Below are 57,267 nucleotides of genomic sequence, written 5' to 3' on the forward strand. Positions count from 1 at the left end.
GACGGGGGGACCCTGTGGGCGTCCCGGCCACCCCCGGGGGGCGGGGGGGGGGGGGGGCCGGGGGGGGCGGGGGGGTCCTACCCCGCCCCCGCCACGGCGGCATCCCGGCCTATGCCGCCGAGCGGCTGCTGCCGGCCCGGCGGCCCGGCCTCACTTCAGGTGCCGGCCGAAGAACCGGTCCCCCTCCTCCACCTCGAACCACGGGGTGCCGACGTGCCCGCCCATGTTGGCGTGCATCGTCTTCTCCTTGGTGCCGAAGGCGTCGAAGAGGTCCAGGGCCCGCTGCCGGGGGTTCCCCTCGTCGTCCCACTGCAGCAGGAACAGCAGCGGAACGGTGACCTGCCGGGCCTCCTCGCGCTGCGCGCGGGGCACGTAGCCCCCGGCGAAGAGGCCGGCGGCCGCGATGCGCGGCTCGGTCACCGCGAGGTGGATGCCGACGGCGGTCCACCCCGAGTACCCCACCGGGCCGCCGATCTCCGGCAGTTCGAGGAGGGCGTCCAGGGTGGTCCGCCATTCCGGGACCGCGTTCTCGACCAGCGGGCCGATGAGGGACTCGAAGATCTCGTCCACCGGCTCGCCGGCCTGCATCGCCCGGCGGAGCTCGGCCCGGACCTGGTCGTCGGCGGCCGAACGCCGGCCACCGCACCCGGCGGCGTCGATGGTGGCCACCGCGTAGCCGTACGACGCGGTCTGCCTGGCCCGGGCCACCAGCCGGGGTTCCCCCTTGGACAGGCCGTTGTTGTGGGCCATCAGGATCAGCGGCGCCGGTGCGGATCCGGACGTCCACAGGGTGCCGGGGATCTCGCCGAGGGTGAACTCGCGTTCGAGGAGGCCGTCGTCGAGGCGCTGCTCGGAAGTGAACTGCATGGTCGTGCCTTTCGGGAGAGCTCGCTGAACGGCGCTCCCGGACGACCTACCGCCCGACCGTGACCCCGAAGGAGAGCACCCATGTCGATTCTGTGTTCACGGGTACCACCTCCTCGGTCTCTCGCACGGCCACTCGGAAGGTAGCAGTGGCCCGCCGCGGACCGCCAATCGGTTTTCGCGAAAGGCTCCGGCCGGCGGGGGCAGGGCGGCGGCCGGTCAGGCGGACTCCAGCGGCAGGCCCGCGGCCGCCCAGTCCTCGATGCCCTCCCGGTACTTGCGCACGTCGGTGTAGCCCAGAGCCGTGAGGCGGTCGGCGACCTGGCCGCTGTTGGGGCAGGCGGGGTTGGAGCAGTAGGTGACGATGGCCGCGCCGCGGTCCGGCAGCAGCGCGGCCGCCCCGGCGTCCACGTCGCCCGGGGCCAGAGCCACCGCCCCGGGCAGGTGCTGCGCGGCGTAGTAGGCACCGCCCAGCGCGTCGACGACGGTGACGGTGCCGGCGTCGATGGCCGCCTTGAGGTCGGTTCGGGTGATGAGCATGGTCATGGTGCTCCCCTTCCAAGGGATTCGGACTATAGTCCGGTTATGCCTCCTGAGATTAACGGACCGCGGTCCGGTTCTGCAAGGCGCGCGAAGGCCGACTCCGCGGCGGACGGCGGGGTGATCCCGCTGGAGTCGCTCCGGTCCGCGCCCCCCAAGGAGCGGACGGACGCCGCGCGCAACCGTGCCGCGGTGCTGGACGCGGCGGCCCGGCTCTTCGCCGAACACGGCGTCTCCGCCGTCTCGATGGACCAGATCGCGGCCGAAGCCGGCGTCGGCAAGGGCACGTTGTTCCGGCGCTTCGGCGACAAGTCGGGGCTGGGCGTCGCCCTGCTCGACGCGCGCGAGCGGGTGCTGCAGGAGGCGATCCTGCACGGGCCTGCGCCGCTCGGCCCCGGCGCGCCGCCCGCCGAGCGGCTGACCGCCTTCGTCGACGCCTATCTGGACTACCTGCTGGAGCATCTGGACCTGGTGCGGATGTCGGAGACCGCGACGCCCGGCGCCCGCTACCGGATCGGGGCGTACCGGTTCTGGCACCGCCACACGGCGATCCTGCTCGACGGCCTGCCCGACCCGGACCACGCCGGCCATGCCCTGCTGGCAGCGCTGTCCGCCGAGCACGTGTCGGCGCTGCTGCCGTCGCTGGGCGCGGACCGGATCCGTGCGGGCGTCCACGTCGTCGCCGAACGCCTGCGGCCGTGAAGGGACGTGGGCCCCGACCTCAGCGGGCGCGCCTCACTGCCTGCCCGCGCGGGCCAGGGCCTCCTCCGCCTGGGCGGCCAGGTCCGCGACCAGGTCGGCGGCGGGCCGCAGGCCGGTGATCAGGTCGACGCCCTCGCCGGCCCAGACCGGCAGCTGCGGCACCGCGCCGCGGGCCACGTCCGCCTGGTACGCCCGGCGGGCCTGCTCGTCGGCGGCGAGTTCGCCCTCCCGGTCCCGCCAGCGGTCGAGGTAGGGATGGCCGAGGGTGCGGGCGGTGTAGGCGCTCGGCCAGGCGGAACCGCGCGCGATGTCCAGGACGCGGTTGCGTTCGGTCTCCTCCCCGCCGCCCGCCACGATGGCCGCGGCCGCCGCGGGATCGACCAGCGCCTCGGGAGTGGCCTGGAAGCGGGTGCCGACGAGCGCGCCCGCGGCTCCGAGCGCCAGCGCGGCCGCCACACCGCGCCCGTCGGCGATCCCGCCCGCCGCGAGCACCGGCACAGGTCCCGCGAGGTCCGCGACCGCGGGCACGAACGGCAGCGTGGACCTGCCCTGCCGGGCCCCGTGCCCGCCGCTCTCGGTGCCCTGCGCCACGACGACGTCGGCGCCCACGTCCAGCGCCCGCCGCGCCTCGTCGAGATCGGTGACCTGGACGATCAGCGGCACACCGGCCGCACGGACCCGGTCCGCGAACGGCCCCGGATCGCCGAAGGAGAGCATCACGGCCGACGGCCCGTACTCCAGCACCTGCTCGACGGCACCGATGCCGGCCGCCCACGTCAGGAACCCCACGCCCCAGGGCTTCCCGCATCCCGCCGCGGCCGGTACCTCGCGGACCAGCCAGTCAGGGTCGCCCGCACCGGCGCCCAGCAGCCCCAGCCCGCCCCCTTGGGACACGGCGGCGGCCAGCGCTCCGCCGGCCGAACCGCCCATCGGGGCCAGCGCGATGGGGTGCCGCACGCCCAGCAGCCTGGTGAACGCCGTCGTCAGAGCCATGCCTTCATCATGCCCGCCGGCTCCGCGGACGGCCGCCCGCCCGTCCCGACGCGCACGGGTACGGCACCGCCCCGTTCACCACGCCTTGTCGACGCGTGCGGACTCGGCTGCCGTGCCACCAGGGCCGGCTGGCAGGACCGGTCGGTGCAGCAGGTCCCGGCTCGGTCGCCGGAGCCCTACAACGACCACCAGCAGTACACCCGGAGCCCGCCGGACCGGGCTCGGCGGGCCAGTGCCGCCAGCGCATCGAGGACGTCGACCGCCGTCGCCTCGTCCACCTGGAACTGGCGCAGTTCCGCCGTGAGCGACCAGGGTCGGGCGGCGCGGGCGAGGTCGCCCGGGCCGGCCACGGCCAGCGCGGCGGTCAGGGCGTCGGACAGCCGGAACACCAGGGGTCCCTCGCCGTCCGGGGTGGAGACCAGTTGCGCCTCGGGCGGACTGCCGCCGGTCTCCCCGTCGCCGTGTCCGGTCATGAGGGTCTCCAGCCGTCCGATGACGACGACCGGATCGATGTTCTTCAGCGATATCGCGTCCAGGCCCGCCGGTATGGGGCCGCCGAGAGTGTCCATGACGGCGACGGCAGCCTCGTCGTCGGCGGCGGAGAAGTAGTCGCACAGTGTCATAGCGCCTGATTGTGGCAGCGGCCACCGACAGTCCTCGGGTGCGCGCGGGCCCCGGCATCCACGCCCTTCCCCGACTCCCCGAGCACACCCCTGAGATGACGGTCGCTCAGCTCGTGGCCGTGTCGTCGGACGGCTCCACGGAGTCCAGCAGGCGGCGTCCCAGGGCGGCCACCGCCTCCTTGAGCTCCCGCGACGCGACGACCCGGAACGGCGCTCTGAGCGCGGCGAGTTGCAGGGCGTACCAGGCCGGCGTCTCGGTGGTCGCGAGCAGGCGGGTGCGGTCCGGGGCGAGTGCCTCGCAGCGCCCGAGGCTGCGCGGGATCCACCCGGCGACGGCGTCGGCGGGGGCGTCGACCACCACCTCCACCCGGTGGCGCCAGCCCTGGGAGAGGTGTTCGTCGACGGCCGTCGCGGGATCGAGGTCCTCGGGCGGGGTGAAGGTGCCGGCCAGGGGCTCGGCCCGTGCGACGCGGTCCACCCGCAGCAGGCGCCGGGCGTTCTTCGTGTGGGACCAGCACAGCAGGTACCAGCGGCTGTCGCGGACCACGACCGCCCACGGGTCCACCTCCATCACCCCCTCCTCGCCGGGCCGCCGCCGGTAGGCCAGCCGAAGCCGCTGCCGCGACGCGCAGGCCTGGACGAGGACGGCCGCGGTCTCGGGGTCGGGGCGGGCCGGGACGCCGGGGCCGCCCGCGCTGACCCCGCGGAACGCCTCGGCGGGCGCGGCGACCGGCTCGGGCAGCACCCGCAGGATCTTGCCGAGCGCGCCGCCCACCGGGTCGGCCGGGTCCGCCGCCTCCCGCCGGCCCTCCATCACGGCCATCACCAGGGCGAGCGCCTCCGCGGTGGTGAACATCAGCGGCGGGATCCGGTAGCCGCGACCCAGGCGGTAACCGCCGTGGGGGCCGCGGGACGCGGCGATGGGCACGCCCGCCTGCCGGAGCGTCCCGACGTGGCGGCGGACGGCCCGCTCGGTCACGCCGAGCCGGTCGGCCAGCCGCTGCGCGGTGATCCCCGGACTGCCCTGGACCATTTCCAGCACCAGCAGCGCCCGCGCCGCCGGGCTCTCGTCACGGCTCATCCCCGCATCCTCGGTCCTCCCGCGGACGTTCCGGAAGGGAAACGTCCGGAATGCTGCCCGGTGTACGGGCGCGGGACGGCCGCGGACGCGGCGCCCCGGCGCAGTACCTCGGCGCGATCCATGCCGGGCAGCCTGCCGCCGGGGCGCCACCGGCACCAGCGGTTTTCCACGGTGGCGGGTCCGCCGGCCGGTGCCGGAGGCCGCCGCGGATCCGGGGACGCCGTGCCGCCCAGTTCGCCGGCCCGCGGGTGTCCGTACAGGATGAAGAGCGCGGTCGCCGCGATCGCGCGCGGGGAAGGAAGGACGGCCAGGTGCGAGAAGACCAGCCGGGGGTCGAGAACGGCGCGGGCGCGGGGCGCGGCGGTGCGGCCGGTGCGGCGACCGCGGATCTGCTGGCCAGGGCGCGGGCGGGCGACGGGGAGGCGTTCCAGGCGCTGACCGAGCCGCACCGCAGGGAACTGCAGGTGCACTGCTACCGGATGCTCGGCTCGGTCCAGGACGCCGAGGACACCCTGCAGGACACGCTGCTGGCCGCGTGGCAGAGCCTGGACGGGTACGAGGGGCGGGCCTCGATCCGCACCTGGCTGTACCGGATCGCCACCAACCGGTGCCTGAACGCCCGGCGTTCGGCCGGCCGCCGGGCGGCGAGGGAGTGGAACGTACCCGGCGTGGAGCCGCCGGAGCCGACCCGGCTCGGCGAGGTGGTGTGGCTCGAACCGTGTCCCGAGGCCCTGGTCGAGGGCGCGCTGGCCGCGCCGCTGGGACCCGAGGCCCGCTACGAGCAGTCCGAGTCGATCTCGCTGGCGTTCGTCACCGCCCTGCAGGCGCTGCCGCCGCGGCAGACCGCGGTCCTGATCCTGCGCGACGTCCTCGGCTTCCACGCGCGCGAGGTCGCCGAGATGCTCGACTCGACCGTCGAGTCGGTGACCAGCGCCCTCAAGCGGGCGCGGGCCGGCCTGGAGCGCCGGCGGCCGGAGCTCCCCCCGGGGGAGGCACCGCCGGCCCCCGGCTCACCGGACGAGGACGCCCTGGTCGCCCGGTTCGTCGCGGCGTACGAGGCGGCCGACGTCGACGCGCTGGTGGCGCTGCTGACCGACGACGTCTTCATGTCGATGCCGCCGATGCCACTGGAGTACGAGGGGCGGGACGTGGTGGCGGAGTTCTGCCGCGGCATCTTCGGGGCGGGGCGCAGGTTCGACCTGGTGCCGACGCGGGCCAACGGCCAGCCCGCGTTCGGCTCCTATCTGCACACGCCCGGCGGTGTCCGGCACGGCACCGGGCTGCTCGTGGTCACGGCGGCCGGCGGCCGGATCAGCGCGCTGAGCCACTTCGAGAGCAGCACGCTGCCCTGGTTCGGCCTGCCCCGCTCGCTGCCGGCCCGCTGACACCCCCGCCTCGCCCTGGTCGCGGTGTCCTCACTCCTCGGTGAGCCGCAACGGCAGTTGCCGCAGCCCGCGCACGAAGGTGCCCGTCTCCGCCGGGGCGTTGCCGTCGGCGAAGGCCATGTGCGGGAAGGCGTCGAGGAGTTGGCTGGTGCCGACGAGCACCTCCGCGCGGGCGAGCAGCGCGCCCACGCAGAAGTGGCGGCCGAGCGCGAACGCCAGGTGGTCGGCCGCCGCGGTGAACGCCGTGGTCGGGGTGAGGTCGCCGCGGAAGATGTCGTAGCGGTCGGGGTCGGCGTACCGGGCGGGATCGCGGTGCGCGGCGCCGATCAGGCAGGTCACCGTCGATCCGGCCGGGACGGTACCGCCGCTGAGGGCCACGTCCTCGGCCGGCTGCCGCATGATCATCTGGAGCGGCGGGGTGAAGCGCAGGGACTCGGCGAACGCGCCCGCGATCAGCTCGCGGTCCTCGCGCACCGCGGCCATCTGCTCCGGGTGGTTCAGCAGGTTGCGGAACATGCCGGTGATGGCCTTGTCGGTGGTCTCGCCGCCGGCGGCGAGCAGCAGGCTGACGAAGGACGTGATGTCCTGGTCGGTCATCCGGGTGCCGTCCACCTCGGCCGTGCACAGCGAGGACAGCAGGTCGTCGCCGGGCGCCGCGCGGCGCCGGTCGATCACCGGCAACAGGTATTCCCGCAGTTCGCGGCCGGCCCGCAGCCCGGCCTCGGCGGTCGCCGGGTCCTGGCCGAGGTTGGCGAAGTAGTCGACGACCGCGCTGTACCAGGCGTGGAAGCGGTCGTGGTCGGCACGGTCGAGGCCGAGCATGTCGACGATGACGTTGACCGGGAAGTGGGTGGCGAACTGGCTGACGAGATCGGCCTCCTTGGCGTCGCGGAACCCGTCGATGAGCTCGGCCGCGTTGCGTTCGATGACCGGCAGGAAGCGCTCGCGCAGTTCGCGGCCACGGAACGCGGGCGCGACCAGCGCCCGGCGGACGGCGTGCTCGTGGCCGCTCATCTGGACGATGGTGCGGCCGCCGTGGACGGGTTCGAGCTGCCAGTCGTAGTTGTCGGTGGTGAACACCGGCTCGCGGAAGGCGCGGGCGACGTCCTCGTAGCGGGAGACCAGCCAGCTCCCGGTGCCCTCGTGGAAGTGGACCGGGTAGTGCTCGCGCAGGACGGCGTAACCGGGATAGGGGTCGGCGGCGAACTCGGGCGAGAGGATGTCGGGCGGCGGCGGTGTGCTGGTCACGATCGTCCTCGCTTCGCTGACAACGGCTGTGGGTCCCACGGATGCTGACGATCTGTCAGCCGGGGTGCGGATGTCACGGCGAAGACCGGCCGTTCTGCCGCCGGCAGCGCGTCCCGGAGGACCGGTCGTCCTCCGGGACGCACGTTGCCCGGACGCCTGTCACGTCACGGCAGGGCCCAGTGCTGGGCGCCGGTGTTGTTGCAGTCCCAGAGCTGCAGCTGGGTGCCCCACGTGGTGGAACTCTGCGGGTCGTCCAGGCACTTGCCGGAGTTGGGGTTCAGCAGGGAGCCGTTCGCCTGCGGCTGCCAGACCTGGGCGACGGTGCCGTTGCAGTCGTACAGGTCGACGGTCGTGCCGTCCGCGGTGCCGGCGGAGTTGACGTCGAGGCACTTCCCGAACACCTGAAGCGTGCTGCCCGAGACGGTCCACTGCTGCGCGGCGGTGCCGTTGCAGCCCCAGATCTGGACCGGGTTGAAGTTGTCCGTGCTGGAGGACTTGTCGTCCACGCACAGCGAGGAGTCCACGCCCGAGGTGATCGGGCCGGTCCGCTGGCTGCTGCTGCTGCCGTTGAACGCGCCCAGGCCGTTGGGCGTGCCGAGCCCCGTCGGGCCGTCGTAGCCGGCGGTCCCGGTGCACAGGTACGACGGGCTGCACGAGCCGTCGGAGCCGGACGTCACGTCGTTCAGCGATGAGGAGTGCCCGTACAGGACCGAGGCGGCGGCAGCGGACGGGGCCCCGGCCAGCGCGAAGACCGAGGCGATGATCGGCGAGGAGACGCTGGTGCCGCCGACCACGAACCAGCCGCCCTGGCCGTAGGTGTCGTAGACCGCCACGCCCGTCGCCGGGTCCGCGACCGCCGAGACGTCGGAGACCGTCCGGTTCCCGCAGCCGCTGTCGTGCTGCCACGACGGCTTGGCCTCCCAGGACGAGCAGCCGGCGCCCGCGCCCGACCACACCGTCTCCGACCAGCCGCGCGCGCTGCCGGAGTCCTGCCGCAGCGAGGTGCCCCCGGCGGCCACCACGTACTGCGAGGTGGCCGGGAAGCTCACGCCGTAGCCGCTGTCGCCGGAACTGGCCACGTCCACCACGCCCGCGTGGTTGAAGTCCGCGTCCGCCCCGGAGTCGAACGAACCGTCGCCGGTGCCCCAGCTGTTGGAGATGAAGTGCGCGCCGAGCGAGACGGCGGTGTTCTGCGCCGCGTTCAGGTCGCCCGCCTCGACCACCAGGATGTGGCAGTTGGGGCAGATCGCCGAGACCATGTCGATGTCCAGCGACGCCTCGGTGCCCCAACCGGTGTCACCCGGCGGGTAGTTGCCCTGCTGGCCGCTCTGGTTGACCTTCCGGAAGCAGCCGTTGGCCGTCGTGCAGGCCGGCAGCCCGTACTGGGAGCGGTAGGTGGCCAGGTCCGACTCGAGGTTCGGGTCGTCGGCCAGCTCGGCCACCGCGACCGTCGCTCCGCCGCCGTTCGAGGCCGCGGCCGACGCCAGGTTGTAGGCACGCTGCAGGTCCGACGGGCCGTAGCCGGACGGGGTGGCGTTCGGGGCGAGGGCGTCCGCGTGCACCGAGCCGACGTCGGTGCGGACCAGGGCGTAGCAGACCGGCGAGCCCGGGTGCAGGGGCTTGGCGCACGCGTGCGCGGTCGCCACGTGGCCGGACGAGCCGCCCACCGGCGTCAGGGACGACGCCTGCGCGGCAGCCGGGGACACGGCGGCCAGGCCCGCCGCGGCCGCTAACGTCAGGGTCCATTGGAGGATTCGTTTCACCAGGTCACCTGCTCATGTGGGGTGAGGAGCGCCGGTGGCACGGGCGGAGGCCCGCCACCGCCGCCGGCGCACGGAAGCGCGCTTCCCCGGAGGACGGCGTGGGCGACGACCGTTGACAACGTTGCCAGTCAGCTCCGGGACGGCATGCGGCATCGATCGTCCGTCAGGGGGCGGGCCGGCGCGCAGGGTGGGGTGAGGTCTGTGGGGGGAGCGCTCAGCGAAGGTATTCCTGGGATCATGAGCACGTCAATGGTCTGGACCGGCCCTTCCACCCTGCGGTCAGCGACGTCCGGGCCTCGGAATCCAGCGTGCCCCCGGGCCTGCTCTGCCGTGTGCTGGTCTCGTCGTGGCTGGTCGCGCAGTTCCCCGCGCCCCTGGCGGTGCACCTTCGGGGGGTGGGGTCGGGGCCGCCACGGGAGTATCTCCTCGGAACTGTGCGTGCGGCTTTGTCCGTCAAGGTGCCCGGGCGTTTGCACAGTTCCTGCGGGGACACTCCCGCACCGTCCCCTCCCGGGCCGGCCCCCGTCTGCGGGAGGCAAATGGCCGAGGCGGCCACACCCTTGGACAACTGCGGGCCCCAGCCACAACGGAGCCGCGCCCGGCAACACAGGCATCGGGCGTACCCCGGATGCCCGCCCCGGAGGGGCACTGCTCCAGGAGCGCGGGGAACTCCGCGAGCAACCACGACGGCGCAGCTGACGGCAAGACGCCCGCACGGGCAGCCCAGTTGCCGCCAGCGGCAACGCCGATTTCCTTGCACCCTAGGAACCGGCCTACCCTTTCTCCCTGGTCGTTCGCGCCTTTGCGGCTTCCGGGCTGCCCCCTGAGCGCCGTTGCCGTCGAACGGTCTCGTTGCGGCTGGGCGCGGAGTTCCCCGCACTCCTGGGAGCATCGCCCCTCCGGGGCGGGCATCCGGGCAGCCCCCGGGCCGCCGTTGCCGGGTGCCCCGTGCGTGGGTGGCTGAGCGCGCAGTTCCCCGCCCCCCTAGGGTGCGCCGTTGTGGGCAGGGGAGCACCAGCCCTATTCCTCCCGCAGACGGGGGACGACCCGGGAGGGGACGGTGCGGGAGTGTCCCCGCAGGAACTGTGCATCCCCCCCGGCCCACTTCACGGAAAAGGGTGCACGCACAGTTCCGAGGAGACACTCCCGTGGCGGCCCCGACCCCACCCACCGAAGGTGCACCGCAAGGGGCGCGAGGAACTGCGCGCTCAAGCGGGACGAAGCCTGCACACGGCATGGCGGCCCGGGGGCACCCCGGTTGCCGAGGGGACGCGACGAGACCAGCAGACGGCCACGCGCAGCGAGAAGCGGCCCGGGGGAACTGGAGACGGGGAGGACCGCTGCGGAGCAGACCCCGTATTCTCGGGGAGCCAAGATCACGAAGGGTGCGTTGATGGAGTTCCGGCTGCTCGGCTCTGTGGGGGTCACGACGGAGAAGGGTGACATCCCGCTCGGCCCGGCCAAACGCTCCACACTGCTGGCGATGCTGCTGCTGCACCCCAACACCCCCGTCCACGTGGAGCAGCTCACCGCGGCCCTGTGGGAGGACGAACCACCCACCCACTCGCGGACCGTGCTCCAGGGGCACGTGTCCCGGCTGCGCGCGCTCCTCGGCGAGCACGGCGCCGCGGCGTACGGCGTCGAACTGGCCACCCAGGGCTCGGCATACCTGCTGCACATGCCCGAATCCCTGGTGGACGCGTACCGGTTCGAGGAGCTGGCGGCGCTCGCGCGGGTGCAGCGGCAGCCCGCCGACGCGGTCCGGATGCTCCGCGAGGCGCTCGCGGTCTGGCAGGGGCCGGCGCTCACCGGGACCGTGCGCAGCCGGCCGCTGGAGGCCGCGGCCCGCGGCCTCGAGGAGCTGCGGCTGTCCTCGGTGCAGGCGCTGGCCGCCGCATACGGGCAGCTCGGCGAGCACGCCCGGGCCGCCGCCGTACTCCGCACCGAAGCGGTCGCCCACCCGCTGGACGAGTCGCTGGCCGCCGCGCTGATGCTGGCGCTGGAGCGGGCCGGCCGCCAGTCCGACGCCATGGACTGGTACCACCGCACCCGGCGGCTGCTCGCCGAGGAACTCGGCGTGGATCCGGGCGAGGTGCTCAGCAGTGCCTACGCGGCGATCCTGCGGGCGGTCGAGCCGTCCCCCGGCCCCCGCGCCGCGGCCCCGGCCGCCGAGGTCCGGGTGCCCGAACTGCTGCCCCGCCCGCCGCGCGGCTTCACCGGGCGCGACGCGGAACTCGCGGCCCTCTCCCGCGCGGCGGCCGGCGGCGACGCGCCGGTCTGCCTGGTCACCGGACCCGCGGGCGTCGGCAAGACCGCCTTCGCGCTGCACTGGGCGCACCGGCACGGCGCCGGCTTCCCCGACGGGCGCCTCTTCGCCGACCTGCGCGGCTTCAGCGACGCCCCCGCCCCCGAAACCGCCGCCGTCCTGCGGGAGTTCCTGCTCGCCCTGGGCACCCCCGAGCAGGCCGTTCCGGAGACGGCTGAGGCGATGGGCGCGCTGTTCCGCTCGCTGACCGCCGGCCTGCGGCTCCTGGTGCTGCTGGACAACGCCCGCTCGTCCGGGCAGGTGCGCCCACTGCTGCCCGGCGGCGACCACTGCACCACCGTCGTCACCAGCCGCGACCGGCTCGGCGGCCTGGTCGCCTCGGACGCGGCCCGCCCGGTGCCGCTCGGCCACCTTCCGGCCGGCGACGCGGCGGCGCTGCTCACCGCCGTACTCGGATCCGAGCGGGTCGCCGCCGAGCCGTCGGCGGCCCGGCAACTCGCCCGGCTGTGCGACGGGTTGCCGCTGGCCCTGCGGGTCACCGCGGCCCGGCTGGCCGACCGGCCGCAGCGCACCCTGGATGCGATGGCCGGTGAACTCGCCGACGAGCAGGGCCGGTTGGCGCTGCTGAACGTGGAGGACACCGGGGTCTCCGCCGCGCTGCGGCTGACCGTGCAGCACCTGCCGGAGTCCGCCGCGCGGATGTTCCGCGCGCTGGGCCTGCACGTCCACCCGGACGTCGACCGGTTCACGGCCGGCGCGCTGGCCGGCACCTCGCCCGCGCAGGCCGGCGCCGACCTCGAACGGCTGACCGCGGCCCATCTGCTGACCGAGTCCGGTCCCGGCCGCTGGACGCTGCACGACCTGGTCCGCCTGTACGCCCGCCATCTGGCCCCGCAGGCCGATCCGGCGGGACTCCCCCGGCTGCTCGACCACTACCTCTACGCCGGGCTGGCCGCGGACGCCGCCGCGGAACCGGGTTCCCAGCCCTGCTACGCGCTGCCCGCCGGCGCCCACCGCCCCGCCGCAGTCCCGGAGTTCGAGGACCGCGCGGCGGCACTGGCCTGGTACGAGGCGGAACGCCCGGCGCTGGAGGGGGCGGTGGCGGCGGCCGTGGCGCTCGGCCGCCACGACCGCGCATGGCGGCTGGCCCTGCTGCAGTGGCCGCTCGTGCTGTGGCACGTCAGGGACGGCTGGGGGCCGCTGCTGGAGCAGGCGCTGGCCTCGGCGGTGCACGAGGGCGACCTCGACGCGCAGTCCCGGGTGCGGGCCCTGCTCGGCTGGGTGCTGCACGAGGAGGGCCGAAACGACGAGGCGCTGCTGCATCTCGAGGAGGCGCCCGGACTCGCGGCCCGCGCCGGCGAGGCGGTGAGCGAGGCGATCGCCACCGCCAACCTCGCCGTGGTCCTCGACGCCACGGGGGCGCACCGCCGCGCGGGGGCGCTGCTGGCCGAGGCCGTGGCGCTCGCCGCGCGGACCGGGCATCCCCCGACCGAGGTGCTGGCGCTGCAGCACCTGGCCCGCTACTGCCTGCGGACCGGGGCGTACGACAGCGCCCTGGCGCACAGCGTGCGCGCCGCCGGACTGGTCCCGTCCGGCGCGGCGATCGGCCGCGTCGAGCTGCAGATCCTGCGCGGCCGGGCGCTGGCGGGTCTGGGCCGTGCGGTGGAGGCGGCGGACGTGCTGTCCGAGGCGGTGCGGGCGGCCGGGGCTGCCGGCTTCACCGAGGGCGCGCGACGCGCCGGCGGGGAGCTGGCGCGGCTGACAGCGGATCGTTAGCGGAGCACAAGCCGCACGGCAGCAGGCGCGCCGAGTCTGGGTTCCGGCACCGGGGGAACGGTGCCCGACCACCATCAACGCGAGCATGCCGAACGGGGAGATCCACCGTGCGTACCGACTTCCGCAAGACCGCAGGGACCACCGGAGCGAACGCGGCCACCGCCGCCGACCCGAACGGTGGCACGGCCACGGCCACCCGCGGCGCTGCCGCGCGCGGCGCCGTGCTGGCCGCCGCGGCGGCCGCCCTCGCGCTCTCGCTGAGCGCCTGCGGCGGCCATGACGGCTCGGCGGAGTCCTCGTCGAGCGGCGCGCCCACGGCGGGTTCCGCGTCCACCGCCCCCTCGTCGACGGCCGCGGATAAGGCCGCGGACGCGAACGGCACCGACGGCGGGACGACCGCGGCGCCGGCGGCCTCCACCAAGGCGGGTTCCGCCCCCGCCTCCGGCACCGGGGCGCACAAGACCGCGACGGGCGGCGGCAGCACGCCGGCCTGCACGTTCCAGGACGTGAGGGTCACCATGGAGAAGGCGGACGAGACCCCGACCGAGCACATCGTGCTGACCGCCCGCAACACCTCGCGCCACTCCTGCCGCCTGCTCCAGTACCCGCTGATCGCCTTCGGCGACCTGCACACCGCGCCGGACGTCCCGGCCGTCGCCAAGAGCCGGCCCGCGGCGCCCGTGGTGCTGAAGCCGGGCGACCCCGCGTACGCGAACGTGCGGATCGCGCTCGGCGGCGTCCACGAGAACGCGCGCGTCGTCCGCTCGTTCAGCGTCAACCTGTTCGCCCCTGAGGGCCCCGCCGAGGGCAGTGACGACGTGACCGCCCCCGCGGGTGGCATCGCGGTCGACGACGCGGTGGCCAAGACCGGGTACTGGACCTACGAACTCCGCAACGGTGCCGACGAGTTCTGACCGCGCAAGGCCGGACCGGCCCGGGGACGGCGGCCGCCCCGCCCCCCCCCCCCCGCGCCCACCCCCGCCCCCCCGGGGCGGCGCGCCCGCCCCGCCGGGGGGCCGCCCCCCCCCCCCCGCCCCGCCCCCGGCCCGGGCCCGGCCGGGCCCGGCGTGTCAGGCGCGGTAGTCGCCGAGGAGGGTCATCTCCTCCATGACCGGCGGCTCGACGAGCGACTCCTTCAGCAGTTCCTGCAGTGCCTTGAACTCCGGCAGCCCCGTCAGCGGGTGCTCGAGGCCCTCGTCGAGCGCCAGCAGGACCACGAAGGAGTCGCCGTCGGAGTGGCGGAAGGAGCTGTAGCGGATGCCCTTCGGGGCGGCCTCCTCCACGGCCGCGAACAGCTTCCTGACCCCCGCCTCGACGGCGTCCCCCTGCTCGGGGCGGACGTGGGAACGGAACAAGATCGTGCTCATCGGAAGACCTCTCGATCGTGCGTGGCGGGCTCCGTGCGGAGTCCGGCTCGTCCGGCGCGGACGCGCGAGGTCCGGCCGGTCACTGCTCTGACGGACCGGGGCGGGCAGGTGTGACGGGCGGGGCGCCCCGGTGTCCGCTGCCGTCAGGAGTTGTGGCCGCCGCCGCCCGCCCGCGGGCGCCCGGCAAGGGCCCCAACTGCGCCTGAGGCACAGCGGTTTGCGGCGCCGAACAGCTGGTTCAGCGGGCTGACCCGCTGGTGCCGGCGGCCGTCTTGACGCCGCCCGACGTCAGGTCTTGAATCCACCGTGGGCCGAGCCCAGTCTCCACCGCGCGTCCGGCTCCGCAGACGCGACCGCGAGCCGGAAACCCCCCACCCCGGCAGATGCTTGGAGGCATCGTGCTCCCGATTCGCGTGCCCTTACGACGCCGCACCGCCGTCCTGGCCGCCCTGGTCCTGGTCGCGGGCGGCTCCGGGCTCCTCGCCGCCGCCGGCTCCCCCGCCGCCGCCGCGGCCACCTCCGCCTCGGCCGTCCCGGCGGCCTGCCCCTGGGTGCACTCCACCGCGCCCATCCCCCAGCGGGTCGGCCAGGTGCTGGCCCGGATGACCACCGCCCAGAAGGTCCAGCTGGCCACCGGCGCCGGCGGGTCCAGCTACGTGGGCTTCACCCCGTCGATCGGTTCGCTGTGCATCCCGGCGATGAACCTGGAGGACGGCCCGGCCGGCGTCGCCGACGGGATGAGCGGCGTGACGCAGCTGCCCGCCCCGGTCGCGCTCGCCGCCACCTGGGACACCGCGGCCGAGCAGCAGTTCGGCGCGCTCATCGGTGCCGAGGAGGGCGCGAAGGGCACCACCGTCGACCTGGGCCCGACCATCAACATCGACCGCGACCCGCGCTGGGGCCGCGCCTTCGAGTCGATCGGCGAGGACCCTTACCTCAACGGGCAGTTGGGCGCGGCGAACATCCGCGGCGTGCAGTCGACCGGGGTGATGGCCCAGGTCAAGCACCTGGCGGTCTACAACCAGGAGACCAACCGCAACACCCCGTCCGACAACGCGGTGGTGAGCGCCAAGGCGCTGCAGGAGATCTACCTGCCGGCGTTCCAGGACGCGGTGCAGCAGGGCGCCGCGTCCTCGGTGATGTGCGCCTACAGCACCGTCAACGGCACCTACGCCTGCCAGAACCCGGCGCTCATGACCACCGCGCTGCGGCAGCAGTTCGGCTTCCAGGGCTTCGTCACCTCCGACTGGGGCGGCACCCACGCCACGGCGGCGTCCGCCGACTCCGGCCTCGACCAGGACATGCCGGGCAACGACGGGTACTACGGCGCCGCGCTCACCAGCGCTGTCGGCTCCGGCCAGGTCAGCCAGGCCACGCTCGACGCGATGACCTCGCGCGTGCTCACCGAGATGTTCGCCTTCGGCGCGTTCGACCGGGCACCGACCGGCTCGCCCGCGCAGACCGCCACCTCCGCGGCGAACCAGGCCGCGGCCACCCGGCTCGCGGCCGAGGGCACGGTGCTGCTGAAGAACGGCGGCGGCGTGCTGCCGTTCACCTCCGCCGCCACGTCCATCGCCGTCATCGGCGCCGACGCGTCCACCAGCGTGCAGAGCGCCGGCGGCGGCAGCGCCGCGGTCGTCTCCAGCGGCACGGTCACGCCGCTGCAGGGCATCACGGCGCGGGCCGGCAGCGGCGTGACCGTGACCTACGACAGCGGCTCCAGCACCAGTTCCGCGGCGAGCGCCGCGGCCGCCGCGAAGGTGGCGGTGGTGTTCGTCAGCGACTTCGAGTCCGAGGGCGGCGACCTGGGCGGCATCGACCTGTCCAGCGCGCAGAACAACCTCGTCTCGGCGGTGGCGGCGGCCAACCCGAACACCGTGGTGGTGCTCAACACCGGCTCCGCGGTGACCATGCCGTGGCTCGGCTCGGTCAAGGGCGTGCTGGAGGCCTGGTATCCGGGGCAGGGCGACGGCACCGCCATCGCCTCGCTGCTGTTCGGCGACACGAACCCCTCCGGGCACCTGCCGGTCACCTTCCCCACCTCGCTGTCGCAGGTGCCGGCGCACACCACGCAGCAGTGGCCGGGGTCCGGCGGCACCGTCCAGTACAGCGAGGGCGTCGACGTCGGGTACCGCTCCTACGACGCCGGCCACCTCACCCCGCAGTTCCCGTTCGGCCACGGCCTGTCGTACACCACGTTCGCCTTCAGCGACCTGCACGTGACGGCGCTGCCGGCCGGCGGTGCGGCGACGGTGACCGCGACGGTCACCAACACCGGCTCGCGGGCCGGCGCCGACGTCGCCCAGCTGTACGTGACCCAGCCCGCCGCGTCCGGTGAACCGCCGCGCCAGCTCCAGGGGTTCACGCGGGTGAACCTGCAGCCGGGTGCGAGCACCACCGTCAGCTTCCCGCTCACGCAGCGCAGCCTGTCGTACTACGACGGCTCGGCGAACGCCTGGGAGACCAGCACCGGGACGTATACCGTCGCGGTCGGCGACTCCGACGCGAACCTGCCGCTGACCGGCACGCTGGACGTCACCGGGGCCCGGCTCGGGCACCCGCTGACGGTGACCGATCCCGGCGCGCAGGAGGGGCTGGCGGGCACCCCGGTCTCCGTGCAGGTCGCCGCCCACGACACGAGCGCCGGGCAGACCCCGTCGTTCACCGCGACCGGGCTGCCGGCCGGCACGTCGATCTCGGCCGGCGGCCTGATCGGCGGCACCCCGGCGCAGCCCGGCACCTACACCGTGGACGTGACCGCGCGGGACGCGGCCGGGGCGCAGGACACCGCCACGTTCCTGTGGACCGTGGTGCCCTCCGACGCCACCCCAGCCACCCCGCTGGTCGGCTACCAGGGGCTGTGCCTGGACCTGGCGTCCGACAGCAACACCGACGGTTCGAAGGTGCAGGTGTACACCTGCAACGGCACCAACGGCCAGGAGTGGGCGGAGATGCCGGACGGCACGGTCCGGGCGGCCGGCAAGTGCCTCGACGTGCAGTCCGCGGGCACCGCGAACGGCACCCCGGTGCAGCTCTACACCTGCAACGGCACCGGGGCACAGGTCTGGCAGCGTCAGGCGGACGGCTCGCTGCGCAACCCCCACTCGGGCCGCTGCCTGGACGACACGGGCCTGTCCACCACCCCGGGCACCCAGGTGCAGATCTGGGACTGCACGGGTGGCGCCAACCAGGTCTGGAAACCGCCCTTCTGACGGTTCGTCACATCGACAGGCGCCGGCCCCCGTCCGGGGTCGGCGCCGGCCCGGCCGGGACCGCGAGGGCACAATCCCGCGGGCCGGCTTGACCTTGACGCAGGTGTCAACGATTAGCGTGTCCACCCGAAGGACCTGGAGGGTGGATGCGCATCGGCGAGTTCGCGGAGCGCGCCGGGGTCAGCCCGCGCGCGCTCCGCTACTACGAGAAGCAGGGGCTGCTCGCGGCCCGGCGTGAGGCCAACGGCTACCGCGAGTACCAGGAGTCGGACCTGCGCCTGGTCGTGGAGATCCGCACCCTGCTCGCGGCGGGCTTCACGCTGGCGGACACCCGCCCGTTCGTCGACTGCCTGCGCGCGGGGCACGACAGCGGCGCCGCCTGCCCGGAGTCGGTGACCGTCGCCCGGCGCAGGCTGGCGGCGATCGACGCGGAGATCCGCACCCTGCTGGAGCGGCGCGCGGAGATCAGCGGGCAGCTGGCGCGGACCTGCGGCGGCTGCACGCCCCACGCCGCGGACCGCCCCGAACCCGGCCCGGCGCCCCGCCCGTTGCCCCGTGCCGTCCTCCTCCCCGCGCCGATCCCGGCCGCACCAGGGCGGGCCGAGGGCGGGGCACGACGGTGACGCCCATGAGGTTCGCGGTGAGTTACAGCACTCCCGCCTACGGCACCGACCCGGACCGGCTGCTCGGCTACGCCCGGCACGCCGAGGAGTGCGGCTTCGAGGGGCTGTACCTGCCCGAGCACGTCGCCCTGTATCCCGGCGCGCGCATCGGGTCGTTCGACCTCCCGCCGTCGCTGCCGTACGCCGACCCGCTCGCGTGCCTGGCGTTCGTCGCCGCGGGCACGAGCCGGATCCTGCTCGGCACCGCGGTCCTCCTGCTGCCGTACCACCATCCGGTCACCCTCGCCAAGCACCTGGCCACCCTCGACGTGCTGTCCCGCGGGCGGATGCGGCTGCTGACGATCGGGCTGGGCGCGCTGCCGGGCGAGGCCGGTGCGGTCGGCGTCGACTTCGCCGGCCGCGGGCGCCGCGCCGACGAGGCGATCCAGGTGCTGCGGCTGCTGTGGGCCGGTGACGAGGAAGGCGTCGGCTTCGACGGGGAGTTCTTCTCCTTCGCCGGCGTGTGCAGCTTCCCCAAGCCGCTCGCGGCCGGCGGCCTGCCAGTCCACGTGGGCGGTTCGAGCCGCGCGGCCGCCCGCCGGGCCGGCCGGTACGGCGACGGCTACTTCCCCGGCGGCGCGCTGACCCCCGGGGAGCGCGCGGCGCAGTGGGAGGCCGTGCGGTCCGCGGCCCAGGCGGCCGGCCGGGATGCGGACGCGCTGGAGTACACGCGCTGGGGCTCGACCGCCATGACGCACGAGCGGGTCGCGGACTTCGCCGCGCAGGGCGTCACGCGCATCGTGGTGGCGCCCGGAGGCGCGGAGCCGGCGGAGCAGCACGACGAACTGGCCGCGTTCGCCGAGCGGTTCGCGATCCGCGACGGCATCGGCACGGTCGGCTAGCCGGACGTGCCGGCGGTGGTCGCCGCCACTGCCGGGGTATCGCCGGCGGGGCCGGCGATACCGGCGAAGAGGTTGGCGACGAGCTTGTCGGCGAACGCGGCGGTCAGCGGCTCCGCGGGCATGAGCAGCCGGTGGTAGCAGGCCCCCCACAACTGGTCGACGAGCGTCTCCAGGTCCACGCCGTCGCGGATCTGGCCGGCCTGCCGCGCGACGGTCAGGCGTTCGACGGCCAGCCGCCTGCGCGGCCGCACGTACTGCTCCTCCAGCGCCGAGGCGAGCTCCCGGTCGCTCTGCGCCGCGCCGATGATCTCCGCTACCGCACCGCCGTGGCGTTCCATCAGGGCGACGAACGCGTGGAGTTGGGCGGTCAGATCGGCCCTGACGTCCCCGGTGGCGGGGAAGGCGAGGGCGTCCTCCACCTCGTCGAAGTAGGCCTCGAAAGCGAGACTGCCGGGCGAGGCCCACCACTTGTAGAGGGTCATCTTGCTGACCCCCGCGCGCGCCGCGACCTTGTCGAACGTCACCGCCCTGACGCCCTCGCCGAAGAGCAGCTCGGCCGCGGCCGCCAGGGTGGCACGGCGCACGTCCTCGGCACGGCGGCGGCCGCGGCCCGGCTTGAGCGGGGGCGCTTTCTGCGCGTCGGACGCCTTCGCGTCGTCGGTCGGCTTCATGCTGCGGCTCCGTATGCGGACGGGGCGTCCACTGTAGTGCGGCGCTCCGGGGTCCTTCCCCGACTCGATGTGGACAGATCGTCCACATGAGAGTTAGTGTACTACTCGTCCACATGATGGGCCGGTGGTCACGGCCCGCGGATGGACGGCCGGTTCACGTGCCGCCCCAGGGGCGGGACGTTCCCCATCGCCGAAGGAGCTTGCCTTGAGCACCACGCAGAGCACCGAGGAAACCCCCGCGCGGGTCGCCGTCGTCACGGGCGGCTCCGGCGGGATCGGCACGGCCGTGGCGCGGCGGCTGGCCGGGCACGGGACGGCGGTCGCCGTCCACTACGCGGGCCGCGCCGAGCAGGCCGAGAAGGTCGCGGCCGAGATCACCGCGGGTGGCGGCACGGCCGTGGCCCTGCCCGGCGACGTCGCCGACCCCGAGCAGATGGAGGCCCTGTTCGACACCGTCGAGCGGCGCTTCGGCGGCGTGGACGTGGTGGTCAACACCGCGGGCATCATGCTGCTGTCGCCGCTGGCCGAGATGAGCCTGGACGACTTCGACCGGATGCACCGGGTGAACGTCCGCGGCACGTTCGTGGTCTCCCAGCTCGCCGCCCGGCGGCTGCGGCCCGGCGGGGCGCTGGTCAACTTCTCGACCTCCCTCACCCGGCTGCAGACCCCGTCCTACGCCGCCTACGCCGCCACCAAGGGGGCCGTCGAGGCGATGACGCTCATCCTGGCCAGGGAACTGCGCGGCCGGGACGTGACGGTCAACGCCGTCGCCCCCGGTCCGACGGCGACCCCGCTGTTCCTGGACGGCAAGAGCGAGGAGCTGATCGGCCGGCTCGCCGCGGCCGCCCCGCTGGAGCGGCTCGGCACGCCCGAGGACATCGCCGAGGCCGTCGCCTTCCTGGCAGGACCCGGCGGCCGCTGGATCAACGGCCAGGTCCTCTACGCCAACGGCGGCATCGCCTGAGCGGGGACCGAGCGGGTAGCGAGCCGGGGACGGGGCCGGGTCCGCGCAGGGTTCTCCCGCGCGCCGCGGCCGCTGACCCGCCGGAGCCGGGACCCCGCCCGAGCCCGGGTGCCGCCCCAGCCGGGCTACCCCTCAGTGGCTGGCGGCGTTCACGGCGATGATGACCAGCCCGATCAGCACGTCGACGCCGCCGACCCGGGTCGCCCGGCCCCAGCCCTGCCCGGCCACGCGGGCCGCCGACAGGCCCCAGCAGAACAGCGCCACCGTGTTGATCACCAGCACCACGGAGATCGCGGTGTTCTCCCCCCACCAGCCGGCGTGCGCGCCGACCAGCGCGAAGAGGGTGGGCACGGCGGCCGCGACGAGCGGCCACTCGGTCACCATCGAGCGCAGCGTCAGCCCGGTGACCGTGCGTTCGCCGGCGTTCCAGTGCGAGATGGCGTAGGCGTAGCCGTGCGCCGCCGCGGCCGTCAGGCAGGCCACCAGGATCCACAGCGCGTCGTAGCCCGGATCGGGCTGGCCGTGGTCGTTCTCGAGGGCGGACGCCAGCGAGCTGGCGAGCACGGTCCCGTACACGCCGCCGAACAGCAGGCGCTGGAAGCGCAGGGTGCGCTCGCGGGCGCTCGACGCGGCGGCGGGGCTGGCGGGGGTGTCCGGCACGGTGCGCCTGCTTTCTCGTCTGCGCGGGTCCGCGCGCTCGTCCGCGCGCCGGTCTGCGCGGACCCGGGAGCGGGCGCCCGGCCGGCCGGCGGTCCCCCGCGGACCTCTGTCCCCGGGGAGGCGCGGCGGCGCGGCGCGTCCTGCTCGTGATCAAGAGTGCCCTGCGCGCGGGCCGGCGGCGCGCAGCGGCGGCCCGGCGCGGCCGGGGTGTCCCGCGCCCGCCGTACACCGGTTTGCCCGGGCGGCCGCGGGGCAGGCGTCAGACGCACACGGCGGGGCCGTCGCCCTGCGCGGGCGCACGGATGACGAGGTCCGCCCGGGCGCGCCGACCTCCTGGAGGAGAGCCTCGTGGGCTGGTTCTCGGACTCCGGCTACTGGCTGGGGCGGCTGCTGTTCCAGCGGGGGCTGGCCGCGCTCTACGTGATCGCCTTCCTGGCTGCCGCCGCGCAGTTCCGGCCGCTGCTGGGCGAGCACGGGCTGCTGCCGGTGCCGCGGCTGCTGGCCCGTACGCGGTTCCGCGACGCGCCCAGCGTGTTCCACGCGCACTACTCCGACCGGTTCTTCGCCGCGGTCGCCTGGACGGGGGCGCTGGTGTCGGCGGCCCTGCTGGCGGGCGTGGGCGACCGGGTGCCGCTGGGCGCGGCGATGGCGCTGTGGGCCGTTGTGTGGGCGCTCTACCTGTCGATCGTGAACGTGGGGCAGACCTGGTACGCCTTCGGGTGGGAGACGCTGCTGCTGGAGGCCGGCTTCCTCGCGGTGTTCCTGGGCAACTCGGCCGTGGCACCGCCGGTCCTGGTGCTGTGGCTGCTGCGCTGGCTGCTGTTCCGGCTGGAGTTCGGCGCGGGGATGATCAAGCTGCGCGGCGACCGCTGCTGGCGGGAGCTGACGTGCCTGTACTACCACCACGAGACGCAGCCGATGCCGGGCCCGCTGAGCTGGTTCTTCCACCACCTGCCGCGGCCGGTGCACCGGGCCGAGGCAGCCGCCAACTTCGTCGCCCAACTGGCCGCGCCGGTCGTGCTCTTCACCCCGCAGCCGGCCTCGGGCGTGGCGGCTGCCTTCATGGTCGTCACCCAGCTGTGGCTGGTCGTCTCGGGCAACTTCGCCTGGCTCAACTGGCTGACGATCGTGCTGGCGCTGCCGGTCGCGGCCGGTCCGCCCGCCACCCGGCTGCTGGGCGTGACCGCGCCGCACCAGGCCGCCGCGCCGGCCTGGTTCGAGGCCCTGGTGCTGGCCGTCACCGTGCTGGTCGCGGTGCTCAGCTACCAGCCGGCGCGCAACCTGCTCTCCCGGCGGCAGTTGATGAACGCCTCCTTCGAGCCGCTGCATCTGGTGAACACCTACGGCGCGTTCGGCACCGTCGGCCGGATCCGCCACGAGGTCGTCGTCGAGGGCACCGCCGACCCGGAGATCACCGCGAACACCCGGTGGACGGAGTACGCCTTCAAGGGCAAGCCCGGTGACGTGCGGCGGATGCCGCGGCAGTTCGCGCCCTACCACCTGCGGCTGGACTGGCTGATGTGGTTCGCCGCGCTGTCCCCCTCCTACGCGTCGTCCTGGCTGCCGGGGCTGCTCGGCCGGCTCCTCGACGACGACCCGGCGGTGCTGCGGCTGCTGCGCGGCAACCCGTTCCCCGACGCGCCGCCCACCGCGGTCCGCGCCCTGCTGTACCGGTACCGGTTCACCGACTGGCGGGAGCTGCGGTCGACCGGCGCGTGGTGGCACCGCACGCTCGTCGGCACGTACGTCGGGCCGGTCGTCAAACCCGGCTGATCGCCGGGCCGTTCGGCGGATACGCTTCCGCGCATGGCGGCTGACGAGCGCATCGAGCAGGCACAACTCCTTTATGAGCAGGGCGCGTTCGGGGGTGACAGCGGCGCGCTGGACATCGCCGAGCGGAATCTGGACGCGGTCGAGGCGGATCTGTGCCTGGTCCGCGGCCGGGTGATCCACGCGCGCTTCCTCGAGTCCCGCGCCAAGGGCGAGCCGGTCGAGGATCCGCGGGAGCTGGAGTTCTTCGAACGGGCGGCGCGGCTGTTCCGCGAGCTGGGGGACGTCCGCGGCGAGGGCGAGGCGGCCTTCTGGGTGGGCACGTTCCACCAGGTGGTGCGGGACGACGCGGCGGCCGCGCTGCCGCTGCTGCGGGTCTCCCTCGATCTGGCGACCCGCAGCGGCGACGCGCTGACGATGTCCTACGCGCTGCGCCATCTCGGCTTCGCCGCGCACATGGAGGGGCGGCCGGACGAGGCCCGCGAGCTGTTCGAGGAGTCGACGCGGCTGCGCCGGGAGCTGGGCTTCCTGCCCGGCGTGGCGGCGAACCTGATCGGCCTGGCCTACCTGGCCGGCCAGCAGGGGGAGCCGGAGGAGGCGGCGCGGCTCCTGGACGAAGCCGAGGAGCTGGCCGCCGGCACCGGCTCCCACGCCGTACTGGGCTGGGTGGCCGAGGCCCGGGAGGAGCTGGGCCAGGACTGACCGCGGACCCGGGTCCCCGCCCGGGCCGCGCCCGCCCCCCGCGGGCCGCGGCCCTCCGGCCGGCCCCCCTCGGGCCTGTCAGCCGAACTGGCCGGGCTGGTAGCCGCCCGCCAGCTGCCGGGAGATGACGTTCATCCGGTTGTAGGTGTTGATCAGGGCGATCAGCGACACGAGGGCGGTGAGCTGCTCCTCGTCGAAGTGCTTCTGGGCGTCGGCCCACACCTCGTCGCTGACGCCGCCGGAGGCGTCGGCGAGCCGGGTGCCCTGCTCGGCCAGCTCCAGGGCGGCGCGCTCGGCGTCGGTGAAGACCGTGGCCTCGCGCCAGGCCGCGACCAGGTGCAGGCGCACGTCGGTCTCCCCCGCGGCCACCGCGTCCTTGGTGTGCATGTCCAGGCAGAGGCCGCAGCCGTTGATCTGGCTGGCGCGGATCTTCACCAGTTCCTGCGTGGCCGCGGGCAGCGAGGAGTCGGAGATGACCTTCCCGGCGGAGTTGATGTACTTGGCGAACGTGGCCCCGGCCGGACTTCCGTAGTAGTTGAAACGGGCTCCCATGGTGCTCTCCCTTTGCGCGTGGACGCTTTCACTGCACTGACGGATCGGCCCGGCACGACGTGACGGGGGCCCGGTGTGACCTGGGTCTCCTTCCCCGGCACCAGGTTCCCCCGCAGCCCCGGCGGCGGCATCCGGATTCACCCGAATGGCGGTCGTACGGGTGTACGGGCGGCACGCCGGGAGCAGCCTGGTCGGCATGTGGCCGCACAGGGTCAGGCTCGCGGCGGGGCTGCTCTCGCTCGCCTTCCTCATGTCCTGCTCGGCATCGGAGCGCCACGCGCGGGCGGTCCGGCAGGCCCGTCCGGTGCTGCACGCGGCGATGCTGCGGCCGGTCGTCGTCACCCGGGCGGCCTGGCATGCGAACGAGGGTGCGGTGCACGACAGGCCGGCCTACGACCCCGGGGTGCGCGCGGTGTTCATCCACCACACCGACAACTCCAACGACTACGACTGCGCCAAGGACGTGCCGGCCATGCTCCGGGCGATGGAGCAGGCCCACATCGCCCAGGGCTGGGACGACCTCGGCTACAACTTCGTCGTCGACCGGTGCGGCAATGTCTACGAGGGCCGTGGCGGCGGCATCGACCGGCCGGTGCAGGGCGCGCACACCGAGGGGTTCAACGTCGACACCGTCGGGATAGCGGCCCTCGGCCACTTCGGTGCGGGCGTGAAGGTGCCGCAGCCGATGCTGGAGGCGATCGCCCGGATCGCGGCCTGGAAGCTGGCGCCGGACGTGAACGCGCTGGGCAAGGTCCGCATGGTGTCCAGCAGCGACCGCAGCCGCTTCCCGCGCGGCACCGCCGTGGAACTGAACGCGATCTCCGGCCACCGCGACGTCTACGAGACGGACTGCCCCGGTGACGCCCTGTACGCCGCGCTGCCGTGGATACGCCGCACGGCGGACCGGCTGCGCCGGACCGCCACCTGGCCCGCCGACCGGCCGGCCCCCGCGGCGGCACGCGTCCTGCAGCGCTGACGCCCGGCCGTACCGGGCCGCCTCGGTCCCGGCCGCCCTGATCCCTGCCCGGCCCGCGTCGCGCGGGGCCGGAGCGCCGGACCGCGTCAGGCGCGCGCCTGCGCCGCCTTGGCCCGGTCGTAGGACTCGCGGGCCGCGAGCACCGCCGGGACGCGGTCCTCCGACCAGCGGGCCAGCGCCCACACCTGCCGGGCCGCCTCCTCGCCGAGCGGGGTGAGGGTGTACTCGACGCGCGGCGGGATGACCGGATGGGCCTCGCGGTGCACGAAGCCGTCCCGTTCGAGCGTCTGCAGGGTCTGGGCGAGCATCTTCTCGCTCACCCCGCCGACCGCCCGGCGCAGCTCGCTGAACCGCCGCATGCCGTCGAGCAGTTCGGCCAGGACCAGCACGCCCCAGCGGCTGGTGACGTGCTCCAGGACCAGCCGGGACGGGCAGTCCGCGGCGTTCACGTCCGGCGGCCTGCGCAGCTCGCCCAGCTCATCACTCACGCTCATAGCAGTACCTTACCTCAAAGTGGGTACTTCCCCCTGGTTAGTGCACCCCCTACGGTTGGTATCACATCCACTGACCAACTGCCTATATCGGGAGCAATCACCTCATGAGCGTCGTCGTCACCGGAGCCACCGGACACCTCGGCCGACTCGTCGTCGACGGACTGCTGGCCGTACTGCCCGCGGACCAGGTCGTCGCGACCGTCCGCGACAAGGCCAGGGCCGCCGATCTCGCCGAGCGCGGCGTGGAGCTGCGCGTGGCCGACTACGACCGGCCGGAGACGCTGGCCGACGTCTTCCGCGCCGGCGACGTCGTCCTGCTGATCTCGGGGTCCGAGGTCGGCCGGCGCGTCCCGCAGCACACCGCGGTGATCGACGCGGCCAAGGACGCGGGCGTGGCGCGGCTCGTCTACACCGGCGTGCTCGGCGGCCCGGACGCCGACTTCCGGCTCGCCGACGAGCACAAGGTCACCGAGCAGGCCATCCTCGACTCCGGCCTGGCGTACACCTTCCTGCGCAACGGCTGGTACCACGAGAACTACACCGCGCAGATCCCCGTGCAGCTGGAGCACGGCGTCGCCGGCAGCGCGGGCGACGGCCGGATCGGCTCCGCCTCGCGCGCGGACTACGCGGCCGCCGCGGTCACCGTGCTCACCACGGACGGGCACGAGGGCCGCGCCTACGAGCTGAGCGGCGACCACGCCTGGACGCTGGCCGAGTACGCGGCCGAGCTGTCCCGCCAGTCCGGCCGCGAGGTCGCCCACCAGGACGTCCCGGCCGAGGTGCTGGAGGGCATCCTCACCGGCGCCGGCGTCCCGGCCCCGGTCGCCGGGATCCTCGTCGACGTGGACGTCTCCGGCATCCGCCGCGGGCTGCTGGCGGGCACCACCGACGACCTGTCGCGCCTGATCGGCCGCCCCACCACCCCGCTGGCCGACGCCATCGGCGCCGCCCTCGCGGGCTGACGCCGCACCCCGGCACGCAGCGGAACCCCCGGCGGATGGCGCCGGGGGTTCCGGTGTTCCCGCCGCGCGCGAGGCGCGGCGGGACGGCCGGCCGGTGGTACCGGCCGGTGCTCCCGGTGAGAGCGGTAGGGAGGACGGTCAGTAGGAGAACTGCTGGATCTGGGCGTCGTTCGGGCCGAAGGTCCAGCCGGTGCGCGTCGCCGGGTCGAGCTGCACGGCGTTCTCGGCGCCGCCGTGGCCGCCGATGACGAAGCCGGGCAGGGTCTTGAGCACCGTTCCGGTGGTCAGGTCCACCACCGCGAGCTGGCCGGTGGCGTTGTTGTCCGGCACCCACAGGCCCGCACCGAAGTACGGCGTGCCGGCCGGGGCCGCGTAGGAGACCACGGCGATCTTGTGGGTGCCGTCCACGGCCAGGCCGGCCGGCTTGCCGACCCGCAGGGTCGTCGCGGTGCCGGCCGCCGTCCCGGTGGCCTCGTCGATCCCGCTGATCACCCCGGACGGGACGATGTTCACGCTGATCTGGGTGGCCGTCAGGTTGTAGAGGGTGCCGGCGCCGTCGGAGCCGAGCCCGTGGCCGCACGCGGACGTGCTGCCGTCCGCGGTGGCCGTCCGGGCCACCAGGTCGACCCGGGCGACGGTGACGCCGCCCAGGCAGTTGAACGCTCCCGCGGGCTTGGTCAGGAACACGTCACCGGTGGAGCTGTCGAACGCCATCAGCCCGTACGTCCCCGCCGGCACCCCGGAGGGGTCGGCCGCGATCGGATCGCCGGCGGTGCCGGTGGCCAGGTCGACGGGCAGCACCAGGTCGGCGTTGCCCGTGCCGTGCAGCAGGACCGCGCCCCGCGCGCGGGCGGCGTCCACCCGGCCGGTGACGTAACTGCCGTCCGCGGAGCCGAGGGTGGTCGTGCCCAGCAGGGTGTCGCTGCCGGTGTCCCAGGTCTCGATGCGGATGCTGCCGGAGGCCGGGCGGTGGGCGAGCAGCACCCGGTCCGCGGTGGCGCCGATCACCTGGTACGCCGAGCCGTCGGCGGGGTCGGAGGTGATGTCCGCGCCGTAGCCGCCGGTGGCCGTGGCGTAGTGCCGGACCTCGCTGCCGCCGTCCGCGGTGGCCAGGGCGGCCACCGAGTGGGCGCCGGCGGCGGCGAAGCTCTCCACGGCGGCGCCGTCGGGCGCCGGTCCGTCGTCGAAGGCCAGGGTGGACAGCGGCGACGCCTGGCCGGCCACGTGGCCGTCGCGGTCGAGCGCGAGCACCCGGACGTTGTAGCTGTCCGAGCCGGTCAGCCCCAGGGCCGCGGCGTCGAGCCGCACACTGCCCGCGGTGCCGGTCAGCACCCGGTGGAGCACCGACGGGGTGTCCACGCCGTCGTCGTCGAGGCCGGTGCCGTTGGCGTTGGTGAAGGTGTTCAGCGAGCCGTGCAGGGTCGGGGCGGGTGCCGAGAACTCGACCTCGGCGCTGCGGGCTCCCTGGACCGCCCGCACGTCGTAGTCCAGGGTGAACTGCGAGGCGGCGCGGGTGACTTCTGCGGTGTGGCCGCTGACGCCGTTCGCCCCGCGGATCAGGGGCGCGGCGGGGCGGTCGGCGGCGGTCCCGCCGACCACCCGGATCGGTGCGAACTCGCCGTAGACGACGCGCTGCGGGTTGCCGCCGAAGCCGGCCTGGGCGATGCCGATGCCGTACAGGCCGCCGCCGTCGAAGGCGTCGGCGGGCAGCGTGACGGTGCCCTTGGCCGCGGTCAGCGGCTGGTGCCAGGCGGCGGTGAACAGCGGCGCGAGGGAGGGGTTCCAGTGGCCGACGGTGGACAGCACCAGCTCCGGCGAGGAGGTCGACGCGACGCCCGTGAGGTCGTACGCGACGGTGACCGGGGACCCCGCGGCGACCGTGGCCGGCGCCTCCGGCGCGGCCGCCTCGGCGTAGCTGCCGTTGCTCGGGCCCACGGCCAGGGTGCGGGTGGCGGAGGCCACGGTGCGGCCGCCGGCGACGACCCGGTAGGTGACGGTGACGTCGCGGTCGGCGGTCGAGGTGACCGGCAGGCCCGCGGCGGCCAGCAGCCGGGCCGGCGTCAGGCGGATCGCCGGGGTGCCGGAACGGAACACCGTGGAGCCCACGGTGAGGGTGTAGCCGGCGTTCGCGGGTGCGCCGGTGACGTCGCCGGCGAAGGTGACCGGGCCGACCAGCCCCTCGCCGGTGCCGCCGGAGGCGCGGTCGCCGAGGTCGATGCGGTCCTGGTCGGAGGACTCCAGGAACGCCCCGCCGAGGTCGCCGATGGTGACGCGGTGGGCGACGGACAGCCGGACCAGGTCCGTGCCGCCGGTGCTGCCGCCGAGCACCTTCTGCGCGGCGGCGGTCACGTCGATCTGCGGGCCGACGTGGAGCTGCCGGTCGATCTGCGGCGGGGTGGGCACCTCGCGGCCGGTCCGCTCCAGCACCTGGCGGACCTGGCCGGGCGTCAGGTGCTGCCCGCCGAGCCGTCCGGCCTGCAGGACGACCGCGGCCGCCGCGGCGATCTCGGGCGCGGAGGCGGACGTGCCGCCGTTCAGCGAGACGTCGACGTCGCTCGCGCTGCCGCTCACGGAGTGCGAGAAGGCGAGGATGTTGTCGCTGGGCGCGGAGAGGTCCACCCGGCTGCCGAACCCGGAGGAGAAGCTGCCGAAGCCGCTGATGCGGGTCTCCGCGGCGGTCGCCGGGCCCGCGCTGCCCTGGGCCAGCGTGTCGTCCAGGGTGGTGCCGCCGGCGGCTATCGCACCGCTGTCGGGGACCAGGGACGGCGTGGTGGACTCGGCGTCGTCGTCGATCACCGTGGCGGCGCGGTCGTTCGGCGCGAGGTCGGTCGGGGTGCTGCCGCCGTCGGGCCCGACCGCGGCCGGGGTGTACAGGCGGGTGCCGTCGTTGGACGAGATGACCACCACGACGCCCTCACGCACGATCTCGGCGACGGTGGCGCGGATGAAGGGGTCGTCCTCCAGGTAGCGGCCGGGGAAGCCCTCGGAGTCGGTGCCGAAGCCGAGGCTCGCGGTGATGACGTCGGGGCGCGGCGACTGGTGGGCGGCGGCGAGCAGCGCGCCGGCGATCCGGTCGGTGGTCGGCTGCTCGGGCACCACCAGGCGGTAGTTCGCGCCGGGCGCGATGCCCAGCAGGTCGGTGTAGCCGCTGCCGGTCGCCTCGGGGCGCTGCCGGTCGTGGGCCAGCGGCGCCATCACCGAGAAGTCGAGCATGACCTCGCCGAGCGTGGGGTCCTGCTGCTCGGTGGAGGCCGCGGCGTCCAGGCCGCCGGCGTCCTTGGCCACGTAGGCCGGGATCAGCGGCATCGACGGCAGGTCGAGGTAGCGCTGGCCGTCCTTGACCACGGTGGTGGGCCCGTAGGAACGGACGTAGGAGTCGCCGGCGTCGGCCATCGACTGGTCGGTGAGGTCGCCGATCGAGACGTTGGTGATCGTCTCGCCCGCGCCGGGCTGCTGGCCGTAGCGGCCCTGCAGCAGGGAGAAGGCACCGGCCGCGTCCACACCGCCGGCGTTCAGCAGGGACTGCGCGGACGAGGTGAAGGCGTCGTTGGTGGGCAGCGCGGCATCGGAGGGGGTGGTGCCGGCCTTGCCCGCGGCGCCGGGGGCGGCCGCGGAGTGCCGCGCTGCCTGCCCGCCGATCTTCGGTGCCGTCGAAGGCAGCGGCACCGCACCGGTGTTCATGGTGTTCACGTAGCGGTCGGGCTCGGCGTAGGCGATGCCCGGTGTGCCCTGGAGGGCGCGGGCGACGGCCGCCGGGTCGCGTCCGTCCGCCTGCAGGACGTAGGTGTTCGCGAGATCCGGCCCGGTGCTGCCCGCCGCACCGCCGCGCACCGCGGGCCGCAGCGAAGTGGCGCCCACCGAGCGGAGCTTGGCGTCCAGTGCCGGGCTGCTGGTGTGCGGGGTACGGGCGGCGAGCCGGGTCCCGGGCACGGTGCCGCCGGTCACCGTGGTGCCGGCGTCGAGGGCGACCAGGACCTGGCCGGGGACGGCTCCCTGGCGCTGCTTGGCCGGCTGGGGCGGCGGCGACTGGTGCCCGGCGGACGCGTCGAGCGGGGTGCGCGCCGACGGCAGCGCCGCCGCCGTCGCGGGCACCGCCGCGGTCGCGGTGGCGGCCGCCACGGCGAACACGACGGCGGCGCGGGCGAGTCTGCCGCCCGGGGGGTGGACACGTGGCATGGGACGCCTTCCGGTTCCGGGGGGGGATCTGGTGCGCGCGCCGTACGGCCCACGCGCGAAGGGACGCGAACCCGCGCAACCGGTCGCGGAACGACGCCCCTTCAGCAGCCGACGATGCCAACGGCCCCGCAAGAGGCGCAAGATTGCGCAGGTGGCAGAGTTCCGCCAGGTGGCGGCTGGCGGCCAGGAACGACCGGAGCAGACATGGAACTTGACGTCCTCGGACTCAGCGAGGAAACGCAGCGGGTGTACGCCGCCCTCGTCGGGATGCCCCGCAGCCCCGCCTCGCGGCTCGCCGAGGCGTGCGGGATGCCGTCGAGCACGGTGGGGCGGCTGCTGTCCGCGCTGGTGAGGGACGGCCTGGCCACCCGGGCCGCGGGCCGGCCGCCGACCTTCACCGCGACGGCGCCCGACGTCGCGGTCACCGCCCTCATCCAGGACCGCGAGCACCGGCTGGACGCGGCCCGCTCGCTGGTGCAGCAACTCGCCGAGACGCACCGCGAGGCGCTGCGGATCAGCGACCCCGACATCGCGGTGGAACTCCTCACCGACCGCGAGGACATCAGCGCCGCCGTGCACCGGCTGACCGACGGCGCGCAGCGCGAGGTCCGCGCGTTCGACCGGCCGCCCTACGTCGACCGGCCCGGGAGCAACTTCGCGACGCAGGTCGAGCGGCTGCGTACCGGCATCGTCCACCGGGTCGTCTACGACCGGGCGGCGGTGGCCTGGCCGGGGCGGCTGGAGAACGACATCCTGCCCAGCGTCCGCACGGGCGAGCGGGCCCGGGTGCGTGCCGCGCTCCCGCTCAAGCTCGTCATCTCCGACGACCGGTCGGCGATCATCCCGTTCAGCCTCGCGCCCGGCGGGCACTCGGCCGCATACCTGATCCACCGCTCCCCCATGCTCAGCGCCCTCGAAGCGCTCTTCGAGGCCGAGTGGGAGCGGGCCGCGCCGCTGCGCGAGGGCGCCGGGCACGCCGACGGGCCGGGGCCGGAGGACGCGGACAGCCGTACGCTGCTGCTCCTGCTCACCTCCGGCAGCACCGACGCGGCGATAGCCCGCGCCCTGGGGTGGAGCCCGCGCACCACCCAGCGGCGGATCCACCGCCTGATGGCGGACCTCGGGGCGTCGACCCGCTTCCAGGCGGCGGCGCTGGCGGCGCGGCGCGGATGGCTGTGAGCGGACGGCGGACCGGGTGCGGCAACGGTCCTGGACGGGGCTCCGGTTGCGCCTCCGCTTGCGGTGTCGGATGCGGCTCCGAACCTGCCGCCCACTCTTACAACGATAGAAAGATGGGCGTCGCAGAGGCGTTCTGAACAACGGTCACGGACCACTCCCCCGCCCAGAATCCGGAAAAACCCGTGGCTTCCGCAGGGTTGACGCGTCCCGGGAGGCGACGGCCATCATTTCCATCGTTATATACGACCATGGACGACGGAGGTCCTGCGATGCGTCAGCAGGTGAACTCGGGCCGCTCCAGAGCGCGTTCGGCCCCCGATACGGGCGGCGGTGCGGTGGCCGCCGCCCGCCGCCGCACACCGCGCGGCCCGGCGCGCACGACCGCGCGGACGAGGACGCGCATGACGGCACGTCTGGCAGCGGGTCTGGCCGCGTTCGCGGCACTGGTCCTGCTTGCCACCGGCGGCGCCTCGGGCCGGGCGCTCGCCGCCGCGCCGCCGGCCCAGGGCGGTCCTGGGGCGTCCGGTCAGAGCCGGCCCGCCGCCCCCTACCCGGCCGTGGGCGCGGGCACCCACTTCCTCGACGACGCGTCCTATCTGGCCGGCGTCGCGGACCCGCAGTGGTACGAGGCCAACATCCCGTTCGTGGACCTGCCGGACGCGACGATGCAGAGCGTCTACTACTACCGGTGGCGGGACTACAAGGAGCACCTGCGCTACACCGACCCGGCCGACGGCTGGATCTCCACGGAGTTCCTCGACTGCTGCGGCTACGCCGCCCCCTACCAGGCGATCAACGCCGCGGCGGGCCACCAGATCAGCGAGGGCCGCTGGCTGCGCGACCAGTCGTACGACGACGACTACATCCGCTTCTGGCTGACCGGCCCCGGCGCCGGCAGCAAGCCGGCCACCGACGACGTGAACGCCGACACCAGTGACTGGGCGCACGAGTACAGCGTGTGGCTGGCCACCGCCGCCTACCAGCAGGCCCAGGTCACCGGCGACTTCACCGGGCTGCGGAAGCTGCTGCCCGCGCTGGTGCGCCAGTACCGCGGCTGGGACAAGCAGTACGACGCGCGGCTCGGCCTGTACTGGTCGGTCCCGGTGTGGGACGCCATGGAGTTCTCGGCCTCCTCCTACGCCTCCGGCGACCCGTACCACGGCGGCGCCGGCTTCCGGCCGACCCTCAACTCGTACCAGTACGGCGACGCGGCGGCCATCAGCGCGATCGCCGACCTGGCCGGCGACCACGCGCTGGCCTCCGAATACGCCGGCCGCGCCGCGACGTTGAAGGCCGCCCTGCAGAAGTGGCTGTGGGACCCCAGCCGCGGCTTCTACTACACGATGGCGCGGGACGGCAATCCCGGCCACAAGCTGTCCGACACCCGCGAGGAGATCGGCTACATCCCCTGGATGTTCGGCGCGGCGCAGCCCGGTGACGCGTCCGCCTGGTCCCAGCTCCTCGACCCGCAGGGCTTCGCGAGCGCATACGGCCCGACGACCGCCGAGCGGCGCAGCCCGTGGTTCATGCACGAGGCGGGCAACTGCTGCCGCTGGGACGGCCCGAGCTGGCCGTTCGCCACGTCGCAGACGCTGACCGGCATGGCGAACCTGCTGGACGACTACCCGGCCCAGAGCGCGGTCACCGCGGACGACTACGCCGCGGCGCTGGCCACCTACGCGCGGACGCAGCAGCGCAACGGCAAGCCGTACGTCGCCGAGGCGCACGACCCGGACGCCGACCGCTGGATCTACGACGGCTACGACCACAGCGAGGACTACAACCACTCGACCTTCGACGACCTGGTGCTGTCCGGCCTGATCGGGCTGCGCCCGCAGTCGGGCGGCGCGCTGCGCGTGCAGCCGCTCGTGCCCGCCTCCTGGGACCACTTCGCGGCCGAGAACGTGCCGTACCACGGGCACAACGTGACCGTGCTGTGGGACCGCGACGGCAGCCACTACCACCAGGGCGCCGGGATGCGGATCTACCTCGACGGCCGGCTGGCCCGCTCCTCCGCCACGCTCAAGGACACCACGCTGGGCGTCGGCGCGACCGTGCCGGCCGCTCCCGCGGCGCTGGTGAACGACGCGGCGAACCCGCTGCGCCAGGGCTACCCCAAGCCGGTGACCTCCTACACCTGGCCGAACGACAACGCGTGGAACGCCCTGGACGGCAAGGTGTGGTTCACCGAAGTGCCGGAGAACACCCGCTGGACGAACTACTCCTCGCCGAACGCCCAGGACTACTACGGCGTCGACTTCGGCGCCCCCACCTCGGTCGCCGACGTCCGCTGGTACGGCTACGACGACGGCGGCGGGGTGAAGCCGGCTGCCGCGTACCGGCTCCAGTACTGGGACGGCGCAGGCTGGCAGGACGTGCCGGGCCAGGTCCGGGACTCCGCCTCCCCGGTGGGCAACGGCCTGAACCGCATCACGTTCCCGGCGCTCACCACCTCCAGGGTGCGGCTGCTGTTCACCGATCCGCCGGGCGCGTTCGTCGGCGTCACCGAGTTCCAGGCATGGGGGACGTCCAGCCCGGACGCGACCGTCACGGTCGGTCCGCCCAACGCCAACGGGCTCATCACGGTGGGCACGTCGACCGCCGTCGACGTCACCGTGCGCAACACCACCGGCGGCCGGCTCGACGCGGCGTCGGTGCGGGTGGCGGCGCCGGACGGCTGGACCGTGCAGCCGGCGGGCGACGGCCCGCAGTCCGTCGCGGCGCACTCCTCGGCGGTCTGGCACTTCACGGTGTCCGCGCCGCCCGGCGCGGCTCCCGGCACCCAGGCGGCACTGAACGCGACCGCCGGGTACCGTCCGCAGCACGGCGACCCCGAGTCCACGCACCGGCTGCAGAACGTGCGGACCGCGTTCGCACCCGGCCGCCAGGACCCGGTGGGCGTGTGGAACCTCGACGAGACCTCGGGGAACGTCGCGCACGACAGCTCGGACGGCGGCCACGACGCCACCCTGAGCGGCTCGCCGGCCCGGGTACCGGGCGTGTCCGGCCAGGCGCTGCAACTCGACGGCGGCGGCTCGCAGTTCGGCCAGACGTCGGGGCCGGTGCTGGACACCACGGGCAACTACACGGTCAGCGCCTGGGTGCGGCTGGACCGCACGGGGTCGTGGGCCACCGCGGTGAGCCAGGACGGCCCGGTCAGCAGCGGCTTCTACCTGCAGTACTCCGCGGCCGACAACAGGCTCGCGTTCTCCACCAGTTCGGGCCGCGCCCTGTCCGACACGGCGCCGGTCACCGGCCGCTGGTACCAGCTCGTCGGGGTCCACGACGCCGACGCCGGTACGTACACGCTGTACGTGGACGGCAAGGCCCAGTCCACCGTGTGGCACCAGCCGTCCGGTGACGCGGCCCCCGGTCCGTTCGCGATCGGCCGGGCGTTCTCCGGGTCGCACGACGCCGACTTCTGGCCGGGCGCCCTCGACCAGGTGCAGGCGTGGGACCGGGCGTTGACCGCCGCGGACGTCACCGCGCTGTACACCTCGTCCGGCTGAGGGGCCGGTGCGGCCCTGACCGCACCGCCCGGTGCTGAGCCGTCCGGCGGGAGACGCCGGGCGGCTCAGCCGCGTTCGGCCAGGTGCGGGAAGCGGAACTCGGTGGTGCTGCGGAACTCCGCCCCCGGGACCAGCACGGTGCTCGGGAAGTCGGGGCGGTTCGGCGAGTCGGGGAAGTGCTGGGTCTCCAGGCACACCGCGCCGTGCCGCTCGTAGGGCTTGCCGTCGGGGCCGTTGAGGCTGCCGTCGAGGTTGTTGCCGGTGTACACCTGCACCCCTGGCTCGGTGGTCCACACCTCCAGGCGGCGGCCGGTGAGGGGGTCGGCGAGCCGGGCGGCGCGGTGCAGTTCGCCGTTCTGCGGGGCGGGTCCGAGCACCCAGCAGTGGTCGTAGCCGCCCGTCGCCCGGACCTGCGGGTCGTCGTCGCCGATGCGCTCGCCGATCGGGTGCGGCTCGGCGAAGTCGAAGGCGGTGCCCGCGGTGGGCACCGGGGCGCCGAGCGGGATGCCGTCGGGGCTGGCCGGCAGGTACGAGGCGGAGTCGAGGGCGAGCACGTGGTGGAGCACGTCGCCGGCGCCCGCGCCGGTCAGGTTGAGGTACGCGTGGTGGGTCAGGTTGACCACGGTGGTCCGGTCGGTGCGGGCGCGGTAGTCCAGCCGCACCGTGCCGTGCCGGTCCAGGGTGTAGGTGGCGGTGACGTCGAGCGCGCCGGGGAAGCCCATGTCGCCGTCCGGGCTGTGCAGGGTCAGCCGCAGCGCGACGGCGTCGTCGCCGGCGCGGCCGGGGGCCGCCTGCCACACCCGGCGGTCGAAGCCGTCCGGGCCGCCGTGCAGTGCGTGGCCGCGGTCGTTGACCGGGACCGCGTGGGCGGTGCCGTCCAGGGTGAAGGCGCCGCCGGCGATCCGGTTGGCGTACCGGCCGACGACCGCGCCGAAGTACGGACTGCGCCGCTCGTAGTCGGCGACCGTCGGCAGGCTGAGCACGACGCTCCGGTCCCGGTCCGCGGGGGCGGGCACCGTCAGGCTGTGCAGGACGGCGCCGTAGGTGAGCACTTCGGCGTGGACGCCGGTGCCGGAGTCGAGCGTCCAGCGGTCCACCGGGGCGCCGCCGGAGGTCGTGCCGAAGGCGGAGCGGGCCAGGGAGGGGGGAGTCATACGGTTCCTCGGGCGACGGGCGACTGCCGGGGCGGGCGGTCGGCGGAGGCAGGTGGGAGCGGGCGGCCGCGGTACGGCCCGCGCCGGGCGGCGCGCGTCCGGTCCCGGACCGGCCGGCGGTCGACTCCCGGACGACCAGGGTGTGGCCCGGGGTGATGCGCACCGGCGCGGGCGGCGGGGCGGCGCCGTCCCAGGTGATGCGCTCCAGCAGCCGGGTGACGGCGAGCCGGGCGATGGCCGCGGTGTCGGGGGCGACGGTGGTGAGCGAGACCGTGGCGTACCGGCCCTCCTCGGTGTCGTCGAAGCCGACGACGGCGACGTCCTCGGGCACCCGCAGGCCGTGCCGGGCCAGGGCGCGCATCGCGCCCAGCGCCATCTGGTCGTTGTAGGCGAACACGGCGTCCGGGGCCTGCTGGCCGCGGCGGCGGCGCCCGGCGAGCAGCCGGGCCATCGCGGCGGTGCCGTCCTGGCGGCCGCGGCCCTCGGTGGCCGCGACCAGGGAGGGGTGCGGCTCCCCGCCGGCGGCGGCGAGTTCCTCGCGCCAGCCGCGCAGCCGCAGATCGGCCTGGCGGCGGCCGCGGTCGGCCCCGGCGCCGAGGAACGCGATCCGGCGGCGCCCGAGCCCGGCCAGGTGCCGGACCGCGGTGCGGGCGGCGGCGACGTCGTCGATGGCGATGTGGTCGAAGGGCACCTGGTACGCGGACCCGCCGAGCAGCACCAGCGGGGAGCGGTCGGCGCGGGCCAGCAGGTCCTCCTCGGCGAGCCGCACCGGGCTGAGGATCAGCCCGTCGGCCAGGTGCGAGCGGGCGCCGTTGCACACCGTGACCTCACGCTCGTACGAGCCGCCGGTGTGCTCCAGCAGCACCGTGCGGCCGTAGCGGCCGGCGGTCTCGATGACCGCGCCGGCCAGCTCCGCGAAGTACGGGCCCGCCAGGTCGGGCAGGGCCATGGTGATCAGGCCGGTGCGCCCGCTGCGCAGTTGACGGGCCGTCAGGTTCGGCCGGTAGCCGAGTTCGGCGACGGCGCGCAGCACCCGGTCACGGGTGTCCGGCCGCAGGTGCGTACTGCCGTTCACCACCTTGGAGGCCGTCCTGACCGAGACGCCGGCGCGCAGCGCCACGTCCTTGAGGCTGACGCCCACGGCGGCTCCTCTCCTTGGGCTGCCCGGGCCGGGGCGCGCGCGGCGCCTTCGGCTCGCCTGGCGGGTGCGGCGCGCGGCCGTCCGCGGAGGAAGTGAACGGGACGACCGACCGCGAGGCGGCCGTCATTCGAGCTGCTGCTTGCGGCTGAGCAGGGTCTGCAGCAGTACGACGACCGCGAGGAAGCCGCCGTTGACGGTGTCGGTGAAGGCGGAGCCGTACTGCGAGAAGTAGTGGTCGATCAGGTTGTGGATCACCGCGAGCAGCAGCACGCCCGCCGCGGTGCCGCCGACCGAGCCGCTGCCTCCGGTGAGCAGGGTGCCGCCGATCACCACCGAGGCGATGGCGGTCAGTTCGTAGCCGATGCCGATGGTGGTCACGCCGGAGCCGAGCCGGGCGCCGCCCAGGGCGCCGGCCGCCGCGGCGAGGGTGCCGGACAGCAGGTAGACCAGCACCTTGCTGCGGGCGACGGGCAGGCCCAGCAGGACCGCCGCGTTCTCGTTGCCGCCCATCGCGGTCAGGGTGTGGCCGAAGCCGGTGCGGGTGAGCAGCACCGCGCCGAGCACGAACAGCGCCGCGGTGATCAGCACCGGGGTCCACACGCCGGCGCCCAGGTGCCGGAACGCCGAGTGCTGCGGCACCAGATAGGTGGTGGCGCCCTCGCTGGTGACCGCCTGCAGCAGTCCGCGCAGGCCGAGCAGCCCGACGAGGGTCACGATGAACGGCGCCATCCCCGCCTTGGCGACCAGCAGCCCCTGCACGGTGCCCCAGGCCGCGCCCACCGCGAGCGGCAGCAGGATCGCCAGCCAGGTGCCGTGCGTGGACCCGTAGGCGCCGAGGACGCCGCCGAGCGCGTACATCGAGCCGACCGACAGGTCGATGCCGCCGGTCATGATGACGAACGTCATGCCGAGGGCGAGCAGCCACACGAACGCGTTGTTGCCCAGGATGCTGCTGATGTTGGACCAGGTGGGGAAGGTGGAGGAGGTCGACGAGGCGATGACGACCACCAGCGCCAGGACGGCCAGCGCACCACGGCGCTGCACCTGGGAGGCGATCCGCTCGCCGAGCGTGGCCCGCGGTGCGCGGGCCTTCGCGGTGGCCGGCGGCGGCAGCACGGTGGAGGTCATCGGGTACCACGCTCCTGGGAGGCGTAGACCGCGAAGCAGATGATCGCGGCCTCCACGATCTGGGTGTACGAGGTGTGCACGTTGTGCTGCGTGAGCACGGCGGTGATCAGCTGCATGAACAGCGCGCCGGCCACCGTGCCGAGCACGCGGACCCGGCCGCCGCTGAGCGGCGTGCCGCCCACGACCACCGCGGTGATCGCGTTGAGTTCCATGTTCAGGCCCTGGTTGGCCGGGTCGGCCTCGGCGCCGTGGCCGACGATCAGCACGCCGGCGAGGGCGGACAGCACGCCGGAGATCACGTACACGGTGATCAGCACGCGGCGCACGGGCAGCCCGGACAGCCGGCTGGCCTGGCGGTTGTCGCCGATGGCGACGAGCTGCCGGCCGAAGGTGGTGCGCCGCACCAGCAGCCCGGTGAGCAGCGCGCAGAAGCCGGCGATCCAGGCCATCTCGGGGATGCCGGCCAGGCTGCGCGAGCCGAGGTCGAGCAGGCCGGACTGGGTGACCGGCTTGGCGGAGTTGCCGTTGACGATCTCGGCCAGGCCGCGCACGCCGATCATCAGCGAGAGGGTGGCGACGATCGGCTGGATGCGGGCCAGGGCCACCATCGCGCCGCCGACCGCGCCGGACGCGGCGCCCAGCACCAGGGCCACCAGCAGGGAGGGCAGCAGCCCGTAGCCGGCGTAGAGCGGCACCACGGAGGCGGCCAGCGCGATCACCGCACCCACCGACAGGTCGATGCCCTCGGTGCCGATGACCAGCGCCATGCCGAGGGCCACCAGCAGGGTGGGCGCGACCTGGTAGAGCTGGACGCGGATGTTGCTCATCTGCACGAACGACGTGTCCAGGCCGACCGCGACGACGAACAGCACGGCCAGCGCGGCGTAGACGCCGTACTCCTGGAGCAGGCGCCGCACCCGTGCGCGGTCCAGCGCGGGTCCGGTCCAGGTGAGGGAGGTCATGGCTGGTTCTCCTTCACGGGCGCGGCGACCGGTTCCGCTGCGGTCTGCGGCGTCCCGCCGGGGTTCTCGGGCCCGGACTCCGGGCCTTCGTCTTCGGGTCGGTCCGGGGCGTCGGGCGACAGCGGCGGCGCGGTGGCCAGCGCGTCCAGCAGGCCGTCCTCGCTGACGTCCGCGCCGTCCAGGTTCCCCACCACGCGGCCGTCCTTGAGGATCACCACGCGGTCGGAGCCCTCGATCAGCTCCTCCAGGTCGGAGGAGATGAGCAGCACGCCGAGCCCGTCGGCGGCGAGCTCGTCGATGATGGACTGCACCTCGGCCTTGGCGCCGACGTCGATGCCGCGGGTCGGCTCGTCCAGCAGCAGCACCTTGGGGTTGAGGCACATCCAGCGGGCCAGCAGGACCTTCTGCTGGTTGCCGCCGGACAGGTCGCTGACCTTCTGGTCGGGCCCGGACGCCTTGATCCGCAACCGCTCCATGAAGAACCGGACGACCTCGTCCTGCTTGGCCTGGGAGACCAGTCCGGCGCGGGACAGGCGCGGCAGCGCGGCGAGCGAGATGTTCTCGCGCACCGACAGGTTGGGGATGATGCCCTCGGCCTTGCGGTCCTCGGCCAGCATCACCACGCCGGCCCGGATCGCCGCGGCGGGGCTGCGCCGGTGCAGCGGCCGGCCCTCCACCTCGACGGAGCCCGCGTCGGTGCCCAGCGCGCCGACGATCGCCTTGGCGGTCTCGCTGCGGCCGGCGCCGAGCAGCCCGCCGAGGCCGACGACCTCGCCGGGGTGGATGTCGAGGGAGACGCCGTGCAGCCGGTGACGGACCGTCAGCCCTTCGGCGGCGAGCACGGGTTCGCCGGTGCGCCGCTCGTGCCGGTCGGAGTCGAAGGCGGTGGTGCCCTTGTCGCGCACCGTCGCCATCTCCCGGCCCAGCATCAGGGAGATCAGCCGCAGCCGCTCCAACTGGGCGATCTCGCCGGTGTGGACGACCTCGCCGTCGCGCATCACGGTGACCCGGTCGCAGATCGCGTACAGCTCGTCGAGCCGGTGGCTGACGTAGACGACCGCGATGCCCTGCTCCTTCAGGCGGCGGATCACCGAGAACAGCGTCTCGACCTCGCGCGGTTCCAGCGACGAGGTGGGCTCGTCCATGATGACCACGCGGGCGTCGACCTGGACCGCGCGGGCCAGCGCCACCATCTGCTGGGCGCCCAGGCCCAGGGTGCGCAGCGGCCGGGTGACGTCGACGTCGACTCCGTACCGGCCGAGCACCTCGGTGGCCTCCCGGTTCATCCGGCCGACGTCGACCAGCCCGAACCGCCGCGGCTCGCGGCCGAGGTACAGGTTGCGGGCCACCGACATCAGCGGGACGAGGTTGACCTCCTGGTAGATCGTGGAGATCCCCGCGGCCTGCGCCTCCAGCGGGTTGCGGAAGTCGCGGTCGCGCCCGGCCAGCCGGACCCGGCCGCCGTCCGGGCGGTAGACCCCGGTGATCACCTTGATCAGGGTGGACTTGCCCGCGCCGTTCTCGCCGATCAGGGCGTGCACCTCGGCGGGCCGCAGGGCGAAGTCCACGTCGCGCAGCGCGTGGACGCCCGCGAAGCTCTTGTGCACCCCCGAGACCTCCAGCACGGAGTCACTGCGGGGGTCGAGGTCCTGCTGGACCATGGTCGTTGTCCGCCTCCTCGTACGGGGCTGCCGTGCCGGCGGCCCGGGCGCCGGTTCCGGGCCGGCGGGACACGGCTCGATCGCCGTGTCCCGCCGGCCCGTCGTATTGCCGGTGCAACGGTCAGTGGACTCAGTAGACGAGGCCCTGTGCCAGCGCCTGCTTGGCGTTGGCGGCGGTGAAGTGGCCGTCCTTGATGATCACCTTGTCCTGGACCCCGGCCGTGCCGTAGAAGTTCTGCAGCGACTGGAAGGCCAGCGGGCCGAACCGCGGGTTGGTCTCGATGTCCGCGACGGCCAGGCCGTCGGCGACGTTCTGCACCATCTGCTGGATGCCGTCGATCGTGACGATCTTGACGTCCTTGCCGGGGGTCTTCCCGGCCGACTTGATGGCCTGGATCGCGCCGAGCGCCATCTCGTCGTTCTCGGCGTACACCGCGTTGATGTCGGAGTGCGCCTGGAGCAGCTGCTCCATCACCTTCTGGCCGTCGGTCTGGGCGAAGTTGCCGGTCTGCGAGGCGACGATCTTGATGTTCGGGTACTTCGCCTTGACCTGGTCCTGGAAGCCCTTGGTGCGGTCGGTCGTGACGTTGTTGCCGGGCGTGCCGGTGAGGATCGCCACGTGCGCGTTGCCGCCGGTCGCGGTGTTCAGGTCGTCCGCGGCGATCTGCGCCTGGCCGTAGAAGTTCGAGCCGATGAAGGCGATGAAGTCGGTGCAGGCGGTGCCGGTGACCGTGCGGTCGATGGTCAGCACCGGGATCTTCTTGGCCTTGGCCTGGGCGAGGGCCGGGCCGAGGCCGTCGGAGTTCTCCGGCGCGACGATGAGGACCTTGGCGCCCTGCGCGATCATGTCCTGGATCTGCGAGTTCTGGGCGTTGACGTCGGCGTTGGCGTTGCGCTCGATGAGCTTGACGCCGAGCCGCTTGGCCTCGTTCTCGATGCTCTTGGTCTCGGTCGCCCGGAACGGGTTGCTGGTCGACTCCGACTGGGAGAAGCCGACGACCGTCTTGCCGTCGGTGATGTCCAGCTTGGGAACGCCGCCGGCGTATCTGTCGAAGGTGCAGCCCGGGCCCGCGGAGCTGTCGGTGGGGGTGGCCACCTGCTGGGCCGCCGCGCTGTTGTCCGTGGCGCTGCTGGACGGCGATTTCGACGAGTCGTTACCGGAGTTGGTGCAGGCGGCGGCGGACAGGCACAGGCCGGCCGTGATCATCGCGGCGGCCACGGCCTTGGCACGGGGAAGGGTCTTCATGCGCCGATCACATCCTCAGGGGCAGTGAAGGGTGGGGTGAGGGTGCGGGGAGCAGTCGCTGTCCTCCCGCGCTGTTTCCAACGTTGTAGAGACCCTGCGGCACCCACCGGACGCTGTCAAGCGTCCGTGCACAGATTTCTGTCCGGCGCTCAGAAAGCCCTTCCGTCACACGAGTTGGCCCGTCTAGTGCCGAACGACCCGAGATTCACAGGTGGATGGCATCGCAAGGGGTGCCGGCCGGCCCGTTCCGCGCACCCGCGGACGGTCCCGGCCCGGAAGTATGCGCCGCGGGTCTGGACAACGGGGGCGCTGCGTGCTGTCATTCCGATGCTTTCCAACGTTGTTACTTCAGGGCCGAGAGAGCCGCCGCGGTGTCCGTCGGAACCGCGCTCGATGTCCTGCCCCGACGCTTCCCCTGCTTCCCCGCCGTTCCCCACCGATCGCAGCCCCCGGGCCCCGCGCGGCCGCCTCGTCGCGTCCGGACCCTGACCGCCCCTGCCCGGGTGCGCGACCGGAGCCGTACCGACGACGCCGCCCGGCGTTCGCACGCCGGCCGGCGTGACGTACCAGGAGGTCTTCGCATGTCAGAAAGCACCACGCCGTCCGCCGCACCCGGCGGCGCGCCCCGCAGCGACACCGGGGGCGTGAGCCGCCGCGGGCTGCTCGCCAGGTCCGGCGCGGTGGGTCTGGGCGCGGCCGGGGCGGCACTGCTGCCCGGGGCCGTCACCGGCGCGCAGGCCGCGCCGGCCACCGCGACCGCCCGGTCCACCGGCGCCGACCCGCTCACCGCGGCCACCCCGGCGCTCCCCGCGTTCGACCCGATCCGGCCGCCGGCGGTGCCGCTCGCGGTGCGCTCCCCGTACCTGAGCACCTGGATGGCGGCCGACGTGATGTCCGGCCACTGGCCCACCTTCTGGACCGGCCGGGTCACCGCGATGACCGGCATCGCCGTGATCGACGGCACCCCGTACCTGTTCCTCGGCGCGCCCAACGTGCCGAACCACCCGCTGCCGCGCGGCCTGGTCCAGCGCTCGCTCCAACTGACCGCGACCCGCTCGCTGTTCGTCCTGGAGGGCGGCGGCGTCCGGATGAACCTGACGTTCCTGTCGCCGGTGGAGCCGGGCGACCTCAAGCGCCAGTCGATCCCGATGTCGTACGTGACGGCGGAGGTCCGCTCGGTCGACGGCAAGGCGCACGACGTCGCGCTGTACTTCGACATCTCCGGCGAGTGGGCGCACGGCAACTCCGGAACGAAGATCCGCTGGGCGCAGGAGGACATCGCGGCGACCGGGTCCGGGCCGAGTCTGACATCGTTGTCTTTCACTCCGGACAGCCCCCAGGTGCTCAAGGAGAGCGGCGACACGGCGTCCTGGGGCACCGTGGTGTGGAGCGCCGCCGGCCGGTCGGGCCTGACCTGGCAGATCGGCGCGGACACCGTCGTGCGCCCGGCCGCGCTCGCCGACGGCAGGCTCGGCAACACCTCCGACACCGGACAGCCGCGGGCGATCAACGACCGCTGGCCGGTGTTCGCCTTCCACTTCGACCTGGGCAGCGTCCGCAACGCGCCGGCCACCGCGCAACTGTCGGTGGGTCACGTCCGCGAACCCGCGGTGAGCTACCTCGGCGAGCAGCTCCCGCCACTGTGGAAGTCGTACTGGTCCTCCTGGCAGGACATGGCCGCGTTCTTCCACGCCGACTCCGCGGCCGCGCAGACCAGGACCGACGCGCTGGACCGCCGGATCCAGCGGGACGCCACCGCCGCCGGCGGGGCCAACTACGCGGCGCTGTGCGCGCTTTCGCTGCGCCAGGCGTACGGCGCCACCGAGCTGGTCAGCAGGAACGGCAAGCCGTGGGCGTTCCTGAAGGAGATCTCCTCCGACGGCAACGTCTCGTCGGTGGACGTCACGTACCCCACGATGCCGGTGTTCCTCTACACCGACCCGGAGTACCTGCGGCTGCTCATCGAACCGATGCTGGACTACGCCGAGAACGGGGGCTGGCCCAAGGAGTTCGCCGAGCACGACCTGGGCTCGAGCTACCCCAACGCGTCGGGCCACAACGACGGCAACGAGGAGGACATGCCGGTCGAGGAGTCGGCCAACATGCTGCTGATGGCGGCGGCCTACCTCGCCCGCGCAGACGCCGCGGCGGCGAAGGAGTTCGCCGCCGCGCACTACCCGATCCTGCGGCAGTGGGCCGACTACCTGGTCGCCAACGCGCTGGACCCGGGCTTCCAGAACCAGACCGACGACTTCACCGGGTTCATCGCGCACAGCGCCAACCTGGCGCTCAAGGGCATCCTCGCGATCGGCGCGATGGCGTCCGTGGCGACCATCGCGGGCAACGCCACCGACGCCACCCGCTACCGGGCCACCGCCCGCGACTACGCCGGCCAGTGGGTGACCAAGGCGCAGGACACCACGCCGGACCACCTCAAGCTCGCCTACGACCAGCCGGGCACCTGGAGCCTGAAGTACAACGGCTACCCGGACGCGCTGCTCGGCCTCGGCCTGGTCCCGTCCTCGGTCGCCCAGGAGGAGGCCGACTGGTACCTGACCCAGGTCAACCAGTTCGGCGTGCCGCTCGACCCGCGCCACGCGTACACCAAGGCCGACTGGGAGATGTGGACCGCGGCGTGGCTGCGCGGCCACCCGGTCAGCAAGGTGCTGATCGACACGCTGTACGACTTCGCGACGACCACGCCGAGCCGGGTCCCCTTCACCGACTGGTACGACACGGTCGCGTGCAACCAGAGCGGTTTCCAGGCCCGGCCGGTGGTGGGCGGCATCTTCGCCCTCCTCAGCCTGGGCCACTGACCCGCGTTCCCCGAGGGCAAGGGACCCGTCAGCCTCCCGAAAAGGCTGACGGGTCCCGCGGGCCGCTGGGGGCGCCGCGGGCCGGGTGGCAGGTGGGGCCGGTGGCCGCCGACCGGCTCTGACGGAGCGTCAGGCGCTCAGCGGGGCCGTGGACTCGCGGGCGATGAGGGTGTATCCGGGCTGGATCCGCTCGGGGTTCATCTCCGGGGCGCCGGTGAGCCGGGCCACGACACGCTCTACCGCGAGCCGGGCTATGGCCTGCTTGTCCGGGGAGACGGTCGTCAGCGCGATGGTGGAGAAACGGCCCTCCTCCACGTCGTCGAACCCGACCACCGAGATGTCCTGGGGGACGCGCAGTCCGCGCTCGACCAGGGCGCGCATCGCGCCGAGAGCCATCAGGTCGTTGTAGGCGAAGACCGCGTCGGGCTGCGTGCCCCGGTCGAGCAGCGCGTTCATCGCCGCGGCGCCGTCCCAGCGCCCGTAGCCGTCGGTCGCCGCCACCAGGTCCTCGTCGCACGGCAGTCCGGCCTCGGCCAGCTCCTCGCGCCAGCCGCGCAGGCGCAGGTGCGCGGGCCGCCTGGCCATCTCCCGGCGGGCGCCGATGAAGGCGATCCGGCGCCGGCCGAGCCCGGTGAGGTGGCGCACCGCGGTGCGAGCCGCGGCCACGTTGTCGATGGCGATCTGGTCGTAGGGCGCGTCGTACTCGCGCTCGCCGAGCAGCACCAGCGGTGCGTCGTCGCGGCGGCCGATCAGATCGGAGGTCTCCAGCTCGATCGGGCTGAGGATCAGGCCGTCGATGACGTGTGCCCGGAAGCCCTGGGTGACCAGCACCTCCTTCTCCCGCTGGCCGGCCGTGTGGTCCATCAGCACGGTGTAGTCGTGGCGGGCGGCCGCGTCGATCACCGCGCCGGCCAGCTCCGCGAAGTAGGGGTTGCCGAGTTCCGGCACGGCCAGCGCGATGATGCCGGTCCTGCCCTTGCGCAGATGGCGGGCGGTCAGGTTCGGCCGGTATCCCAGCTCGTCGATGGCCCGCTGGACGCGCTCGCGCATCCCCGGGGTGACGTGCGGATAGTTGTTGACCACGTTCGAGACGGTCTTGACGGACACGCCGGCCAGCTGCGCGACGTCTTTCAGGCTGGCGCCCACGGAGTTCCTTCCCTCGGCTTCCCTACGTCAGGCACGGCGTTCCCTGGCTCAGGTTTTACAACGTTATATATCCTCATCAGGCCACCGCAAGCCCCTGATCGCGGGTTCTCCCCGCAGGTGACGCGGACACGACGACCAGTGGACCGGGGCACTTCGCTACCGCCCCACCAGGCACAGCGACGCGCCGCGGTCGCCGCCGCCCCCTTCTCCGCCACGCTGGAACACCCCTGCTTTATAACGTTGAACGCCCGCCGGGTCGAACCGGCCCCACCCGCCCCGCCCGCGCGGAGGTCGGAGGATTAAGGCACGACTGTACGGTGTGCGGGCGGTCCGCTTCGCCGGAACCGCCGCGTCCTCCCGCTCCGGCAGGGCAGCCGTACCGGGCCCGCGACCGAATCTGGGCAATTGGCCCCGAAATTGCTACCTTGACGCTCCTCATCCGGCGTTCAGGAGGGGGCGGCAGCCATGGGGCAGCGGGAGATGACGTTCCGCGCGATCGAGGTCGGCGACGGCGGCGACGGGCGGTGGGCGGCGCACGCACAGGCGATGTGGCCGTACACGCGGACCTGGTTGTCCGACGAGGGGCGGACGGCGGAGGGCGCCGCGCGGGCGCGCGCGCTCTTCGAGACGCACATGCCCGAACTGGTACCGGTGCTGGACCGTCTGGCCGCCGGGCTCGACCGGCCCGGGGCGGAGGCGCTCCTCACCCTCGCCGCGCTGCGGCCGTTCTTCTCCGGCTGCACCCAGATCGGCGCACCCGGAACCCTGCTGCGCAACTACGACTTCACGCCCGACGAGTGCGAGGGCACCATCGCCTCGACCTGCTTCCTGCGCCCGGTCATCGGCATGCAGGACTGCGGCTGGGGCCTGCTGGACGGGATGAACGACGCCGGGCTCGCGGTCTCGCTCACGTTCGGCGGGCGCCTGGTGCACGGCCCCGGATTCACCGTGCTCATCGCCCTCCGGTACGTGCTGGAGACCTGCGACACGGTGGACGAGGCCCTGGCCAGGCTGGCCCCGCTGCCGATCTCGATGCCGCAGAACCTCACCCTGGTCGACCGGGAGCGGGCCGTGACGGTGTACCTGGGGCCGGACATCCCGCTGACCGTGGCGCCGGACGCGTGCGCCACCAACCACCAGGACCAGCCGGTCCCCGACGAAGTGGAGCGGTTCTCCCGCACGCGGCAGCGGCTGGACGCGGTGCGCGCGGCCGGTACGGACGTGGCGGCGCTGCTGCGCCCGCCGCTGTACCAGACGGCGTACGACGAGGGCCTGGGCACGCTCTACACCGCCCGCTACGACCCGGCCGAGGGCCGCGTGGCCTACCACTGGCCGGGCGGCTCCTGGTCCCAGTCGTTCGCGGAGTTCACCCCGGGCACCCGCACGCTCGCGCTCGGCCTCGCGGGCTGAGCGCCGCGCCGCCCGTCCGGCCTCAGGCGTCCGGCAGGGTCACCACCGTGCCCGTGGTGCGGGCCCGTTCGGCGGCCCACACGATGCGGTGGCTCGCCAGGGAGGTCGCGGCGTCGGACTTCAGCAGGGCGGGGTCGCCGGTGGAGACGGCGGCGAGGAAGGCGTCCACGAGCCCCTCGTCGCCGCCGCCGTGTCCGTCGGCCGCGGACGGGCCGGCGCCGGCCCGGCTGTCCAGCACGGACTCGGTGCCGGTACGGAAATCGGTGCGGGTGACGGTGACGCCGTCGCCGTCGAGGTAGCCGTGGGTGCCGAGCAGGCGGGTCCTGCGGTGGCCCATGGGCGTGAACGCGGACATGGTGAACGCGCAGGTGGCGCCGTCGTCGAACTCCATGGCGACCACCTGGTGGTCGACCACGTCGTTGTCGCACGCGTAGACGCAGCGGCCGTACGGGCCGGTGCGCAGCGCGGCGAGGACGCCCTCCTCGGTGCGCTCGGTGGTGACCGCGGACAGCGGCCAGAAGTGCTGCTCGGGGTCCGCGAGGCAGTCCAGGTAGAGGCGCTTGGCGGAGTACGGGCAGGTGCTCTCGACCGCGCAGTCGGTGCAGCGGCCGCCCGCTCCCTCGGGCGCCGACTCGGGGCGGAAGTGGGTGAGGCTGCCGAACGAGCTGACCCGGCGCGGCGCGCGGCCGAACAGGTACATCAACCAGTCCAGGTCGTGGCAGGACTTGGTGAGCAGCATCGGCGCCGAGGTGTCGGAGCGGCGCCAGTTGCCGCGCACGAAGGAGTGCGCCTGGTGCCACCAGCCAACCGGCTCCAGGTGCTGCACGCTCACCAGCCGGCCGATCGCGCCGTCGTCCAGGAGCTGTTTGAGCAGGCGGGTGTAGGGCGTGTAGCGCAGCACATGGCAGACCGCGAGCATGATCCCGTTCCGCTCGGCGGCCGCGGCGATCTCCGCCGCCTCCGCGTCGGTCGTGGCCATCGGCTTCTCCAGCAGCACGTGGTAGCCCAGGTCGGCGAAGGCGACGGCGGGTTCGCGGTGCTGCCGGTCCTGGGTGGCCACGATCGCCGCGTCCGCGAGCCGCCCGGCCGCGGCGAGTTCCGACCAGTCGCCGTACACCCGGTCCGGCGGCACCGCGAACTCCCGTGCCGCGGCGGCCCGCCGGCCCGGATCGGGTTCGGCCAGCGCCACCACCCGTCCCGTGCCCTCGGCCACCGCGTGCCGGGCATAGCCCTGCCCGCGCAGCCCTGCCCCGGCCAGGACCAGTGTCACCTCTGCCATGGTCTCCCCTCCCGTCGGTGCCGCACCGTCCACGATCCCCGCTCTCCCTCCGCCCCGGACAGCCCCTGCCCGGCCCCGATCGGTCAGCTGCCCAGCACGGCGCGCAGGCCCGGCTGGAGCAGGTCGGCGTGCGCGCGCACCATGTCGTCGCACAGCTCCCAGATCCGCGGCACGGGCAGCGCCGCCGCGGTGGCCGGGTCGGCCATCAGGGCGTGCCTGATGTGCCGCGGCTCGTCCTCCAGGGCGGCCCGCACGACCAGGTCGTTCATGCTGAGGTAGGTGCGGTTGAGGGCGGCGCACTGCGGCGGCAGCTCGCCGACCGCGGTCGGCTGCACGCCCGACGCGTCGACCAGGCAGGGTACTTCGACGGTGCCGCCGGCCTGCAGGTTCGCGATCAGGCCGCGGTTGGGCACGTTGCCGTACACGGTGCGGGGCGTTCCGGTGACGATGCTGTGCACGATCTGCGGGGCGTACTCCATGGTGCCGGCCACCGGAAGCGGGCTGCCGGACCGCAGCGCGTCCCGGGTCTTCTCGTACTCGGCCACGTTGTCGTCGACGATGCCGAGGTAGGCGCCGACGGGCAGCCGCAGCCGCTCGACCTCCTCGGCGTGGCCGAGGTACCAGGGCACGTACTCCGAGCTGTGCTCGCTGGTCTCGGTCGGGTAGTGGCCGAGCCTGCGGTACATGTCGATCCGTACCCGGCGGCGCAGTTGGGGGTCGCGTTCGATCGCCGCGTCGAGCACCGGGTAGAGGCTGCGGCCCTCGTGCTCGAAACGCAGCACCCACGCCTGGTGGTTGACGCCGGCCGCGAGGTAGCGGACCTCCTCGTAGGGGACGCCGACCAGTTCGCTGAGGTCCCGCATGGTCCAGTAGACGGAGTGGCACAGGCCCACCACCCGGGTCAGCCCGGTGGCCCGGGCGAGGTACTGGACGTTCATCGCCATCGGGTTGGTGTAGTTGAGCAGCCAGGCGTCCGGGCACAGTTCGGCCATGTCCGCGCCGAGGGCCCGCAGCAGCGGGAAGGTGCGCAGCGCGCGGAACACGCCGCCGGCGCCGAGGGTGTCGCCGATGGTCTGGCGGACTCCGTAGCGGGCCGGGATGTCGAAGTCGGTGCGGGTGGACTCGCGCATGCCGACCTGGACGATGTTGATGACGAAGTCCGCGCCGTCCAGGGCGGCCCTGCGGTCGGCGTGCGCGGTGATCTGCGGCGCGGCGCCGAGGTGGGCGGCGATGTGCCGGGCCGCGCCCTCGGCGGTGGCGAGGCGCTCGGCGTCGATGTCGTGCAGGGCGATGTGCACCCCGCGCAGCTCCTCGAAGGCGAACAGGTCGGCGAGCAGCCCCTGGGTGAACACGACGCTGCCGGCGCCGATGAACGCGATCTTCGTGGTGGTCATCACTGGCTCTTTCCGTGGTGGTGCGGGTCGTTCGGGTGGTGCGGGTCGGTCCCGCCGTGCGGGTCGGTCGCGCCGCGCGGGACCGCGGGGTCCGACGGGGCGGCGAGGGCGGCCCGGGCCTCGGCCCAGGTGGGTTGCGCCGCCGTGCCGCCGGACGCCCGGGTGGACAGCGCCCCGCAGGCCGCGGCGAGCGCGACGGCCTCGGGCAGCGGAAGCCCGGCCAGCATCGCGGCGACCATCCCGGCGTCGAAGCTGTCGCCGGCGCCGACGGTGTCGTGCGGCCGCACGGGGACGGACGGGACGCGCAGCGCCCCGCGCCCGTCGTGGACGAGCGCACCGTCCGCGCCGTCCTTGACCACCACCAGCGGCCCCTGCTTCGCCAGGTGCGCGGCGGCCTCGGCGAGGTCGTCCACGCCGGACAGGGCCCTGGCCTCCTGCGCGTTGGGCAGCAGCACGTCGGTGACCGGCAGCAGCGCCGCGAGGCCCGCCGGGTCCCACTCCCCCGCCGGGTCGTCGTTGGTGTCCAGGGAGGTGGTCGCGCCGTGCGCGCGGGCCCGCGCGAACAGGGCGGGCAGCGCGGCGGCCAGCTCCGGCATCAGGAAGTACGACGCGGCGTGCACGTGCCGGCAGCGGGCGAGCAGTTCCGCGGGGACGTCCGCCCCGCTGGTCGCCGGCAGCGTGCCCGGCGCGGTGAGGATCGCCCGGTCGTGCTCGCGGTTGAGCACGGCGGTGAGCGGCGAGGGCAGCGCGGGGTCGGCGCGCAGCGCGCGGGTGTCGACGCCGCGCGCCTGCAGCGCGCCGCGGACGTAGGCGCCGGTGTCGTCGTCGCCGATCCGGCCGGCGAAGGCCACCGACAGCCCGAGGCGGGCGGCGCCGCAGGCCATGATGGCCGCAGACCCGCCAAGGGTGATCAGGCCGGTGGGGACGAGCTGTTCGCGCTGCCCGAAGGCGAGCGGACCGGCCAGCGGGCCGAGGACGACGTCGGGGTTGGCGTCCCCGACGACGAGCAGGTCGAAGGTGTGCGGCATCGGCTGGACCTATCCCTTCAGGCCGCTGGAGGTGATGGACTGGATGAAGGACTTCTGCGCGGCCAGGAAGGCCACCAGCACCGGCAGGACCGTGATGACGTTCCCCGCCATCACCGCCGACCACTTGGTGTGGTGCAGTCCCTGGAACGTCGTCAGACCCAGCTGCAGCGTGTAGTGGGTGTCGTGGTTGATGGCGATCAGCGGCCAGGTGAGGTCGTTCCAGGTGGTGAGGAAGGTCAGCACGGCGACCGTGCTGAGCGCCGGCCGGGACAGCGGCAGGACCACCGACCACAGCACCCGCAGCCGGTTGCAGCCGTCGATCCAGGCCGCCTCCTCCAGCTCCCGGGGCAGCGACAGGAAGAACTGCCGCAGCAGGAACACCGCGAACGGCGTGACCAGCGACGGCACGATCAGCGCGCCCAGGCTGTCGATCAGGCCGAGCTTCTTCATCACCAGGAACGTCGGGATCATGGTGAGCTGGAACGGGATCGCCATCGTGGCCAGCATCGTCACCAGCAGCAGCCGCGATCCGGCGAACCGCATCCGGGCGAAGGCGTACCCGCCCAGCGCGCCGAAGACCAGGTTGGAGGCGACGGTGGCGGCCGACACGATCAGCGAGTTGGCGAACCAGCGCGGGAACATCGCGTTGCCCAGCACGTACCGGTAGCCGCTGAAGTCCAGGTGCGAGGGCCACAGGGCCGGCGGGAAGCGGTTGATCTGCGCGTCGCTCATCACCGAGCTGAGCAGCAGCCACAGCAGCGGCAGGGCGAAGAGCAGCGCGAGCGGGGCCAGCGCGAGGTGCCAGGGGCTGAACGGCAGCCGCCGGCGGGGACGGCCGGACCCGGCGGGCGCGGCGGCCTCCGGAACGGGCCGCGGGGGCGCGGACGCTGCGGTCATCGTGCTGCTCCTTCCTGGCCGCCGGGGGCGCGGCGGCGCAGCGCGCGGGAGCCGGCCGCGATCACGAAGAGCGCGACGGCCAGCACGTACGCGGCGGCGGCCCCGTATCCGGCGGTGAAGTTCTGGAACGCCTGCTGCCAGACGAAGTAGACGACCACCGTGGTGGAACCGAGCGGGCCGCCCTTGGTGGTGACGTAGACGAGGTCGAAGACCTGCAGGGACTCGATCAACTGCCACACCACGAGGAAGAGGTTGACCGGTGCCAGGGTGGGCATCACCACGTGGCGCAGCAGGTGCCGGCGGCCGGCGCCGTCGAGCCTGGCCGCCTCGATCAGCGAGGCGGGCACGTCCTGCAGGGCGGCGAGGTAGACCACCAGGCAGAAGCCGGTACCGCTCCACAGCGAGATCGCCACCAGCACGAACAGCGCCTGGCCCGGGTCGGTGAGGAACCCCTGCGGCGAGATGCCGAAGTGGTGCAGCAGCGAGTTGGCGGCGCCGAACTGCGGGTCGAGGATGAACGAGAACAGCACGCCCTGCGCGGTGGCCGAGATGACGAACGGGACGAAGAACAGCGTCCGGTACAGCCCGACGAAGCGGATCCTGCGGTTGAGCGCCAGCGCCAGCGCCAGGCCCAGGACCATGCTGAGCGGCACGTACATCGCGGTGTACTTCAGGGTGTTGCCGACCGCCTGGCTGAAGTGCGGGTCCTGGCGCAGCGCGCGGTAGTTGTCCAGGCCGACCCAGCGGCTGGGGGTGACCAGGTCGTCGGCCTGGAAGGACAGCAGCAGCGACCAGACGACCGGCAGGATCGCCAGGCCCAGGATGACCGCGACCGAGGGGGCGACGAACGCCCAGGCGGTGGCGGACTCCGCGCGCCGGCGGCGGCGCAGGGCGCGGCGCCGCCGGTCGGCGGTCGCGGCGTCGGACGGGGAGGCCGCGGTGGCGGCGGCGTGCTCCGGTGGCAGGGTAAGCGGGGCGGGTAGGCGCGGCATGGGTCCTCCTCAGCGCGGGATGAGCAGTGCGGCGTCGGCCTGGCGGGCGCAGTCGTGCAGGGCCTGCGCGGGTGTGCTGCGGCCGAGCAGCACCGCGGTGACGGCCTGGCCGAGCGCTTCGGAGATCTGCGGGTAGGCCGCGTGGTTGGGGCGGACCCTGGCGGTCTCCAGGGCCTTGGTGAAGACGCCGAGGCCGGCCGTCTCACGGGTCTTGCGGGTCCACTGCGGCAGGGCCTGGGTGGCCCGGCTCAGCGGGAGGCTGCCGGCCTGGACGTCCCACTGCACGTCCTGGGCCGGCTGCATCAGCCAGGTCAGGAAGGTGCGGGTGGCGGCGACGCGGGCCTCGCCGTTGTCGAACGCGGTCCAGGTGTCCGGGCCGGAGATGGTGATCGGGCGGCGGCTGTAGCTGGGCAGCGGCACCACCTGGTAGTCGGTCTTCGCCTGGACGATGTCGGGCAGTTGCCACGGGCCGGTGGCGACCATGCCCATCCGGCCGGAGAGGAACACCTGGTACATCTGCTCGCTGCCGGGCTTGGGATCGATGTAGACGCTGCGGTCGCGGGCCAGGGCGGCGACGGTCTCCAGCGCCTTGACGCCGGTGTCCCGGAAGCCGATGTGCTTGCCGTCGCCGGCGACGACCTCACCGCCGAGGTCCCACACCATCGGCCAGATCCGCCAGACGGTGTCCTCGTCGCCCGCGCCGGGCCAGCCGGTGCCGTAGACCCCGGCGCGGGAGTCGGTGAGGGCGCGGGCGGTGTCGACGAACTCCTGCCAGGTCCAGCCCGGTTCGGGCAGGGCGAGGCCCTTGGCGGCGAAGAGCTTCTTGTTGCACACCACGGCGAGGGAGTCCAGCAGGGCGGGCGCGGCGCGGACCCGGCCGTTGACGGTGACCGCGGCGCGGGCCGGCGCCCAGAACCTGTTCCAGGGCGTGGGTCCCGAGCGGACGGTGGCGGTGAGGTCGACGACCTTGGGGCTGCGGGCGATGCTCGCCAGGTCGGAGCCGAAGATGTAGGCGATGTCGGGGTAGGTGCCGGAGGCCAGCGCCGCGGTGACCTTCTGCAGCATCGCGTCGGACAGCACGCCGCCGCCGATGTCGACCCGGATGCCGGGGTGGGTGCGGTGGAACTCCGCGACGAGGGCGGCGATCGCCGCCTTGCCGGTGTCGGTCTGGCCGTGCCACATCTCGATGGTGACCGGGCCGCCGGCCGCGGCCCCGCTGCCGCCGCCGCACGAGGCGAGCAGCGATCCGGCGGCGGTGGCGGCCGACCCCGCGGCGCCCGCCCGCAGCAGGGTGCGGCGGGAGGGCCCGGTGGCCGGGCGGGGTGATCGGAGGTCGGCGGAGGGAAGGGGCATGGGTCACCACCGGTGCGAAGGGGTGTGCGGGGAACGGTTCGGCGAGCCCGCGGCCGAGGAGCGGGCGGGGTGCGCGGGCCGCGGCCGTAGTCACGGCCACGGTCACGGTCACGACCACGACCAGGTCCATGACCACGGCCTTGGCCGCTACTGGGGATTGCGGGTCAGCGCGGCGGGCGGTGCGGTAAATCAGCGCGGGGCCGGGCCGCGGGCAGGCCGGTTCGCCGTCCCGCGGCCCGACCGGTCAGCACGTCTTCCGCACGTACCCGGAGCTGCCGGCGGGGGACACGTCGCGGTCGCGGCGGACGATGCTCAGCTGGCCGCCCCAGCCCGAGCACGCCTTGGTGAGCCCCTTGGCCGTGTACTCGATGACGATCACGTGATTGCCGAACGCGGCGGTGTAGTCGCCGCATTCGCCGTAGGTGCCGCACTCCTCGGCGATCGCGAAGTCCAGGCCGGCGGCGGTGCGGTCACCGGCCAGCTCCACGGTGTTCTTCTGGGCGATGGCCAGGCCCTTGGAGTGCGCGTGCGCGGACAGCAGCCCGATGTACGCCTCGGCCTCGGCGGGGGTGAGCAGCTTCTTCGACCTGCTGTAGCTGTCGTAGTTGTCCGGCTCGACGGCCTGGTAGCCCTTGGCCGCGCACTGGTCGATCCAGGCGCCGACCTTGCCGGCGATCCGGGTCCGCTTGGCGGCGGTGCTCACGTCGAGCAGCGCCTCGCCCCAGTCCTGGTCGACGACGACCTTCCCGCTCGCGTCCCGCAGCAGCAGGTCGGCGTCCCAGTCGCCCTCGGCGCCCGGCTGGACCTGGAAGGCGTTGACGTAGCAGATGTTGTACAGGCCGGCGGCGGGCGGATCGTCGTGGTCCCGGCTGACCACCTGCACGCCGGCCGGCGGGGTGTAGGCGCCGCCGATCTGGTAGTCGAACCCGGCGTGGGCCGGCGGCAGTGCCACGGTCGCCGCGGGTGCGGCGGCCGCCCGGTGGGAGGCGGGTACGGCGGCCGGGGCGTGGGCGGGCGGTGCGGTGGGGGCGGCGCCTGCGCGGTCGACGAGGACCAGCGGTACGGCGACGGCGGCGGCCGCGAGGGCGGCCAGAGCGGTGACGCGAGCGGAACGGACGCGATGGCGCATCTTCGAGCTCCTGTGGGGAGAGGGTACGTCCCCGCCTCGGACGCGCACGCGGTCCTGGCGACTTTGTCCGGGCTTGCGGCGCGACGGCCGGCCACCGGCTAGGCGTACCTCTGACGCCGGTGCTCATATCCGGCGATGGCAGGGAGTTAAGCGTCAAGAATCCGTCATGTCAACCGCGCGAACATGAGCGATCGATGCGCGAGACTGCCGCTCTATGGTCAGCTACGCGCATGATCACTCATGTTCTGCGCACGATCGCGCGGGGTGACGCGGTGCGGTGCCGTGCACCCGGGTCAGCGCTCGCCGAGCGCCGACTCCTCGCGGTCCAGGTCGGTCTGCACGCGCCGCCGGGTGGTGTCGCTGATCTCGTGGTCGTCGTACAGGCGCCGCAGTTCGCTGTTCTGCACCGCGATGATCTCGTGGCGCAGGTCCCGGTAGGCGGCGTCGGCCGAGTCGGCCGGCGTGCCGCCGCCCTCGTCGTCGAGGCGGGCGCTCAGGTTGCGCTGCATGCGCGTGAGAGTGGCCTCCGGCACGGTCTCCAGGTCGGTGAGCTGGTCCAGGTGGTCCAGCGCGGCGCGGGTCAGCGCGTCGC

43 protein-coding genes and 1 pseudogene (1 of these 44 only partly in view) are annotated in these 57,267 nt (G+C 74.1%); 16 read left to right on the forward strand and 28 right to left on the reverse strand.

Annotation, left to right across the window (positions count from 1 at the left end; genetic code table 11):
* Positions 1-150 precede the first annotated feature (150 nt).
* Complete coding sequence (locus tag ACH4TG_RS23725; RefSeq protein WP_398244457.1) at positions 151-867, reverse strand: dienelactone hydrolase family protein; 717 nt, start codon at positions 865-867, stop codon at positions 151-153.
* A gap of 216 nt (positions 868-1,083) precedes the next feature.
* On the reverse strand, positions 1,084-1,410 hold the full coding sequence (locus tag ACH4TG_RS23730) for a rhodanese-like domain-containing protein (RefSeq protein ID WP_398244458.1): 327 nt from the start codon (positions 1,408-1,410) through the stop codon (positions 1,084-1,086).
* Between the two features lie 39 nt (positions 1,411-1,449).
* On the opposite strand from ACH4TG_RS23730, the gene ACH4TG_RS23735 reads away from it, so the two are divergent.
* The gene (locus ACH4TG_RS23735; protein WP_398244459.1) at positions 1,450-2,106 is read left to right on the forward strand and encodes a TetR/AcrR family transcriptional regulator; all 657 of its coding nucleotides are present in this window, start codon (positions 1,450-1,452) and stop codon (positions 2,104-2,106) included.
* Positions 2,107-2,139: 33 nt separating this feature from the next.
* Here the strand turns inward: ACH4TG_RS23735 and ACH4TG_RS23740 are convergent, their stop codons facing one another.
* From ACH4TG_RS23740 to ACH4TG_RS23750, 3 genes are all read right to left on the reverse strand, one after another.
* Positions 2,140-3,099, reverse strand: a complete 960-nt coding sequence (locus tag ACH4TG_RS23740; RefSeq protein WP_398244460.1) for a nitronate monooxygenase — start codon at positions 3,097-3,099, stop codon at positions 2,140-2,142.
* A 176-nt stretch (positions 3,100-3,275) separates the two neighbouring features.
* On the reverse strand, positions 3,276-3,722 hold the full coding sequence (locus ACH4TG_RS23745) for a hypothetical protein (RefSeq protein WP_398244461.1): 447 nt from the start codon (positions 3,720-3,722) through the stop codon (positions 3,276-3,278).
* Positions 3,723-3,828: 106 nt separating this feature from the next.
* Positions 3,829-4,803 (reverse strand): helix-turn-helix transcriptional regulator, encoded by a 975-nt coding sequence (locus ACH4TG_RS23750; protein ID WP_398244462.1) that lies wholly within the window; start codon positions 4,801-4,803, stop codon positions 3,829-3,831.
* A gap of 311 nt (positions 4,804-5,114) precedes the next feature.
* Between ACH4TG_RS23750 and ACH4TG_RS23755 the strand changes: the two genes are divergently transcribed.
* Positions 5,115-6,188 (forward strand): sigma-70 family RNA polymerase sigma factor, encoded by a 1,074-nt coding sequence (locus ACH4TG_RS23755; protein WP_398244463.1) that lies wholly within the window; start codon positions 5,115-5,117, stop codon positions 6,186-6,188.
* Positions 6,189-6,218: 30 nt separating this feature from the next.
* On the opposite strand, the gene ACH4TG_RS23760 is transcribed toward ACH4TG_RS23755, so the two are convergent.
* Complete coding sequence (locus ACH4TG_RS23760) at positions 6,219-7,436, reverse strand: cytochrome P450 (RefSeq protein ID WP_398244464.1); 1,218 nt, start codon at positions 7,434-7,436, stop codon at positions 6,219-6,221.
* A 164-nt stretch (positions 7,437-7,600) separates the two neighbouring features.
* A complete protein-coding gene (locus tag ACH4TG_RS23765; protein ID WP_398244465.1) occupies positions 7,601-9,199 on the reverse strand; it encodes a ricin-type beta-trefoil lectin domain protein in 1,599 nt (532 codons plus the stop codon).
* Positions 9,200-10,592: 1,393 nt separating this feature from the next.
* On the opposite strand from ACH4TG_RS23765, the gene ACH4TG_RS23770 reads away from it, so the two are divergent.
* The gene (locus tag ACH4TG_RS23770) at positions 10,593-13,241 is read left to right on the forward strand and encodes a BTAD domain-containing putative transcriptional regulator (protein ID WP_398244466.1); all 2,649 of its coding nucleotides are present in this window, start codon (positions 10,593-10,595) and stop codon (positions 13,239-13,241) included.
* A 107-nt stretch (positions 13,242-13,348) separates the two neighbouring features.
* Positions 13,349-14,155: a DUF4232 domain-containing protein gene (locus ACH4TG_RS23775; RefSeq protein ID WP_398244467.1), complete on the forward strand. Its 807-nt coding sequence runs from the start codon at positions 13,349-13,351 to the stop codon at positions 14,153-14,155.
* 156 nt (positions 14,156-14,311) lie between these two features.
* On the opposite strand, the gene ACH4TG_RS23780 is transcribed toward ACH4TG_RS23775, so the two are convergent.
* Positions 14,312-14,608 (reverse strand): hypothetical protein, encoded by a 297-nt coding sequence (locus tag ACH4TG_RS23780; RefSeq protein WP_398244468.1) that lies wholly within the window; start codon positions 14,606-14,608, stop codon positions 14,312-14,314.
* Between the two features lie 413 nt (positions 14,609-15,021).
* On the opposite strand from ACH4TG_RS23780, the gene ACH4TG_RS23785 reads away from it, so the two are divergent.
* The 3 genes from ACH4TG_RS23785 to ACH4TG_RS23795 all read left to right on the forward strand — a co-directional run bounded on the left by ACH4TG_RS23785 (position 15,022) and on the right by ACH4TG_RS23795 (position 19,324).
* Positions 15,022-17,820, forward strand: a complete 2,799-nt coding sequence (locus tag ACH4TG_RS23785; protein WP_398244469.1) for a glycoside hydrolase family 3 C-terminal domain-containing protein — start codon at positions 15,022-15,024, stop codon at positions 17,818-17,820.
* A 146-nt stretch (positions 17,821-17,966) separates the two neighbouring features.
* On the forward strand, positions 17,967-18,443 hold the full coding sequence (locus tag ACH4TG_RS23790) for a MerR family transcriptional regulator (RefSeq protein WP_398244470.1): 477 nt from the start codon (positions 17,967-17,969) through the stop codon (positions 18,441-18,443).
* Between the two features lie 5 nt (positions 18,444-18,448).
* Positions 18,449-19,324 (forward strand): TIGR03619 family F420-dependent LLM class oxidoreductase, encoded by an 876-nt coding sequence (locus tag ACH4TG_RS23795; protein ID WP_398244471.1) that lies wholly within the window; start codon positions 18,449-18,451, stop codon positions 19,322-19,324.
* On the opposite strand, the gene ACH4TG_RS23800 is transcribed toward ACH4TG_RS23795, so the two are convergent.
* Positions 19,321-19,995, reverse strand: a complete 675-nt coding sequence (locus ACH4TG_RS23800) for a TetR-like C-terminal domain-containing protein (protein WP_398244472.1) — start codon at positions 19,993-19,995, stop codon at positions 19,321-19,323. The two genes, ACH4TG_RS23795 and ACH4TG_RS23800, sit on opposite strands and share 4 nt — an antisense overlap.
* 205 nt (positions 19,996-20,200) lie before the next feature.
* Here ACH4TG_RS23800 and ACH4TG_RS23805 point away from each other — a divergent pair, with 205 nt between their 5' ends.
* On the forward strand, positions 20,201-20,959 hold the full coding sequence (locus ACH4TG_RS23805) for an SDR family oxidoreductase (protein ID WP_398244473.1): 759 nt from the start codon (positions 20,201-20,203) through the stop codon (positions 20,957-20,959).
* Between the two features lie 132 nt (positions 20,960-21,091).
* On the opposite strand, the gene ACH4TG_RS23810 is transcribed toward ACH4TG_RS23805, so the two are convergent.
* Positions 21,092-21,619 carry a hypothetical protein gene (locus tag ACH4TG_RS23810; RefSeq protein ID WP_398244474.1) on the reverse strand — a complete coding sequence of 176 codons (528 nt, stop codon included), beginning with the start codon at positions 21,617-21,619 and terminating at the stop codon, positions 21,092-21,094.
* 348 nt (positions 21,620-21,967) lie between these two features.
* On the opposite strand from ACH4TG_RS23810, the gene ACH4TG_RS23815 reads away from it, so the two are divergent.
* Complete coding sequence (locus tag ACH4TG_RS23815; RefSeq protein ID WP_398244475.1) at positions 21,968-23,392, forward strand: lipase maturation factor family protein; 1,425 nt, start codon at positions 21,968-21,970, stop codon at positions 23,390-23,392.
* Between the two features lie 33 nt (positions 23,393-23,425).
* The gene (locus tag ACH4TG_RS23820) at positions 23,426-24,091 is read left to right on the forward strand and encodes a tetratricopeptide repeat protein (RefSeq protein WP_398244476.1); all 666 of its coding nucleotides are present in this window, start codon (positions 23,426-23,428) and stop codon (positions 24,089-24,091) included.
* Between the two features lie 78 nt (positions 24,092-24,169).
* Here ACH4TG_RS23820 and ACH4TG_RS23825 read toward each other — a convergent pair whose 3' ends face one another.
* On the reverse strand, positions 24,170-24,643 hold the full coding sequence (locus ACH4TG_RS23825) for a carboxymuconolactone decarboxylase family protein (RefSeq protein WP_398244477.1): 474 nt from the start codon (positions 24,641-24,643) through the stop codon (positions 24,170-24,172).
* Positions 24,644-24,788: 145 nt separating this feature from the next.
* Between ACH4TG_RS23825 and ACH4TG_RS23830 the strand changes: the two genes are divergently transcribed.
* On the forward strand, positions 24,789-25,619 hold the full coding sequence (locus ACH4TG_RS23830; protein WP_398244478.1) for an N-acetylmuramoyl-L-alanine amidase: 831 nt from the start codon (positions 24,789-24,791) through the stop codon (positions 25,617-25,619).
* Between the two features lie 86 nt (positions 25,620-25,705).
* Here the strand turns inward: ACH4TG_RS23830 and ACH4TG_RS23835 are convergent, their stop codons facing one another.
* Complete coding sequence (locus ACH4TG_RS23835) at positions 25,706-26,113, reverse strand: winged helix-turn-helix transcriptional regulator (protein ID WP_398244479.1); 408 nt, start codon at positions 26,111-26,113, stop codon at positions 25,706-25,708.
* A gap of 104 nt (positions 26,114-26,217) precedes the next feature.
* Between ACH4TG_RS23835 and ACH4TG_RS23840 the strand changes: the two genes are divergently transcribed.
* Positions 26,218-27,075 (forward strand): SDR family oxidoreductase, encoded by an 858-nt coding sequence (locus ACH4TG_RS23840; protein ID WP_398244480.1) that lies wholly within the window; start codon positions 26,218-26,220, stop codon positions 27,073-27,075.
* Between the two features lie 138 nt (positions 27,076-27,213).
* Here the strand turns inward: ACH4TG_RS23840 and ACH4TG_RS23845 are convergent, their stop codons facing one another.
* The gene (locus ACH4TG_RS23845) at positions 27,214-31,251 is read right to left on the reverse strand and encodes a hypothetical protein (protein WP_398244481.1); all 4,038 of its coding nucleotides are present in this window, start codon (positions 31,249-31,251) and stop codon (positions 27,214-27,216) included.
* A 204-nt stretch (positions 31,252-31,455) separates the two neighbouring features.
* Between ACH4TG_RS23845 and ACH4TG_RS23850 the strand changes: the two genes are divergently transcribed.
* Both ACH4TG_RS23850 and ACH4TG_RS23855 read left to right on the forward strand, forming a co-directional pair.
* Positions 31,456-32,430 (forward strand): helix-turn-helix domain-containing protein, encoded by a 975-nt coding sequence (locus tag ACH4TG_RS23850; protein ID WP_398244482.1) that lies wholly within the window; start codon positions 31,456-31,458, stop codon positions 32,428-32,430.
* Between the two features lie 401 nt (positions 32,431-32,831).
* Complete coding sequence (locus ACH4TG_RS23855; RefSeq protein WP_398244483.1) at positions 32,832-35,939, forward strand: MGH1-like glycoside hydrolase domain-containing protein; 3,108 nt, start codon at positions 32,832-32,834, stop codon at positions 35,937-35,939.
* Between the two features lie 65 nt (positions 35,940-36,004).
* Here the strand turns inward: ACH4TG_RS23855 and ACH4TG_RS23860 are convergent, their stop codons facing one another.
* The 6 genes and pseudogenes from ACH4TG_RS23860 to ACH4TG_RS23885 form a co-directional block, all read right to left on the reverse strand.
* Positions 36,005-37,093, reverse strand: a complete 1,089-nt coding sequence (locus tag ACH4TG_RS23860) for an aldose epimerase family protein (protein WP_398244484.1) — start codon at positions 37,091-37,093, stop codon at positions 36,005-36,007.
* A gap of 97 nt (positions 37,094-37,190) precedes the next feature.
* Positions 37,191-38,234: pseudogene (locus ACH4TG_RS23865) on the reverse strand (LacI family DNA-binding transcriptional regulator); the annotation flags it as partial.
* Positions 38,235-38,357: 123 nt separating this feature from the next.
* Complete coding sequence (locus ACH4TG_RS23870; protein WP_398244485.1) at positions 38,358-39,362, reverse strand: ABC transporter permease; 1,005 nt, start codon at positions 39,360-39,362, stop codon at positions 38,358-38,360.
* Positions 39,359-40,324, reverse strand: coding sequence for an ABC transporter permease (locus ACH4TG_RS23875; RefSeq protein ID WP_398244486.1), 966 nt, complete (start codon positions 40,322-40,324; stop codon positions 39,359-39,361). The genes ACH4TG_RS23870 and ACH4TG_RS23875 overlap by 4 nt, the downstream gene beginning before the upstream one ends.
* Entirely contained in the window at positions 40,321-41,985 is a 1,665-nt protein-coding gene (locus ACH4TG_RS23880; protein WP_398244487.1) for a sugar ABC transporter ATP-binding protein, read from the reverse strand. Before ACH4TG_RS23880 ends, ACH4TG_RS23875 begins: the two co-directional genes overlap by 4 nt.
* 130 nt (positions 41,986-42,115) lie before the next feature.
* The gene (locus ACH4TG_RS23885) at positions 42,116-43,231 is read right to left on the reverse strand and encodes an ABC transporter substrate-binding protein (RefSeq protein WP_398244488.1); all 1,116 of its coding nucleotides are present in this window, start codon (positions 43,229-43,231) and stop codon (positions 42,116-42,118) included.
* Between the two features lie 581 nt (positions 43,232-43,812).
* On the opposite strand from ACH4TG_RS23885, the gene ACH4TG_RS23890 reads away from it, so the two are divergent.
* Positions 43,813-46,047: a glutaminase domain-containing protein gene (locus ACH4TG_RS23890; protein WP_398244489.1), complete on the forward strand. Its 2,235-nt coding sequence runs from the start codon at positions 43,813-43,815 to the stop codon at positions 46,045-46,047.
* A 129-nt stretch (positions 46,048-46,176) separates the two neighbouring features.
* On the opposite strand, the gene ACH4TG_RS23895 is transcribed toward ACH4TG_RS23890, so the two are convergent.
* Positions 46,177-47,193 carry a LacI family DNA-binding transcriptional regulator gene (locus tag ACH4TG_RS23895; protein ID WP_398244490.1) on the reverse strand — a complete coding sequence of 339 codons (1,017 nt, stop codon included), beginning with the start codon at positions 47,191-47,193 and terminating at the stop codon, positions 46,177-46,179.
* A gap of 465 nt (positions 47,194-47,658) precedes the next feature.
* Between ACH4TG_RS23895 and ACH4TG_RS23900 the strand changes: the two genes are divergently transcribed.
* The gene (locus ACH4TG_RS23900; RefSeq protein ID WP_398244491.1) at positions 47,659-48,603 is read left to right on the forward strand and encodes a C45 family autoproteolytic acyltransferase/hydolase; all 945 of its coding nucleotides are present in this window, start codon (positions 47,659-47,661) and stop codon (positions 48,601-48,603) included.
* Positions 48,604-48,625: 22 nt separating this feature from the next.
* Here ACH4TG_RS23900 and ACH4TG_RS23905 read toward each other — a convergent pair whose 3' ends face one another.
* The 8 genes from ACH4TG_RS23905 to ACH4TG_RS23940 all read right to left on the reverse strand — a co-directional run.
* Positions 48,626-49,882 (reverse strand): Gfo/Idh/MocA family protein, encoded by a 1,257-nt coding sequence (locus ACH4TG_RS23905; protein WP_398244492.1) that lies wholly within the window; start codon positions 49,880-49,882, stop codon positions 48,626-48,628.
* An 83-nt stretch (positions 49,883-49,965) separates the two neighbouring features.
* Complete coding sequence (locus ACH4TG_RS23910) at positions 49,966-51,276, reverse strand: alpha-glucosidase/alpha-galactosidase (protein WP_398244493.1); 1,311 nt, start codon at positions 51,274-51,276, stop codon at positions 49,966-49,968.
* Positions 51,276-52,304, reverse strand: coding sequence for a carbohydrate kinase family protein (locus ACH4TG_RS23915; protein WP_398244494.1), 1,029 nt, complete (start codon positions 52,302-52,304; stop codon positions 51,276-51,278). The genes ACH4TG_RS23910 and ACH4TG_RS23915 overlap by 1 nt, the downstream gene beginning before the upstream one ends.
* 9 nt (positions 52,305-52,313) lie before the next feature.
* Entirely contained in the window at positions 52,314-53,201 is an 888-nt protein-coding gene (locus tag ACH4TG_RS23920) for a carbohydrate ABC transporter permease (protein ID WP_398244496.1), read from the reverse strand.
* Positions 53,198-54,193 carry a carbohydrate ABC transporter permease gene (locus ACH4TG_RS23925; protein ID WP_398244497.1) on the reverse strand — a complete coding sequence of 332 codons (996 nt, stop codon included), beginning with the start codon at positions 54,191-54,193 and terminating at the stop codon, positions 53,198-53,200. Before ACH4TG_RS23925 ends, ACH4TG_RS23920 begins: the two co-directional genes overlap by 4 nt.
* Before the next feature lie 9 nt (positions 54,194-54,202).
* Positions 54,203-55,546 (reverse strand): ABC transporter substrate-binding protein, encoded by a 1,344-nt coding sequence (locus ACH4TG_RS23930; protein WP_398244498.1) that lies wholly within the window; start codon positions 55,544-55,546, stop codon positions 54,203-54,205.
* 244 nt (positions 55,547-55,790) lie between these two features.
* The gene (locus tag ACH4TG_RS23935; protein WP_398244499.1) at positions 55,791-56,675 is read right to left on the reverse strand and encodes an endo alpha-1,4 polygalactosaminidase; all 885 of its coding nucleotides are present in this window, start codon (positions 56,673-56,675) and stop codon (positions 55,791-55,793) included.
* Between the two features lie 293 nt (positions 56,676-56,968).
* A protein-coding gene (locus ACH4TG_RS23940; protein WP_398244500.1) for a Na+/H+ antiporter crosses the window boundary here: on the reverse strand, positions 56,969-57,267 show its end. It continues 1,246 nt past the right edge of the window; only the last 299 of its 1,545 coding nucleotides appear in the window; the start codon falls outside the window, past its right edge; its stop codon occupies positions 56,969-56,971.

The sequence above is a fragment of the Streptomyces sp. NPDC020917 genome, assembly GCF_044333795.1.
GTDB lineage: Bacteria > Actinomycetota > Actinomycetes > Streptomycetales > Streptomycetaceae > Actinacidiphila.

What these genes read in the sequence shown, in the direction of transcription:
- ACH4TG_RS23745 (WP_398244461.1), bottom strand. Translation starts at nt 3,722, where the DNA reads ATGACACTGTGCGACTACTTCTCCGCCGCCGACGACGAGGCTGCCGTC.
- ACH4TG_RS23885 (WP_398244488.1), bottom strand. Translation starts at nt 43,231, where the DNA reads ATGAAGACCCTTCCCCGTGCCAAGGCCGTGGCCGCCGCGATGATCACG.
- ACH4TG_RS23770 (WP_398244466.1), top strand. Translation starts at nt 10,593, where the DNA reads ATGGAGTTCCGGCTGCTCGGCTCTGTGGGGGTCACGACGGAGAAGGGT.
- ACH4TG_RS23850 (WP_398244482.1), top strand. Translation starts at nt 31,456, where the DNA reads ATGGAACTTGACGTCCTCGGACTCAGCGAGGAAACGCAGCGGGTGTAC.
- ACH4TG_RS23890 (WP_398244489.1), top strand. Translation starts at nt 43,813, where the DNA reads ATGTCAGAAAGCACCACGCCGTCCGCCGCACCCGGCGGCGCGCCCCGC.
- ACH4TG_RS23925 (WP_398244497.1), bottom strand. Translation starts at nt 54,193, where the DNA reads ATGCCGCGCCTACCCGCCCCGCTTACCCTGCCACCGGAGCACGCCGCC.
- ACH4TG_RS23875 (WP_398244486.1), bottom strand. Translation starts at nt 40,324, where the DNA reads ATGACCTCCCTCACCTGGACCGGACCCGCGCTGGACCGCGCACGGGTG.
- ACH4TG_RS23855 (WP_398244483.1), top strand. Translation starts at nt 32,832, where the DNA reads ATGACGGCACGTCTGGCAGCGGGTCTGGCCGCGTTCGCGGCACTGGTC.
- ACH4TG_RS23880 (WP_398244487.1), bottom strand. Translation starts at nt 41,985, where the DNA reads ATGGTCCAGCAGGACCTCGACCCCCGCAGTGACTCCGTGCTGGAGGTC.
- ACH4TG_RS23915 (WP_398244494.1), bottom strand. Translation starts at nt 52,304, where the DNA reads ATGCCGCACACCTTCGACCTGCTCGTCGTCGGGGACGCCAACCCCGAC.
- ACH4TG_RS23935 (WP_398244499.1), bottom strand. Translation starts at nt 56,675, where the DNA reads ATGCGCCATCGCGTCCGTTCCGCTCGCGTCACCGCTCTGGCCGCCCTC.
- ACH4TG_RS23845 (WP_398244481.1), bottom strand. Translation starts at nt 31,251, where the DNA reads ATGCCACGTGTCCACCCCCCGGGCGGCAGACTCGCCCGCGCCGCCGTC.
- ACH4TG_RS23910 (WP_398244493.1), bottom strand. Translation starts at nt 51,276, where the DNA reads ATGACCACCACGAAGATCGCGTTCATCGGCGCCGGCAGCGTCGTGTTC.
- ACH4TG_RS23740 (WP_398244460.1), bottom strand. Translation starts at nt 3,099, where the DNA reads ATGGCTCTGACGACGGCGTTCACCAGGCTGCTGGGCGTGCGGCACCCC.
- ACH4TG_RS23840 (WP_398244480.1), top strand. Translation starts at nt 26,218, where the DNA reads ATGAGCGTCGTCGTCACCGGAGCCACCGGACACCTCGGCCGACTCGTC.
- ACH4TG_RS23870 (WP_398244485.1), bottom strand. Translation starts at nt 39,362, where the DNA reads ATGACCTCCACCGTGCTGCCGCCGCCGGCCACCGCGAAGGCCCGCGCA.
- ACH4TG_RS23800 (WP_398244472.1), bottom strand. Translation starts at nt 19,995, where the DNA reads ATGAAGCCGACCGACGACGCGAAGGCGTCCGACGCGCAGAAAGCGCCC.
- ACH4TG_RS23830 (WP_398244478.1), top strand. Translation starts at nt 24,789, where the DNA reads ATGGCGGTCGTACGGGTGTACGGGCGGCACGCCGGGAGCAGCCTGGTC.
- ACH4TG_RS23920 (WP_398244496.1), bottom strand. Translation starts at nt 53,201, where the DNA reads ATGACCGCAGCGTCCGCGCCCCCGCGGCCCGTTCCGGAGGCCGCCGCG.
- ACH4TG_RS23835 (WP_398244479.1), bottom strand. Translation starts at nt 26,113, where the DNA reads ATGAGCGTGAGTGATGAGCTGGGCGAGCTGCGCAGGCCGCCGGACGTG.
- ACH4TG_RS23860 (WP_398244484.1), bottom strand. Translation starts at nt 37,093, where the DNA reads ATGACTCCCCCCTCCCTGGCCCGCTCCGCCTTCGGCACGACCTCCGGC.
- ACH4TG_RS23750 (WP_398244462.1), bottom strand. Translation starts at nt 4,803, where the DNA reads ATGAGCCGTGACGAGAGCCCGGCGGCGCGGGCGCTGCTGGTGCTGGAA.
- ACH4TG_RS23930 (WP_398244498.1), bottom strand. Translation starts at nt 55,546, where the DNA reads ATGCCCCTTCCCTCCGCCGACCTCCGATCACCCCGCCCGGCCACCGGG.
- ACH4TG_RS23780 (WP_398244468.1), bottom strand. Translation starts at nt 14,608, where the DNA reads ATGAGCACGATCTTGTTCCGTTCCCACGTCCGCCCCGAGCAGGGGGAC.
- ACH4TG_RS23900 (WP_398244491.1), top strand. Translation starts at nt 47,659, where the DNA reads ATGGGGCAGCGGGAGATGACGTTCCGCGCGATCGAGGTCGGCGACGGC.
- ACH4TG_RS23905 (WP_398244492.1), bottom strand. Translation starts at nt 49,882, where the DNA reads ATGGCAGAGGTGACACTGGTCCTGGCCGGGGCAGGGCTGCGCGGGCAG.
- ACH4TG_RS23730 (WP_398244458.1), bottom strand. Translation starts at nt 1,410, where the DNA reads ATGACCATGCTCATCACCCGAACCGACCTCAAGGCGGCCATCGACGCC.
- ACH4TG_RS23795 (WP_398244471.1), top strand. Translation starts at nt 18,449, where the DNA reads ATGAGGTTCGCGGTGAGTTACAGCACTCCCGCCTACGGCACCGACCCG.
- ACH4TG_RS23725 (WP_398244457.1), bottom strand. Translation starts at nt 867, where the DNA reads ATGCAGTTCACTTCCGAGCAGCGCCTCGACGACGGCCTCCTCGAACGC.
- ACH4TG_RS23790 (WP_398244470.1), top strand. Translation starts at nt 17,967, where the DNA reads ATGCGCATCGGCGAGTTCGCGGAGCGCGCCGGGGTCAGCCCGCGCGCG.
- ACH4TG_RS23735 (WP_398244459.1), top strand. Translation starts at nt 1,450, where the DNA reads ATGCCTCCTGAGATTAACGGACCGCGGTCCGGTTCTGCAAGGCGCGCG.
- ACH4TG_RS23820 (WP_398244476.1), top strand. Translation starts at nt 23,426, where the DNA reads ATGGCGGCTGACGAGCGCATCGAGCAGGCACAACTCCTTTATGAGCAG.
- ACH4TG_RS23825 (WP_398244477.1), bottom strand. Translation starts at nt 24,643, where the DNA reads ATGGGAGCCCGTTTCAACTACTACGGAAGTCCGGCCGGGGCCACGTTC.